The 56,192-nt window shown below is 74.4% G+C and carries 59 protein-coding genes (2 of these 59 cut by a window edge); 7 read left to right on the top strand and 52 right to left on the bottom strand.

The genetic code is table 11. From position 1 onward, the window contains the following. Positions 1-756, top strand: the end of a protein-coding gene (yczR, locus tag PH191_RS12465) for a MocR-like transcription factor YczR (protein ID WP_274194920.1). Its footprint begins 777 nt before the window's first position; the window shows 756 of its 1,533 coding nt (coding positions 778-1,533); the start codon falls outside the window, past its left edge; its stop codon occupies positions 754-756. Here yczR and PH191_RS12470 read toward each other — a convergent pair. Further along, positions 740-1,012, bottom strand: a complete 273-nt coding sequence (locus PH191_RS12470) for a hypothetical protein (RefSeq protein WP_274194921.1) — start codon at positions 1,010-1,012, stop codon at positions 740-742. The two genes, yczR and PH191_RS12470, sit on opposite strands and share 17 nt — an antisense overlap. Before the next feature lie 85 nt (positions 1,013-1,097). Here PH191_RS12470 and PH191_RS12475 point away from each other — a divergent pair, with 85 nt between their 5' ends. Together PH191_RS12475 and PH191_RS12480 are read left to right on the top strand one after the other, a co-directional pair. After that, positions 1,098-1,589: an Lrp/AsnC family transcriptional regulator gene (locus tag PH191_RS12475; protein ID WP_274186691.1), complete on the top strand. Its 492-nt coding sequence runs from the start codon at positions 1,098-1,100 to the stop codon at positions 1,587-1,589. A gap of 60 nt (positions 1,590-1,649) precedes the next feature. Then, positions 1,650-2,108, top strand: coding sequence for a universal stress protein (locus PH191_RS12480; protein ID WP_274194922.1), 459 nt, complete (start codon positions 1,650-1,652; stop codon positions 2,106-2,108). A 15-nt stretch (positions 2,109-2,123) separates the two neighbouring features. Here the strand turns inward: PH191_RS12480 and mdlC are convergent, their stop codons facing one another. After that, positions 2,124-3,692 (bottom strand): benzoylformate decarboxylase, encoded by a 1,569-nt coding sequence (mdlC, locus tag PH191_RS12485; protein WP_274194923.1) that lies wholly within the window; start codon positions 3,690-3,692, stop codon positions 2,124-2,126. Positions 3,693-3,768: 76 nt separating this feature from the next. Here mdlC and PH191_RS12490 point away from each other — a divergent pair, with 76 nt between their 5' ends. Continuing rightward, on the top strand, positions 3,769-4,317 hold the full coding sequence (locus PH191_RS12490) for a DUF488 domain-containing protein (protein ID WP_274194924.1): 549 nt from the start codon (positions 3,769-3,771) through the stop codon (positions 4,315-4,317). Here the strand turns inward: PH191_RS12490 and PH191_RS12495 are convergent. The 14 genes from PH191_RS12495 to PH191_RS12560 form a co-directional block, all read right to left on the bottom strand. Beyond that, positions 4,314-5,588: a TrpB-like pyridoxal phosphate-dependent enzyme gene (locus PH191_RS12495; protein ID WP_274194925.1), complete on the bottom strand. Its 1,275-nt coding sequence runs from the start codon at positions 5,586-5,588 to the stop codon at positions 4,314-4,316. The genes PH191_RS12490 and PH191_RS12495 overlap by 4 nt on opposite strands. A 14-nt stretch (positions 5,589-5,602) precedes the next feature. Then, positions 5,603-5,947 (bottom strand): RNA polymerase-binding protein RbpA, encoded by a 345-nt coding sequence (locus PH191_RS12500; RefSeq protein WP_274194926.1) that lies wholly within the window; start codon positions 5,945-5,947, stop codon positions 5,603-5,605. 53 nt (positions 5,948-6,000) lie between these two features. Beyond that, positions 6,001-6,237: a preprotein translocase subunit SecG gene (secG, locus tag PH191_RS12505; protein WP_274186696.1), complete on the bottom strand. Its 237-nt coding sequence runs from the start codon at positions 6,235-6,237 to the stop codon at positions 6,001-6,003. Between the two features lie 143 nt (positions 6,238-6,380). Continuing rightward, the gene (gene tpiA / locus PH191_RS12510) at positions 6,381-7,166 is read right to left on the bottom strand and encodes a triose-phosphate isomerase (RefSeq protein WP_274194927.1); all 786 of its coding nucleotides are present in this window, start codon (positions 7,164-7,166) and stop codon (positions 6,381-6,383) included. After that, positions 7,163-8,392, bottom strand: a complete 1,230-nt coding sequence (locus PH191_RS12515) for a phosphoglycerate kinase (protein WP_274194928.1) — start codon at positions 8,390-8,392, stop codon at positions 7,163-7,165. Before PH191_RS12515 ends, tpiA begins: the two co-directional genes overlap by 4 nt. Beyond that, positions 8,392-9,408 (bottom strand): type I glyceraldehyde-3-phosphate dehydrogenase, encoded by a 1,017-nt coding sequence (gene gap, locus PH191_RS12520; RefSeq protein ID WP_274194929.1) that lies wholly within the window; start codon positions 9,406-9,408, stop codon positions 8,392-8,394. Before gap ends, PH191_RS12515 begins: the two co-directional genes overlap by 1 nt. Positions 9,409-9,522: 114 nt before the next feature. Then, positions 9,523-10,512 (bottom strand): DNA-binding protein WhiA, encoded by a 990-nt coding sequence (whiA, locus tag PH191_RS12525; RefSeq protein ID WP_274194930.1) that lies wholly within the window; start codon positions 10,510-10,512, stop codon positions 9,523-9,525. Beyond that, positions 10,503-11,582: a gluconeogenesis factor YvcK family protein gene (locus tag PH191_RS12530; protein ID WP_274194931.1), complete on the bottom strand. Its 1,080-nt coding sequence runs from the start codon at positions 11,580-11,582 to the stop codon at positions 10,503-10,505. Before PH191_RS12530 ends, whiA begins: the two co-directional genes overlap by 10 nt. After that, positions 11,579-12,478, bottom strand: a complete 900-nt coding sequence (gene rapZ, locus PH191_RS12535) for an RNase adapter RapZ (protein WP_274194932.1) — start codon at positions 12,476-12,478, stop codon at positions 11,579-11,581. The genes PH191_RS12530 and rapZ overlap by 4 nt, the downstream gene beginning before the upstream one ends. Then, complete coding sequence (gene uvrC / locus PH191_RS12540; protein WP_274194933.1) at positions 12,475-14,490, bottom strand: excinuclease ABC subunit UvrC; 2,016 nt, start codon at positions 14,488-14,490, stop codon at positions 12,475-12,477. The genes rapZ and uvrC overlap by 4 nt, the downstream gene beginning before the upstream one ends. A gap of 116 nt (positions 14,491-14,606) precedes the next feature. Next, positions 14,607-15,098: a MarR family transcriptional regulator gene (locus PH191_RS12545; RefSeq protein ID WP_274194934.1), complete on the bottom strand. Its 492-nt coding sequence runs from the start codon at positions 15,096-15,098 to the stop codon at positions 14,607-14,609. Between the two features lie 218 nt (positions 15,099-15,316). Then, positions 15,317-16,450, bottom strand: coding sequence for a cobalamin-independent methionine synthase II family protein (locus tag PH191_RS12550; protein ID WP_274194935.1), 1,134 nt, complete (start codon positions 16,448-16,450; stop codon positions 15,317-15,319). A 21-nt stretch (positions 16,451-16,471) separates the two neighbouring features. Further along, positions 16,472-17,446, bottom strand: a complete 975-nt coding sequence (locus tag PH191_RS12555; protein ID WP_274194936.1) for an MBL fold metallo-hydrolase — start codon at positions 17,444-17,446, stop codon at positions 16,472-16,474. 32 nt (positions 17,447-17,478) lie between these two features. Further along, the gene (locus PH191_RS12560; protein WP_274194937.1) at positions 17,479-18,423 is read right to left on the bottom strand and encodes a fumarylacetoacetate hydrolase family protein; all 945 of its coding nucleotides are present in this window, start codon (positions 18,421-18,423) and stop codon (positions 17,479-17,481) included. A 171-nt stretch (positions 18,424-18,594) separates the two neighbouring features. Between PH191_RS12560 and PH191_RS12565 the strand changes: the two genes are divergently transcribed. Beyond that, the gene (locus tag PH191_RS12565; RefSeq protein ID WP_274194938.1) at positions 18,595-19,227 is read left to right on the top strand and encodes a TetR/AcrR family transcriptional regulator; all 633 of its coding nucleotides are present in this window, start codon (positions 18,595-18,597) and stop codon (positions 19,225-19,227) included. Here the strand turns inward: PH191_RS12565 and PH191_RS12570 are convergent. The 29 genes from PH191_RS12570 to pyrR all read right to left on the bottom strand — a co-directional run bounded on the left by PH191_RS12570 (position 19,219) and on the right by pyrR (position 49,154). Then, complete coding sequence (locus tag PH191_RS12570; RefSeq protein ID WP_274194939.1) at positions 19,219-19,515, bottom strand: hypothetical protein; 297 nt, start codon at positions 19,513-19,515, stop codon at positions 19,219-19,221. The genes PH191_RS12565 and PH191_RS12570 overlap by 9 nt on opposite strands. A 126-nt stretch (positions 19,516-19,641) precedes the next feature. Then, on the bottom strand, positions 19,642-20,376 hold the full coding sequence (locus PH191_RS12575; RefSeq protein WP_274194940.1) for a PIG-L deacetylase family protein: 735 nt from the start codon (positions 20,374-20,376) through the stop codon (positions 19,642-19,644). 10 nt (positions 20,377-20,386) lie between these two features. Beyond that, a complete protein-coding gene (locus PH191_RS12580; RefSeq protein ID WP_274194941.1) occupies positions 20,387-21,229 on the bottom strand; it encodes an SWIM zinc finger family protein in 843 nt (280 codons plus the stop codon). Continuing rightward, on the bottom strand, positions 21,219-24,272 hold the full coding sequence (locus PH191_RS12585) for a DEAD/DEAH box helicase (RefSeq protein WP_274194942.1): 3,054 nt from the start codon (positions 24,270-24,272) through the stop codon (positions 21,219-21,221). Before PH191_RS12585 ends, PH191_RS12580 begins: the two co-directional genes overlap by 11 nt. After that, on the bottom strand, positions 24,269-24,709 hold the full coding sequence (locus tag PH191_RS12590; protein ID WP_274194943.1) for a Rieske (2Fe-2S) protein: 441 nt from the start codon (positions 24,707-24,709) through the stop codon (positions 24,269-24,271). The genes PH191_RS12585 and PH191_RS12590 overlap by 4 nt, the downstream gene beginning before the upstream one ends. Before the next feature lie 119 nt (positions 24,710-24,828). Next, positions 24,829-25,521 carry an HAD family hydrolase gene (locus tag PH191_RS12595; protein WP_274194944.1) on the bottom strand — a complete coding sequence of 231 codons (693 nt, stop codon included), beginning with the start codon at positions 25,519-25,521 and terminating at the stop codon, positions 24,829-24,831. Then, a complete protein-coding gene (locus tag PH191_RS12600) occupies positions 25,518-26,513 on the bottom strand; it encodes a quinone-dependent dihydroorotate dehydrogenase (RefSeq protein ID WP_274194945.1) in 996 nt (331 codons plus the stop codon). The genes PH191_RS12595 and PH191_RS12600 overlap by 4 nt, the downstream gene beginning before the upstream one ends. Next, positions 26,510-26,998 carry a PH domain-containing protein gene (locus PH191_RS12605; protein ID WP_274194946.1) on the bottom strand — a complete coding sequence of 163 codons (489 nt, stop codon included), beginning with the start codon at positions 26,996-26,998 and terminating at the stop codon, positions 26,510-26,512. The genes PH191_RS12600 and PH191_RS12605 overlap by 4 nt, the downstream gene beginning before the upstream one ends. Further along, positions 26,995-27,468, bottom strand: a complete 474-nt coding sequence (gene ribH / locus PH191_RS12610) for a 6,7-dimethyl-8-ribityllumazine synthase (RefSeq protein WP_274194947.1) — start codon at positions 27,466-27,468, stop codon at positions 26,995-26,997. Before ribH ends, PH191_RS12605 begins: the two co-directional genes overlap by 4 nt. Next, positions 27,465-28,748, bottom strand: coding sequence for a bifunctional 3,4-dihydroxy-2-butanone-4-phosphate synthase/GTP cyclohydrolase II (locus PH191_RS12615; RefSeq protein ID WP_274194948.1), 1,284 nt, complete (start codon positions 28,746-28,748; stop codon positions 27,465-27,467). The genes ribH and PH191_RS12615 overlap by 4 nt, the downstream gene beginning before the upstream one ends. 6 nt (positions 28,749-28,754) lie before the next feature. Then, positions 28,755-29,384 carry a riboflavin synthase gene (locus PH191_RS12620; protein ID WP_274194949.1) on the bottom strand — a complete coding sequence of 210 codons (630 nt, stop codon included), beginning with the start codon at positions 29,382-29,384 and terminating at the stop codon, positions 28,755-28,757. 96 nt (positions 29,385-29,480) lie between these two features. Then, a complete protein-coding gene (rpe, locus tag PH191_RS12625) occupies positions 29,481-30,149 on the bottom strand; it encodes a ribulose-phosphate 3-epimerase (RefSeq protein WP_274195287.1) in 669 nt (222 codons plus the stop codon). A 52-nt stretch (positions 30,150-30,201) separates the two neighbouring features. Continuing rightward, entirely contained in the window at positions 30,202-30,492 is a 291-nt protein-coding gene (locus PH191_RS12630; protein ID WP_274194950.1) for a hypothetical protein, read from the bottom strand. Beyond that, positions 30,489-31,943: an RsmB/NOP family class I SAM-dependent RNA methyltransferase gene (locus PH191_RS12635; RefSeq protein WP_274194951.1), complete on the bottom strand. Its 1,455-nt coding sequence runs from the start codon at positions 31,941-31,943 to the stop codon at positions 30,489-30,491. Before PH191_RS12635 ends, PH191_RS12630 begins: the two co-directional genes overlap by 4 nt. Positions 31,944-32,076: 133 nt before the next feature. Next, entirely contained in the window at positions 32,077-33,003 is a 927-nt protein-coding gene (gene fmt / locus PH191_RS12640; protein WP_274194952.1) for a methionyl-tRNA formyltransferase, read from the bottom strand. Between the two features lie 3 nt (positions 33,004-33,006). After that, a complete protein-coding gene (def, locus tag PH191_RS12645; protein WP_274194953.1) occupies positions 33,007-33,558 on the bottom strand; it encodes a peptide deformylase in 552 nt (183 codons plus the stop codon). A gap of 48 nt (positions 33,559-33,606) precedes the next feature. Then, positions 33,607-34,170, bottom strand: coding sequence for a TIGR03086 family metal-binding protein (locus PH191_RS12650; RefSeq protein WP_274194954.1), 564 nt, complete (start codon positions 34,168-34,170; stop codon positions 33,607-33,609). A 54-nt stretch (positions 34,171-34,224) separates the two neighbouring features. Then, positions 34,225-36,378, bottom strand: a complete 2,154-nt coding sequence (locus tag PH191_RS12655) for a primosomal protein N' (RefSeq protein WP_420791801.1) — start codon at positions 36,376-36,378, stop codon at positions 34,225-34,227. A gap of 331 nt (positions 36,379-36,709) precedes the next feature. Next, positions 36,710-37,906, bottom strand: coding sequence for a methionine adenosyltransferase (gene metK, locus PH191_RS12660; protein ID WP_274195289.1), 1,197 nt, complete (start codon positions 37,904-37,906; stop codon positions 36,710-36,712). Positions 37,907-38,052: 146 nt separating this feature from the next. Then, entirely contained in the window at positions 38,053-39,300 is a 1,248-nt protein-coding gene (gene coaBC / locus PH191_RS12665) for a bifunctional phosphopantothenoylcysteine decarboxylase/phosphopantothenate--cysteine ligase CoaBC (RefSeq protein WP_274194955.1), read from the bottom strand. Next, complete coding sequence (rpoZ, locus tag PH191_RS12670) at positions 39,297-39,575, bottom strand: DNA-directed RNA polymerase subunit omega (protein WP_274186726.1); 279 nt, start codon at positions 39,573-39,575, stop codon at positions 39,297-39,299. Before rpoZ ends, coaBC begins: the two co-directional genes overlap by 4 nt. After that, a complete protein-coding gene (gmk, locus tag PH191_RS12675) occupies positions 39,572-40,234 on the bottom strand; it encodes a guanylate kinase (protein WP_274194956.1) in 663 nt (220 codons plus the stop codon). The genes rpoZ and gmk overlap by 4 nt, the downstream gene beginning before the upstream one ends. 4 nt (positions 40,235-40,238) lie before the next feature. Then, positions 40,239-40,556 carry an integration host factor, actinobacterial type gene (gene mihF / locus PH191_RS12680; RefSeq protein WP_274194957.1) on the bottom strand — a complete coding sequence of 106 codons (318 nt, stop codon included), beginning with the start codon at positions 40,554-40,556 and terminating at the stop codon, positions 40,239-40,241. 200 nt (positions 40,557-40,756) lie between these two features. Continuing rightward, the gene (gene pyrF, locus PH191_RS12685) at positions 40,757-41,665 is read right to left on the bottom strand and encodes an orotidine-5'-phosphate decarboxylase (protein WP_420791806.1); all 909 of its coding nucleotides are present in this window, start codon (positions 41,663-41,665) and stop codon (positions 40,757-40,759) included. 5 nt (positions 41,666-41,670) lie between these two features. After that, on the bottom strand, positions 41,671-45,072 hold the full coding sequence (gene carB, locus PH191_RS12690; RefSeq protein ID WP_274194959.1) for a carbamoyl-phosphate synthase large subunit: 3,402 nt from the start codon (positions 45,070-45,072) through the stop codon (positions 41,671-41,673). Beyond that, entirely contained in the window at positions 45,072-46,217 is a 1,146-nt protein-coding gene (carA, locus tag PH191_RS12695) for a glutamine-hydrolyzing carbamoyl-phosphate synthase small subunit (RefSeq protein WP_274194960.1), read from the bottom strand. Before carA ends, carB begins: the two co-directional genes overlap by 1 nt. Next, a complete protein-coding gene (locus PH191_RS12700) occupies positions 46,214-47,506 on the bottom strand; it encodes a dihydroorotase (protein ID WP_274194961.1) in 1,293 nt (430 codons plus the stop codon). Before PH191_RS12700 ends, carA begins: the two co-directional genes overlap by 4 nt. A 50-nt stretch (positions 47,507-47,556) precedes the next feature. After that, positions 47,557-48,516: an aspartate carbamoyltransferase catalytic subunit gene (locus tag PH191_RS12705; RefSeq protein WP_274195290.1), complete on the bottom strand. Its 960-nt coding sequence runs from the start codon at positions 48,514-48,516 to the stop codon at positions 47,557-47,559. 53 nt (positions 48,517-48,569) lie between these two features. Further along, positions 48,570-49,154, bottom strand: a complete 585-nt coding sequence (gene pyrR / locus PH191_RS12710; RefSeq protein WP_274194962.1) for a bifunctional pyr operon transcriptional regulator/uracil phosphoribosyltransferase PyrR — start codon at positions 49,152-49,154, stop codon at positions 48,570-48,572. Positions 49,155-49,469: 315 nt separating this feature from the next. Here pyrR and bldD point away from each other — a divergent pair, with 315 nt between their 5' ends. Next, entirely contained in the window at positions 49,470-49,964 is a 495-nt protein-coding gene (bldD, locus tag PH191_RS12715) for a transcriptional regulator BldD (protein WP_274186731.1), read from the top strand. 7 nt (positions 49,965-49,971) lie between these two features. Here bldD and nusB read toward each other — a convergent pair whose 3' ends face one another. From nusB to PH191_RS12730, 3 genes are read right to left on the bottom strand one after another with little or no spacing between them, the layout of a single operon-like run. Beyond that, positions 49,972-50,502: a transcription antitermination factor NusB gene (gene nusB, locus PH191_RS12720; RefSeq protein WP_274194963.1), complete on the bottom strand. Its 531-nt coding sequence runs from the start codon at positions 50,500-50,502 to the stop codon at positions 49,972-49,974. 1 nt (position 50,503) lies between these two features. Further along, the gene (gene efp, locus PH191_RS12725) at positions 50,504-51,067 is read right to left on the bottom strand and encodes an elongation factor P (RefSeq protein ID WP_274194964.1); all 564 of its coding nucleotides are present in this window, start codon (positions 51,065-51,067) and stop codon (positions 50,504-50,506) included. A gap of 14 nt (positions 51,068-51,081) precedes the next feature. Next, entirely contained in the window at positions 51,082-52,221 is a 1,140-nt protein-coding gene (locus tag PH191_RS12730; RefSeq protein ID WP_274194965.1) for a M24 family metallopeptidase, read from the bottom strand. Positions 52,222-52,272: 51 nt separating this feature from the next. Here PH191_RS12730 and PH191_RS12735 point away from each other — a divergent pair, with 51 nt between their 5' ends. Continuing rightward, positions 52,273-53,238, top strand: coding sequence for a hypothetical protein (locus PH191_RS12735; protein ID WP_274194966.1), 966 nt, complete (start codon positions 52,273-52,275; stop codon positions 53,236-53,238). An 88-nt stretch (positions 53,239-53,326) separates the two neighbouring features. On the opposite strand, the gene aroB is transcribed toward PH191_RS12735, so the two are convergent. The 4 genes in view from aroB to PH191_RS12755 are tightly spaced (at most 27 nt apart) and all read right to left on the bottom strand, a layout consistent with a single transcriptional unit that may run on beyond the window. Continuing rightward, positions 53,327-54,412 (bottom strand): 3-dehydroquinate synthase, encoded by a 1,086-nt coding sequence (gene aroB, locus PH191_RS12740; protein ID WP_274194967.1) that lies wholly within the window; start codon positions 54,410-54,412, stop codon positions 53,327-53,329. After that, the gene (locus PH191_RS12745; RefSeq protein WP_274194968.1) at positions 54,402-54,929 is read right to left on the bottom strand and encodes a shikimate kinase; all 528 of its coding nucleotides are present in this window, start codon (positions 54,927-54,929) and stop codon (positions 54,402-54,404) included. The genes aroB and PH191_RS12745 overlap by 11 nt, the downstream gene beginning before the upstream one ends. Continuing rightward, positions 54,926-56,152 (bottom strand): chorismate synthase, encoded by a 1,227-nt coding sequence (aroC, locus tag PH191_RS12750; RefSeq protein WP_274194969.1) that lies wholly within the window; start codon positions 56,150-56,152, stop codon positions 54,926-54,928. The genes PH191_RS12745 and aroC overlap by 4 nt, the downstream gene beginning before the upstream one ends. Positions 56,153-56,179: 27 nt before the next feature. Next, on the bottom strand, positions 56,180-56,192 hold the 3' end of the coding sequence (locus PH191_RS12755) for a prepilin peptidase (RefSeq protein ID WP_274194970.1). 620 nt of this gene lie beyond the right edge of the window; only the last 13 of its 633 coding nucleotides appear in the window; its start codon lies beyond the right edge, outside the window; it ends in the stop codon at positions 56,180-56,182.

A 56,192-nucleotide genomic window follows, 5' to 3' on the forward strand; every position in this document is an offset into this window, starting at 1 on the left:
GACGTCGAGGCGATCGCGGCGGCGCTGCGGGCCGCCACGCCGGCCGTCGGCTACCTCGTGCCCGACCACCAGAACCCCACCGGCGCCGTGATGGACGCCGAGACCCGGGCCGCCGTCGTGGCGGCCGCGGCGCGGCACGGCGTCCCCCTGGTCGTCGACGACTGCCTGCGCGAGATGTGGATCGACGCCCCCGGCCCGCCGCCCCTCGGCGCCTGGTCCACCGGCGGCGCCACCCCGGTGATCACCACCGGGTCGCTGTCGAAGACCGTGTGGGGCGGCCTGCGCATCGGCTGGCTGCGCGCCCCGCGGACCCTCCTGCAGCGGGTCGCGGCGGTGCGGGCGTCGGACGACATCTCGACCCCGGTGCTCGAGCAGCTCGTGGCCGTCGGGCTGCTCGAGAAGCTCGACGACCTCGTCGCCGACGGGCGCCGGGTGCTGGCCCACCGCCGTGACCACCTGCGGGCGGCGCTCGCGCGGGCCGTCCCGGAGTGGCGGGCCCCGAAGCCCTCCGGGGGCTTCAGCCTCTGGGTCGACCTCGGCGCGCCCCGCTCCAGCGCCCTCGTCGACGCCGCCTCCCGTCACGGCGTGCTGCTCGCCGCCGGCCCCCGCTTCGCCACCGGCGGCGCCTTCGAGCAGTACCTCCGCCTGCCCTACACCCTCTCCACCGACGCCCTCGACGACGCCGTCGCGCGGCTCGCCCGGGCGTGGGAGTCGCTGGGGGTCGGCGCCGCCCCGTCGCTCACGACCGTCGTGTGAGGTCCCGCGACTCCTGCTCCCACGGCCGCAGGCTGCGGTCGTAGGCCTCCCACAGGCGGCGGTGCGCCGCGATCCGGTGCGCCAGCTCGCCGAGCAGGACCGCGTCGCCCCGCATCGTGTGCGGCCGGCGGGTCACCGGCCAGGCCGGGTCGCGCCCGGTCGGGTCGGCCTCGCTGCGCGTGTCCGCGCCGTAGCGCGCCACCGCGAGGAACCCCAGCACCAGCAGTACTCCCCAGAACGTGACCATCTCCGCCATCTCCTTCGCCGCTCTGCCGAACAGCAACCATTCTCGAAGGCCGGAGCGCTGGACTCCATGGCGTTCTCACGGGGATAGTGGCCGTATGACCACGAGTTCGGAAGTACGGACGGGCCCGCGCCTGGAGAACGACAAGGTGCTCGACGAGACCAACCGGCGCATCCTCACGGAGCTCGCCGACGACCCCCGCCTGAGCATGTCGGCGCTCGGGCGCCGCGTCGGGATGTCGGCGCCGGCGGTCACCGAGCGGGTGCAGCGCCTCGAGCGTCTCGGGGTGATCCGGGGGTACCGGCTCGACGTCGACCCCGCGGCGCTCGGCTACCCCATCGCCGCCTGGGTCCGCGTCCGGCCCGCCCTGGGGCACGGGAAGATCGCCGAGCAGATCGCGGACCGGCAGCCCGAGGTCGTCGAGTGCCACAAGATCACCGGTGAGGACTGCCTGCTCATGCGCGTGCAGGTGCGCGACGTCGCCGACCTCGACCGCGTCCTCGAGGGCTGGCAGGAGCACGCCTCCACCGTCACCTCGGTCATCAAGAGCACCCCGGTCGAGCCGCGGAACATGCTGACCGTGGCCTGACACGGCGGGCCCGCGGGAGCATGATCAGAGTTCCTGCTGGTCGTCGTGAGGAGCACGAGAATGTCCGAGCCGGGTTCCGCCACGGGCGCCGTCGTCGTCGGCGTGGACGGGAGCGACGGGTCGCGCGCCGCCCTCGAGTACGCGATGGACGAGGCCGCGCGCCGCGGGGTCCCGGTGCGGGCGATCATGGCGTACGCGGGCCCGGACGTCTGGTCGAGCGCCGAGGGCGTCATCCCCGACGCCCGCATCCTGCACGACGCGGCGGCGCGCGACGTGCGGGCGCTCGTCGACGAGGTGTCGGCGACGCGTGCCGCCCGGGGCGCCCCCGCGCCGCCCGTCGTCGAGGCCGACATCGCCATGGGCCCGGCGTCGACCGTCCTGATCCACCACTCCCGCGGCGCCGCGGTGCTCGTGGTGGGCCACCGGGGCCGCGGCGGGCTCGCGAGCCGGGTCATCGGCTCGGTCGGCCTCAGCGCCGTCATCCACGCCGAGTGCACCGTGGTCGTGGTGCGGGACTGAAGCCGCTCGAAACGCTCAGCGCACGATCACGTCCACCACGACCGGGCCCGACGAGCACAGGGCCTCCGTGAGGGCGGGCACCAGCTCGTCGGGACGTTCGACGCGCACGCCCGGGACGCCCTGGCCGGCCGCGAGGGCGACGAAGTCGAGCCCCGGGAGCGCCGTGCCCACCGGCTTGCTGATCCCGAAGTGCTCGGCGAACTGGTCGAGGGCGCGGTAGCGGGCGTTGTGCACCACGACCACGGTCAGCGGGACGCCCTGCTGCGCCGCGGACCACAGCGCCTGGATCCCGTACATCGCCGAACCGTCGCCCACGAGCGCCACCACCCGCTCCAGCCGCCCCATCGCCATCCCCACCGCCGCGGGCAGCCCGTGCCCCAGCCCGCCGCTGGCGCAGGTGAAGAAGCTCCCGGATCGGTCGAAGGGCAGGTGGTCGTGCATCGGCCCGCGGGTCGCCGGGGCCTCCTCGACGACCACGGAGTCGGCCGGCCGCAGGTCCGCGAGCGTCTGGAGCAGCAGTTCCTCGGTGATGCCCTCGTCCTCGGCCTCCACCCGCTCGACGGCCGGTGGCGGCGCCGGGAGCGGGCGCTCCGGCGGCGGCGGCCCCGCGAGCAGGGCGTGCACGCCGTGGCGTACGCCGGTGACGATCGAGGTGCCCACCGGTGTCCAAGCGGCGTGCGCCGGGTCGTCGGTGAGCTGGACCAGCGTCGTGCCCTCGGGCACCGCGGTGTCGCCCTCCACCGCGCCCTCGGTGTGGAACGGGAAGACCGGGGCACCGAGCACCAGCACGAGGTCGTGCTCGCGCAGCGCCGCCCGGATGCCGTCGTGCGCGGCCGGCAGGAAGCCGCCGAAGAGCCGGTGGCGCTCGGGGAACCCGCAGCGCGGCGACATCGGGGCGGCGTACACCCGGGCGGCGTGCCGCTCGGCGAGGGCGACGACGTCGTCGAAGGCCCCGTCCCGGTCCACCTCGCCGCCGACCACGAACGCGGGCGCGCTCGCCGCGGCCAGGTGGTCCGCGACGTGGGCGAGCGCGTCGGGGTCGCCCGCCACCGAGCCGACGACGCGGTGGGCGGACACGTCGCCCGCGGGCCGGTCCCAGTCGTCGACCGGCACCGACACGAGCACCGGCCCGCACGGCGGCGTGGACGCCACGTGGATCGCCCGGGCCAGGGTGGCGGGGACGTCGGCGGCCCGGGCCGGCTCGCGCGAGAACTTGACGTAGGGCTCGCCGAACTCGGCCGGGCGCTCGGCGAACAGGAACGGCTCCCCCACCAGCAGCGACCGCGCCTGCTGGCCCGCGACCACCACCAGGGGCGTGCGGTTGCGGAAGGCGGTGAAGACGTTCCCCAGCCCGTGGCCCACCCCGGCCGCCGAGTGCAGGTTCACCAGACCCGGACGGCCGGTGGCCTGCGCGAACCCGTCGGCCATGGCGACCGCCACCGACTCCTGCAGCGCGAGGGCGTAGCGGAAGTCGTCCGGGAAGTCCCGGAACATCGGCAGCTCCGTGGAACCCGGGTTCCCGAAGATCGTCGTGATGCCGTGCTCGCGCAGCACGGACAGGGACGCCTCGCGCACCGTCGCCATGTGGTCACCCCACCATTCCGCGCCGACTCCCGCGACCGTGGCTCCCGCTCGCCGGAACCCGCGCGAGGATGGAGGCATGACCGGCGCGCTGTGGACCGTCGGCCACGGCACGCTCGACGGCCCGCACGTCGCGCGGCTCGTGGCCGACGCCGGGGTCGCCGAGGTCGTCGACGTCCGCCGGCATCCCGGCAGCCGTCGCGACCCGTCGGTGGCACGGGAGGCCTTGGGGCAGGCTCTCCGGGAGAACGGCGTCGGCTACCGCTGGGACGACAGGCTCGGTGGACGACGCAGCAGGCCGGCCGGCTCCCCCGACACGGCCCTGCGCAACGTCGCCTTCGCCGGCTACGCCGCGCACATGCGTACGCCGACGTTCACCGCCGCGGTCGACGACGTGCTGGCGGCCGCCGGGCCCACGGCGATCCTGTGCTCGGAGTCGGTGTGGTGGCGTTGCCACCGCCGCCTCGTCGCCGACCACGTCGTCCTCGTCCGGGGGGTCGAGGTACGGCACCTGATGCACGACGGGCGGACGCCGGAGCACCGTCCGACCGACGGAGTGCGGCGGTCCGGGCAGCAGCTCGTCTACGACGACGGGCAGGAGCCGCTCCCCGGCACCGGCCCGCTCTAGGGCTCGTCGACCAGGTCGCCCGCGAGGTACTCCTGGTAAGCGGCGAGGTCGAGCAGCCCGTGACCGCAGTAGTTGAAGAGGATCACCCGCTCCTCGTTCAGCCGCGTGGCCTCGGCCGCCTCCTGGATCACCGACGCGATGCCGTGGCCCGCCTCGGGCGCCGGGATCTTGCCCTCGACGCGCGCGAACAGGACGTTGGCCTCGAACACCGCGCGCTGCTTGTGCGCCACCGCCTCCATCCGGCCCTCGTGCACCAGCTTGGAGATGATCGGCGAATCGCCGTGGTAGCGCAGCCCGCCGGCGTGGATGCCGGGCGGCACGAAGTCGTGGCCCAGCGTGTACATGTTCATCAGCGGCGTCAGGCCCGCGGTGTCGCCGAAGTCGTACTCGTAGGTGCCCTTCGTCAGCGTCGGGCAGGACGCGGGCTCGGCGGCGAGCAGGCGCACCGAGGGGTCGGGCAGGAACGGCAGCGCGACGCCGCCGAGGTTGGAGCCGCCACCGCACGGGGCGATGACGACGTCCGGGCGGATCTCCCCCGCGTTCACCAGCTGCTGCTGGGCCTCGAGTCCGATGATCGTCTGGTGCAGCAGCACGTGGTTGAGCACGGAGCCCAGCGCGTAGTGGGTGTCGTCGCGGCCGACGGCGTCGCGCACCGCGTCGGAGATCGCAGCGCCGAGCGAGCCGGGGTGCGACGGGTCGTCGATTGGCGACGGGACGACGCTGCCGCCCCAGGTCTCCATGATCACCTTGCGGTAGGGCTTCTGCTCGAAGCTCTTGCGCACCATGTAGACCGCGCACTCGAGGTCGTACTGCGCGCACGCGAAGGCCAGCGCCGTGCCCCACTGGCCCGCGCCCGTCTCGGTGGCCAGGCGGGTGATGCCCTCGCGGGCGTTGTAGAACGCCTGCGGCACCGCCGAGTTCGGCTTGTGCGAGCCCGCGGGCGAGACGGACTCGTCCTTGAAGTAGATCCGCGCCGGCGTGCCCAGCGCGGCCTCGAGGCGACGGGCGCGCACCAGCGGCGTCGGCCTCCACAGGCGCAGGACGTCGAGGACCTCGCCGGGGATGTCGATCCACGGGTCGGCCGACATCTCCTGGCCGATCAGCTCCTGGGCGAACAGCGGAGCCAGGTCGTCGGGTCCGACCGGCTCACGCGTCGCCGGGTGGAGCGGGGGATCCAGGGGAGTCGCGAGATGCGGCGCGACGTTGAACCACGCCGTGGGGAGCTCGGACTGTGCGAGCGCGAACCGTGTGTCGAGAGCCGGGGCCACCATGGCCCCGGATGCTCTCAGCTCTCGCCGCGTCGCGCGCGGAGCTTTCCGAGCGCCTCGTCGAGCAGGGCCTCGCCGTCGGCGTCGGAGCGACGCTCCTTCACGTACGCCAGGTGCGTCTTGTAGGGCTCGGTGCGCTTCGCCGGCGGGGGGTTCTTCTCGTCGGTGTTGGCCGGCAGGCCGCAGCGCGGGCAGTCCCAGCTGGCGGGGATCTCCGCGTCGACCGCGAACGACGGACGGGTCTCGTGCCCGTTCGAGCACCAGAAGGAGATCACGGTGCGGGCCGCGCTCTCCCCGCGCTCGGACTCGCCCATGGGACCCGAACCCACCCGGGTGCCTCGGATCGCGTTGCCAGTCGCCATCGCCGGAGTACCTCCGCGTCCAGGGGCGGCCCGGCCTCGACCGGGGCCGCCCGTCAGCCTTCGATCTTGACGAGCAGCCCCGTACCGACGATGGAGATCAGCCAGATGGCACCCACGAAGAGGGTGAGGCGGTCGAGGTTCTTCTCCACGACGCTCGACCCGGCGAGGCTGGACTGCACCCCGCCGCCGAACAGCGACGACAGCCCGCCTCCGCGTCCGCGGTGCAGCAGCACCAGCAGCACCAGCAGCAGGCTGGACGCGATGAGCAGGATGTCGAGGAACAGTCGCATGTCGGTGTCCGTGACCTCCGGGTGCCGACCCCGTCCGGGGCCGGACGGGGCTCTGACCGTCCCCGACGTGCGGGATCGGTGCCTGGGGAGGACGATACCCCGCCCTCGTGACGACTCCGTCATGACCCTGCGGCGAAATCGGCTCAGGGCAGGGGGCCACCCGCGGCGAGCGCGCAGAGCTCCGCGAAGCCCTCGGGGTCGAGGCTGGCGCCGCCGACGAGGGCGCCGTCGACGTCGTCGGACTTCACGAGCTCGGCGACGTTGTTCGACTTCACCGAGCCGCCGTAGAGGATCCGGACGCCGTCGGCGACGGTCGCGCCGTGCACCTCGCGGATCCGCTCGCGCAGGGCGTGGCACACCTCCTGGGCGTCCGACACGCCGGCCGTCTTGCCGGTGCCGATGGCCCAGACCGGCTCGTAGGCCAGCACGATCTTCGCGACGTCGGCGGCCGTGAGGCCGTCGAGCGCCCCGTCGAGCTGACCGGTGCAGTGCGGCACGTGGGTGCCCGCGTCGCGGACCTCCTCGCCCTCCCCCAGGCACAGGATCGGGGTGAGGCCGTGCCGCAGGGCCGCGCGGACCTTGCGGTTGACGAGCGCGTCGTCCTCGCCGTGGATCGTGCGCCGCTCGGAGTGCCCGACGACCACCCACGTGCAGCCGAGCTTGGCCAGCATCGCGCCGGAGACGTCACCGGTGAACGCACCGGAGTCCTCGGGCGAGAGGTCCTGGCCGCCGTAGGTGATCGGCATCGAGTCGGCGTCGACGAGGGTCTGCACGCTGCGCAGGTCGGTGAACGGCGGGAGCACCGCCACGTCGACGGCGTCGTAGTACTTGCCGGGCAGGGCGAAGGCGAGCTTCTGGGTGACGCCGATGGCCTCGAGGTGGTTGAGGTTCATCTTCCAGTTGCCCGCGATGAGCGGCTTGCGGCTCACGCGGAGCCCTCCTCCAGGACGGCGATACCGGGCAGGACGTGACCCTCGAGGAACTCGAGCGACGCGCCACCCCCGGTGGAGATGTGGCCGAAGCGCTCCTCGTCGAGGCCCGCGGCGCGGATCGCGGAGGCGGAGTCGCCGCCCCCGATGACGCTGAAGGCCGGCGAGTCCGCGACGGCCTCGGCGACGCCGGTGGTGCCCGCCGCGAACGGCGCCATCTCGAACACGCCCATCGGACCGTTCCAGAACACCGTGGCGGCGTCGGCGAGCTTCTCGCCGAACAGGCGGACGGTCTCGCTCCCGACGTCGAGGCCCATCCAGCCGTCGGGGATCTCCGACACCGGCACCGTGCGGGTGTTCGCGTCGGCCGCGAAGGCGTCGGCGACGATGACGTCGACCGGCAGGACGAGCGTGTCGGGGTACTGCGCGAGCAGGTCCCGGCAGGTGTCGAGCTGGTCGGACTCCAGCTTGGAGTCGCCCACGTCCTTGCCCTCGGCGGCGAGGAACGTGAAGCACATCGCCCCGCCGACCAGCAGCGTGTCGACCTTCGGCAGCAGGTTGGTCAGCACCGCGAGCTTGTCGGAGACCTTCGAGCCGCCGAGGATCACCGCGTACGGCCGGGCCGGGTCACCGGTCAGCCGCCGCAGCACCTCGGTCTCGCGGGCGACGAGGTCGCCGCCGTAGGCCGGGAGCTTGCGCGCGATCTCGACCACCGAGGCCTGCTCGCGGTGCACGACACCGAAGCCGTCGGAGACGAAAGCGCTCGGCCGCGAAGGATCCTGGCTGGGCACGAGCTCCGCGAGCTCCGTCGCCAGCTGCTCGCGCTCGCCCTCGGTGCCCGTCTCGCGCGGGTCGCAGCGCACGTTCGCGAGCAGCGCCACGCCGCCGGAGCGCAGACCCTCGGCCACGCCCTGGGCGGACTGGCCCACCACGTCCTCGGCCAGCGAGACCCGCTGGTCGAGCAGCTGACCCAGCCGCGCGGCGACCGGCGTCAGCGTCGATCTCGGGTCGCGCCCCGGCGGCTCGCCGCCCTTCGGGCGCCCGAGGTGGGCCATGATCAGGACCTTGGCCCCGGCGCCCGCGAGGCGCGTGATCGTCGGCAGGGCCGCACGGATGCGGCCGTCGTCGGTGATGGAGTAGCCGTCGAGGGGCACGTTGAAGTCCGCGCGCAGCAGGACGAACCGGTCCTGCACCCCGTCGGCGATCAGGTCGTCGACCGTGCGCATCAGAGCTTGGAGCCGACGAGCGTGGTCAGGTCGACGACGCGGTTGGAGTAGCCCCACTCGTTGTCGTACCAACCGACGATCTTCACGCTGCGGTTGCCGAGCACCTTGGTCATGCCGGCGTCGAAGGTGCACGACGCGGCCTCGCCGACGATGTCGGTGGAGACGATCGGGTCCTCGGTGTAGACGAGGACGCCCTTCAGCTCGCCCTCGGCCGCCTCCTTGAACGCGGCGTTGACCGCCTCGACGGTGACGTCGCTGGTCAGCGTGGCCGTCAGATCGGTGACCGAGCCGTCGCTGACCGGCACGCGGTAGGCCATGCCGGTGACCTTGCCCTCGAGCGCGGGCAGCGCCAGCGCCGTGGCCTCGGCCGCGCCGCTGGTGGTCGGGATGATGTTCACGGCGGCGGCGCGGGCGCGGCGCAGGTCCTTGTGCGGCGCGTCGTGCACGCGCTGGTCGCCGGTGTAGGCGTGGATCGTCGACATGAAGCCGGTCTCGACGCCGAACTTGTCGTTGAGCACCTTGAGCATCGGCGCGACGCAGTTCGTGGTGCACGAGGCGTTGGACAGGATGTTCTGGCTGCCGTCGTAGGACGCGTCGTTGATGCCCATGACCACGGTCAGGTCCTCGCCCTTGGCGGGCGCGGAGATGACGACCTTCTTGGCGCCGGCCTTGAGGTGCTTCCCGGCCGAGTCGGCGTCGGTGAAGATCCCGGAGGACTCGATGACGACGTCGACGCCGAGGTCGCCCCACGGCAGCGCGGCCGGGTCCTTCTCGGCGTAGGCCTTCACCTCGGTGCCGTTGACGATCAACGCGTCGTCGGAGTACTCGACGGTGCCGTCGAAGCGGCCGTGCACCGAGTCGTAGCGCAGCAGGTGCGCCAGCGTCTTGTTGTCGGTGATGTCGTTGACCGCGAGCACCTCGATGTCGGCGGTGCCCGCCGCCCGCTGCTTCTCCAGGGCACGGAACACGTTCCGTCCGATGCGACCGAACCCGTTGATCCCGATGCGGATCGTCACTGCGCCTCGCCCTACCTCTCGTGAGTCGGCCGTTCCCCCGGTTCCCCGTGGGGGTGCCACCCTAACGAACGCGGACCCGCTGTCCTGGTCGCGCGAACGACGTCACGCGCCCGGTCAGTGGTCCGCCAGCTCCGCCATCTCCTCGGTGACCACCGAGGACGTGTCGGGCACGCGCATGTCCTTGGCCTTCTTGTCGGCCATGGCCAGGAGACGCCGTATGCGCCCGGCCACCGCGTCCTTGGTCATCGGCGGCTCCGCCAGCTGGCCGAGCTCCTCCAGCGAGGCCTGCTCGTGCTCGACGCGCAGGCGCCCGGCCTGCACCAGGTGGTCGGGCACCTCGTCGCCGAGCAGCTCCAGCGCCCGGTTGACGCGCGCCGTCGCCGTCACGGCCGCCTTCACCGAGCGCCGCAGGTTGGCGTCGTCGAAGTTCGCGAGCCGGTTCGCGGTCGCGCGCACCTCGCGGCGCATCCGGCGCTCCTCCCACGCCAGCACCGAGGTGTGGGCGCCGAGGCGGGTCAGCAGCGCGCCGATGGCGTCGCCGTCGCGGACCACGACGCGGTCGGCGCCGCGGACCTCGCGGGCCTTGGCGACGACGCCCAGCCTGCGGGCGGCGCCGACCAGCGCCATCGCGGCCTCCATGCCCGGGCACGTGATCTCCAGGGCGGACGAGCGACCGGGCTCGGTGAGCGACCCGTGGGCGAGGAACGCCCCGCGCCACGCGGCCTCGGCGTCGCACACGCCCCCGGAGACGACCTGGGGCGGCAGCCCGCGCACGGGGCGGCCGCGCGGGTCGAGGAGCCCGGTCTGGCGGGCCAGCGAGTCGCCGTCGGCGGCGACGCGCACGACGTAGCGGGTGCCCTTGCGCAGTCCGCCCTGGGAGAGCACGTGGACCTCGGGGCTGTGCCCGTAGAGGTCGTGGATCTCCCCGCGCAGGCGGCGGGCGCCGGAGCCGGTGTCGAGCTCGGCCTCGACGACGACGCGGCCGGCGACGATGTGCAGCCCGCCGCCGAAGCGCAGCAGGGCGGCCACCTCGGCGCGCCGGCAGCACGTCTTGGTCACCGCGAGCCTGCTGAGTTCGTCCTTGACCGCTGCGGTCATGGCCACCTTCGGTCCTCCTCCTGGTGGGGGCGGGCGGGGTCGGCACCGGGCGCGACGTCGGCAGGGCTGCCGTCCGTCCCGCCGGACCGGGCCGGGCCCGGGGGGTCGCGATGATCGACCCGGTGGTGGGCGGCGTCGGCGAGAGCCTTGGCCAGCGCCTCGGGGTGGTGCCGGGGACTGCCGTCGGGCGCGCCGACGGAGGTGAGGAGGGTGTCCGCGCCGAAGGCCTCGGCACCGCGGCGCAGCAGGTCGGGCGCGGGGACGGCGTCGGTGTCGGCCACCACGACGTCCAGGCGCAGGCGCGGCGCGTGCGCGGCGAGCACCTCGAGGTGCTGCTCGGGCGAGAACCCGGCGGTCTCGCCCGGTTGCGGGGCGAGGTTGAGGACGAGGACCTTGCGGGCCTCGCTCTCGACCAGGGCGTTGAGCAGCTCGGGGACGAGCAGGTGGGGCAGCACGCTCGAGAACCACGAGCCCGGCCCCAGGGTGATGACGTCCGCGGAGCGCAGGGCGTCGCACGCCTCCGGGCACGCCCGCGGACGGCGCGGGTCGAGCCGCACGTGCTGCACCCGCCCGGGCGTGGTGGCGACGGCGACCTGCCCGCGGATCCGGTGGGCGACGTCGCGGCCCTGGTCGCCGCCCTCGGGGCCGAAGATGCCGGTGACGTCGGCCTCGATGTCCACCGGCTGCGTGCTCATCGGCAGCACCCGCCCCGACACCCCGAGCAGGCGGCACGCCTGGTCGAGGGCGGCCACCGGGTCGTCGAGGACCTCCAGCAGGCCGGCGAGCAGCAGGTTGCCGACAGCGTGGCCGGCGAGCGCCCCGTGCCCGCCGTAGCGGTGCTCGAAGACCCGCTGCCAGAGCGTGTTCTCGGGGCCGGGGTTCTCCTGGCCGGCCAGCGCACCGAGCGCCATGCGCAGGTCGCCCAGCGGCAGGATGTCCAGCTCGCGGCGGATCCGCCCGGACGAGCCGCCGTCGTCGGCGACCACCACGACGGCCGTGATGTCGTCGGTCAGCCGGCGCAGCGCCGTGAGCGTCGCGTGCAGCCCGTGGCCCCCTCCGAGGGCGACGGCCTTCACTCGCGCCCCACGTCGCGGTGCGACACCGTGACCCGCACGCCGTCCTGGCCGGCCATGCGCCGCGCGAGCTCCTCGGCGATCGCGACGCTGCGGTGCTTGCCGCCGGTGCAGCCCACCGCGACGGTGAGGTAGCGCTTGCCCTCGCGCCGGTAGCCGGCGCCGACGAGGCGCAGAAGCTCCAGGTAGCGGTCGAGGAACTCCTCGGCGCCCTCCTGCGAGAGCACGTAGTCGCGGACCTCGGCCTCGCGCCCGTCGTGCTCGCGCAGCTCGGGGATCCAGTGCGGGTTGGGCAGGAAGCGCATGTCGACGACGAGGTCGGCGTCCGGCGGCAGCCCGTGCTTGTAGCCGAACGACACCACGGTGACGCTGTGCCCGACGTCAGCGGCGTGGTCGCCGAACGCGCTCTCGATGGCCGCGCGCAGCTGGTGCACCGAGCGGTTCGAGGTGTCGACGACGAGGTCGGCCAGGTCGTGCAGAGGCGAGAGCAGCTCGCGCTCCGCGGCGATCCCGTCGGAGATGCGGCCGCCGCCCTGCAGCGGGTGCGAGCGGCGGTTGGCCTCGAACCGGCGGATCAGCACGGCGTCCGACGCGTCGAGGAACAGCACGCGCGGCCGGTCGCCGCGCGCGTCCAGCTCCTTGATCACCGCACCGAGGTCGGCGGTGAACGCGCGGCTGCGCACGTCCATCACCACGGCGATGCGCGTGACCTGCCCCGACGAGCGGGTGCCCAGGTCCACCATCGTCTCGATCAGCTCCGGCGGGAGGTTGTCGACGACGAACCAGCCGAGGTCCTCGAGCACCTTGGCCGCGGTGCTGCGGCCCGCCCCGGACAGGCCGGAGACGATCGCGACCTCGATCCCGCCGGTGCGCACCGGTACCTCCGTGCGCCCGGTCATGTCGTTCCCCCGTCCGTCAGCGCCGACAGGATGGCCTCGGCGGTGCGGCGGCCGACGCCGGGCACCTCCATGACGTCCTCGACCGACGCGGCCCGCAGTTTCTTGACCGACCCGAAGTGCTTGAGCACCGCGGTGCGCCGGGCCTCGCCGAGCCCGGGCACCCCGTCCAGCGCGGACGCCGTCATCCGCGACGAGCGCTTCTGGCGGTGGTAGGTGATGGCGAAGCGGTGCGCCTCGTCGCGCACGCGCTGGAGCAGGTAGAGCGCCTCGCTCTGGCGGGGCAGGATCGCCGGGTCCTCCTCGCCGGGCAGCCAGACCTCCTCGAGGCGCTTGGCCAGCCCGACCACGGCGACGTCGGTGACACCGAGGTCGCCCAGGACCTCGGCGGCCGCGGCGACCTGCGGGGCGCCACCGTCGACCACCAGCAGGTTCGGCGGGTACGCGAACCTCCGCGGCCGGCCCGTCGTCGGGTCGATGCCGGGTAGCGGCCCGTCGAGCTGTTCGGGCGCGATCTCCCCGGACGCCGGCGCACCATCGCTGGTCTCGCCCGAGCACGCCGTGTCGGTGGGGTCGGGGGCCTCCTCGGCGGTCTCACGGAGGTAGCGGGAGAACCGGCGCCGGACCACCTCGGCGATCGCCGCGACGTCACCGCCCTCCGCGCCGCCGCGGATCGAGTAGCGCCGGTAGTCGGCCTTCTTCGCCAGCCCGTCCTCGAAGACCACGAGGCTCGCGACGACGTCGGAGCCCTGGACGTGCGAGACGTCGGTGCACTCGATGCGCAGCGGGGCGGTGTCGAGGCCGAGCTGCTCCTGGAGCTCCTCGAGCGCCGCGCTGCGGGCCGTGAGGTCGCCGGCGCGGCGGAGCTTGTGGCGGGTCAGCTCCTCGCGGGCGTTGCGCTCGACGGTCTCGGCGAGGGTGCGCTTGTCGCCGCGCTGGGCGACGCGCAGCGACACCCGCGAGCCGCGCAGGTCGGAGAGCCACTGGGTCAGGGCCGGCGCGTCGGCGGGCATCGCCGGGACGAGCACCTCGCGCGGCACCGGCTGGACGGCGTCGTCGGCGGAGCCCGCGAGCGCGGCCTGCTCGCCGTAGAACTGCGCGAGGAACTGCCCGACCAGGCTCTCGAGGTCGCTGTCCGCCTCGGTCTCGACCACCCAGCCGCGCTGGCCCCGGACCCGCCCACCGCGGACGTGGAAGACCTGGACCGCGGCCTCGAGCTCGTCGGTGGCGAAGGCGACGACGTCGGCGTCGGTGCCGTCGCCGAGCACCACCGCCTGCTTCTCGACGACCCGCTTCAGCGCCCCGGCGTCGTCGCGCAGCCGCGCGGCCTTCTCGAAGTCCATGTCGGCCGCGGCGACCTGCATGTCCTTCTCGATGCGGCCGATCAGCTGGTCGGTGTGGCCGGCGAGGAAGTCGCAGAAGTCGAGGACGATCTGCCGGTGCTCCTCGGCGTCGACGCGTCCGACGCACGGCGCCGAGCACTTGTCGATGTAGCCGAGCATGCACGGGCGCCCGATCTGGCCGTGACGCTTGAACACCCCGCTCGAGCACACCCGCGCCGGGAACACCCGCGTCAGGAGCTTCACCGTCTCGCGGATCGCCCACGCGTGGGCGTACGGGCCGAAGTACCGGACGCCCTTCTTGCGGGGCCCCCGATAGACCCGGAGCTGCGGGTACTCCTCGTTCAGCGTCACCGCGAGCACCGGGTAGGTCTTGTCGTCGCGGTAGCGGACGTTGAACCGCGGGTCGTATTCCTTGATCCAGTTGTACTCGAGCTGGAGGGCCTCGACCTCGGTGTGCACCACCGTCCACTGGACGGCCGCGGCGGTGGTGACCATCCGGCGCGTCCGGGGGTGCAGCCCCGCCACGTCGGCGAAGTAGGAGTTGAGCCGGCTGCGCAGGTTCTTGGCCTTGCCGACGTAGATGACTCGCCCGTTCTCGTCCGAGAACCGGTACACGCCGGGCGCTTCCGGGATGGTCCCGGTGGCGGGTCGGTACGTCTGCGGGTCGGCCATGATGGCACCAGCGTAGGCGCGTCCGTCCGGAGCTTCGGCGTGCACCCAGATGGGTGGAATCGGCGTGTCGCACGGTGTGTCGCGGCGTGTCGCGCTGGCGCCGCGCCGTGAGCGCCTCACCGCCGCCCTGCGCGCCTCCGCCGCTCGAGCGCCTCGCGCCCCGCCCGCGCGACCGTCAGGTCGCCGGCACGTCGGTGCAGCTCGTTGCTCATCGCGGCGACCCACCGCGCCACCACGAGCAGCTCCTCGTCCGAGAACCGCGCCTGCCGGGCCTGCACGTCGTCGAGCAACGCCTGCCACGACAGGTGGTCCCTCGGCGCGACCAGATGGCCCACCACGACCTTGCGACGGTTGTCGGGGTCGCGCCACCGCGCCACCCGGCCCGCCTCCTCGAGCCCGTCGACGACCGCGGTCGCCGCGCCCGGACTGAGCCCGAGCCGCTCGGCGAGCGCCGTCATCGGCATCCCCCGTGGCGTGTCGACGATCTGCAGGCACGCCAGCTCGACCTCCCGGAGACCCAGGCGCCTCGCCATCTCGTGGTGGTGGCGTCGCAGGGCGACCGCGAGGTCGTCGACCAGGGCCGTCGCCACCCACGTCCGATCGTCCACCCGGCCTCCCCCGCTCCGACGGTGACGCTACGAGGGAGGGCGGTCGGGCGGGGGTGGGTTCGGGGAAGTCGATCCTTCTGGCGACGGGACGGCGGGCCGACTCGGTCCCTCTGACGACGATTCGGAAATCGAAGCGTCCGTGGGACCTCTTGCGCGGGCCGGAGCGGCGTCCTACGGCCCGCCGCGTTCCCTCTCGGTCGGACCCACGGCCCGCCGGGTCAGGCGCGGACGAGCGCCGCGCCCTCGGCCATCGCCCGCAACTTCATCTCCGCCACCTGCGCGCCGACGCGGCCGAAGCCGACGAAGGTGCCGAAGCCGCAGTCGGTGCTCGCGATGACGCGGTCGGGGCCCACGACGCCGGCCACGCGCTCGAGGCGCTGGGCGATGAGGCGGGGGTGCTCGACGATGTTGTTGAGGGTGTCGACGACGCCGGGCAGCAGGACCTTGTCGTCGGGGATGCCGAGCGAGGAGAGCACCTCCCACTCGTGCTCGTGGCGGGGGTTGGCCGCCTCGAACGAGATCATGGTCGGGCGCCCGGCGAGCACGGGCGGGAGCAGCTCCGCGAGCGGGGCGTCGAGGTGGTGCGGGCCCTCGTAGTTGCCCCAGCACATGTGCAGTCGCACCCGCGAACCGTCGATCCCCTCGAGCGCGCGGTCGATGGCGGCCATGTGGCGCTCGGCGAACTCCACGAGCCCTCGGCGACGGACCTCGTCGCGGCACCAGAACTCGGTGTGCGCGGCCATCGGGATGTCCGGGCAGTCGAGCTGGAGGAGCAGGCCGGCGTCGACGATCGCCCGGTACTCCTGCGCCATCGCGTCGGCGAGCGCGTCGAGGTAGCTGTCGTAGTCGGGATAGTGCAGGTTCGGGCTGCCGGTCGCGATGCAGCCGGGCGAGGCGGCCGGGATGAATGCTCCCCCGTCGGCCGTGTGGCCGGTCTTGTCCAGCGCGAGGCGCAGGGTGTCGATGTCGCGCTGCACGGCGGCGGCGCCGACGTAGCTCACGGGGCCCTCGCAGTTCGCCGGCATGATGTGCGCGCCGGCCTCCCCGCCGTACTGCGCGATCGCCAGCTCGGGGGTCGCCTCGAGGTCGTCGATGCTCCACGGCGGCGCCTGGCCCCCGAAGCCGTCGAGGCGCTCGCGGACGTAGTTGACGAAGCCGGGCTTGCCCATCTCGCCGTCGGAGACGACGTGGATCCCCGCGCCGTGCTGCATCGCCACGACGTCGTGGACGGCGTCGGTGATCGCGGCCTCGAGCTCGGAGGCGTCGCCCTTGCCCTCCTGGTGCAGGTACATCAGTCGGGTCAGGGTCTCGGGCCGGGGCAGGCTGCCGACATGGGTGGTCCGCACGGTCATCGCGTGGTTCCTCTCTGGGGGTCAGGGAGTCGTGGCCTGCGTGAAGGTGTCCGGGCTGAAGCCCTCGAGCGCGGCGATCTTGGTGAGCACCGTGAGCCGGTCCGGGCGCGGGATGCTCGGGTCGAGCTGCTGGTAGACGTTGAGCACGTTCTGCGCGAGGCGGCCGTGCTCGGGGAGGTCGGCGAACTTCCCGAGCTCGATCGAGGCGATCGCGTCGTCGACGTCCATACCGTCCTCGAACCGCCGGCGCGCCTGGGCCTCCACCGACACCAGGTACTCCCGCATCACCGAGACCTCGGGCTTGCCGCTGACCGGACCGTGGCCGGGGACGATCGTGTCCACCTCGAGGTCGAGGATGAGGTCGAGCGCGGCGATCCAGCGGTCGATCGGGCCCGCCCAGGCGATCGGGGTGCCGCCGACGAACAGGATGTCGCCGGCGTAGAGCAGCCGGGCGTCCAGCACGTGGACGAGCGCGTCGCCGGGCGTGTGCGCGGGACCGACCTGGATCAGCCGCACCTCGCGGCCGCCGACGTCGACGCTCTCCTCGCCGGTGAACGTCCGGTCCGGTCCCGTCGCGGTGATGCCCTCGAGCTCGAAGGGCCCGAAGATGTGCCGGGCGAACTCGCCCAGCGCGCCGTCCAGGTGCTTGACCTTCGCGACGGTGTCGAGGGCCTCCTGCGTCATCAGCTCGGCGGCCGCGGCGGAGGCGAGGATCTCGACGTCCCGCGAGCCGACGAGCTCGTTGCCGTTGACGTGGTCGGGGTCCGAGTGGGTGTTCACCAGCGTCCCGAGGGGGTGGGCGTCGGTGACGGGCCGGATCCCGTCGAGCATCTCCCGGGTCAGCGGGAGGTCGAACAGCGTGTCGACCATCAGCGAGGTGCCCGACCCGGTGATCAGGCCGGAGTTGCTCCAGCCCCAGCTGCCGTCGGGCTGCAACCAGGCGTGGCAGCCCCGACCGAGGTCGTGGAGTCCCCTGCGGTAGTCCTGGGTGCTCATGCTGGTCGTCCTCTCGGGGGTGCTCTCGCGGGTCAGAAGCCGGTGCGCAGGCGCGTGACCGGCGGGGCGGGGCGGACGACCTGGCGGGTCTCCCCCAGCGCCTCCGACGCCAGGGAGACGACGTCGCCCGGCTGCAGCCAGCCCGTGAACGCGGCGGGGTCGGGGGTGTCGACGTGCTCGAGCAGGCACCCGCCGGGCACGGTGCCGGAACCGATCACGTCGCCGGGCCGCAGGTCGGTGCCGCGCGACAGGAACGCGAGCAGCTCGCCGAAGCTCCAGTCCATGCCGGCCAGGGAGCCCTTGGCGATCCGGCGGTCGTTGACCGTCGCCGTGACCTCGAACGTGAACCCCTGCTCCCCGCGGTGGGGCTCGAGCTCGTCCACCGTGACGAGCGCGGGCCCGAGGGTGATCGCGCTGTCCTTGGCCTTGCCCATCCCGATGCCCTGGGCCATGTCGCGCATCTGGTGGTCGCGCGCGGTCCAGTCGTTGAAGAACGTGTAGCCGACGATGTGGCCCTCGGCGGCGTCCGGGTGCAGGTCACGCCCGCCGCGACCGATCACCGCGCCGATCTCGAGCTCCAGGTCGAAGAGCCCGGAGCCGGGGGCGATCGGGACGTCGTCGTACGGACCGACCACCGCCGCGGGGTTGCCGAAGTAGAACGCGGGCGTCTCGGTCCACACCGGCGCGAGGTCGATGGGCCGGCCGAGCGCGCGGTAGCAGCCGCGCAGGTGCTCCAGGAAGCACAGGCCGTCGCGCACGGAGGGCGGCCGCGGGATCGGGGCGAGCAGCCGCACGTCGTCGAGCGCCCGGACCTCGGCCGGGTCGCTCCGCGCCGTGGCGCCGGCCTCGGCGAGCCGCTCGCCGTCGTCACCCAGGAGTCCCAGGAGCGTCGTGCCGGCCGCGAGACCGCGGACCGTGTCGCCGTCCAGGAGCCCGGCCCGCTCGCCGTCCCCCGCGTCGTAGGTCACCCATCGCACGCCCGATCGCCTCCTCGCGATGCCAGGACGAAACTGGACCCAGGTCCAGCTTCCTGGTGCAACGTAGGTCACACTCATGGGCGGAGACAAGACCCGGGTCCAGCTTCGTCGGGCGACGGATGTGCTCTACTGATCGCGATGGACGCGCGAGCCGCGGGGACGGAGCCGGCGGTGACGGAGCTGGCGGGGCCGGTGGACCAGGAGCCCGTCGTCGGGTTCCCGCCGCTGAGCACCCGGGCGCGCAAGCGCGAGGAGCGTCGCGACCGGGTCTACGAGGCCGCGATCGGCCTGTTCGTGGAGCAGGGCTTCGACGCGACGTCGATGGAGGACATCGCCGCCCGTGCGGGTCTCGCCCGCGCCACGGTGTTCAACCACTTCGCCCGCAAGGGACTCTTCCTCGAGGAGTGGGCGCTGCGGCGACGCCAGCGTGCGGCGCGGGCGACGGGCCGGTTCGACCCGTCGGTGCTGCCGCTGCGCGAGGTCCTCGAGCGGTACTTCGCGGCGCTCGCGGCGGTGAACCTCGAGACGAGGACCGAGACCAAGGCGATGATGCCGGCGTCGCTGAAGAGCACCGACGTGTTCCTCGACCACGTCCTGGCCAAGGACCTCGCCGCGCTCGTGGAGGCGAGCGGGGCGGCACTGCGCCCGCCGTCGGACCCGGCGCGGGTCGGACGGCTCCTGGCGCTCGGCTACTACTCGGCCGTCGTCCGGTGGATCGACGCCGAGCCCGCCCCGTTCCGGCTGGACGAGGAGCTGTCCGCCGTGCTGGAGGCGGTGCTCCGGGGCGCGCTGAACTCAGCCTGAGGGCGTCGCGTCCTGGGGCGCCGGGTCGGACGGCCGGCGGCCGAGGACCTCGGTGAAGTAGGTCTCGAGGTCGGTCGGCTGCCCGGCGGCGTCGAGACGCGGGTGCTCACGGCGCCCGGCGGCCGCGTCGTCGACGGCGTCCTCGACCAGCGCCCACTCCTCGGAGCCGACGACGAGGTAGCCCCTCAGCGAGCCGTGCCACGGTCGGCGCCACTGCAGGTAGGTCAGGTCGGTGCCGTCGATCTCCTGGACCTCGACCCGGTTGCCGAGCCACGACATGTCACTCATGGGGTTCTCCCTCCACGGGCTCACGGGAAGGGAGCGTCGTCGATCCCGCTTTCCGTGCTCCAGGGTTTACCCACTCGGCCCTGGGCGACAGTCGTGACGACGGTTAGGTCGCTCACGCAAACTCCGTCAGCGCGTGTCGAGCACCAGGTAGCCCTCGGCGAGGCGGTCCTCACCGAAGCCCGCGGCCTTGGCCTGCACCCGGCCCCACGCCCACATGCGTCCCCGCAGGTCCTCCATGTGCGCGGTCTGGCTCTTGTGCGCGCGCAGGGCCTCGACCTTGCGCTCGAAGGCGTCAGTGGTGTCGACGTAGTGGTCGGCGCCCTCGCCCATGTGTGAGATCCACACCTCCGACACGGTGTGGGCGTCGAGCCCTTCCTCGGCCAGGAGCTCCGGGTGGGCGAACTGGTTGCGGGCGTCGGGGTAGACCGCGCACATCGCGGCCTCGCCGACGGCGGTGTGGTCGGGGTGGCTGCCGTACATGGATCGCAGGTTGCGCGTCGGCGACTGCGTGACGACCCGGTCCGGCCGGACCTTGCGGATCACCCGCGTGAGATCGCGACGCAGCTCGTGGGTGACGTAGATGCGACCGTCGGGCCAGCCGAGGAAGTGCAGGTCGCTCACGCCGAGGATCTCGGCCGCCGCGCCCTGCTCGTCGCGCCGCAGGGTGGCCATGTCGGGGCGGCTGATGCCCTCGTCGAACCCACCGGCGTCGCCGTCGGTGACGAGGCAGTACTCGACGCGGTGTCCCTCGCCCGTCCAGGTGGCGACGGACCCGCCGCTGCCGAAGTCGATGTCGTCGGGGTGGGCGACGATCATCAGGATCGTCAGCGCCTCGGCGGGATCGGGCTGCTCGGGCTCCACCCCGATCAACCTACCCGTCCGGCTCGGCGAGTCGCCGGTAGAGCGGGCGGAGCACCTCGCGGGCGTCGACCCCGTCCACGTCGAGCGGCGGCAGCTCGTCCAGCAGGGCCTCCGGATCGGGCCGGAGACGGGCCGTGCGCTCGGGCGGTGCGGGCACCGGGACGCCCGGGCCGTGGAACCGGTCGAGGAGGTCCTCGAGGGCCGTCGGCGTGCCCGCGCCCGCGTCCCGGCGGTCGCGCAGCGCCGCGAGCAGGGTCGCCCGGTCGCGCCCGCGCCAGCGCAGCAGCGCGAACGGGTCGACGTCGAACTCCTCGGCCGCCAGGTAGGCGACGGCGGCGAGGTGCTTGCACGGCACCGACCAGTCGGGGCACGAGCAGTCCATCGGCAGCTCGCCGGAACCCTGCGGGAAGAGCGAGAGGCCCACGCCGGCGAGGACGGCCTCGAGGTCGTCGGGCACCTCGCCGGCGAGCAGGGCCGCGGCGTACCAGGAGTCGGCGGCCAGCGCGTCGAGCACGGCCTCCCAGGCCTCGTCGGCGAAGGGTCGCAGCGCGATGCGGGCGCGGTAGGGCTCGTCGCGGCTGCCCTGCACGGTCGCGGTGATCGCGCCGGGCTCGATCGCGAGGTCGACGACCTGACCGGCGCGGGCGTAGGTCTTGCCACGGTCGAGGCGCCCGCCCACGCCCAGCTGCGTCAGCACGGCGAGGAAGCGCCCCGACCACCAGGACTCCCCGATCGCGCCCCGGCGGCTGCGGGCCACCAGGCCGTCCTCGACGGGCTTGCGCTTGCCGTACTCGGCGTAGCTCTCGGGGAAGCGCTCCGAGAACCGCGGCCCGGAGCGCGTCTCACGCACCATCGTCGTCGTCCTCCTCCCCCGGCTCGGGCTCGTCGGGCTCCGCGTCCAGGCTCAGCACCTTCGCGAGGTCGTCGGTGGACAGGTCGGCCAGCCAGTCCTCGCCGTCGCGCACCGCGAGGTCGGCCAGCGCGCGCTTGCCGGCGACGAGGTCGTCGATGCGTTCCTCCAGCGTCCCCGCGGTGACGAGCTTGCGGACGCCGACGGTGCGCTTCTGCCCGATGCGGTAGGCCCGGTCGGTGGCCTGGTCCTCGACGGCGGGGTTCCACCAGCGGTCGAGGTGCACGACGTGCTGGGCGGCGGTGAGCGTGATCCCGGTGCCGCCGGCGCGCAGGGAGAGCAGGAACAACGACGGGCCCTCCTCGGACTGGAACCGCTCCACCATCGTGTCGCGAGCCTTCCGGCTCACCCCGCCGTGCAGCCACGCCACCTCGGTGTCGAAGCGGGCGGCCAGGTGCGGGGCGAGCATGTCCCCGAACGCCGCGTACTGCGTGAACAGCAGCGCCTTGTCCCCGGCGGCGAGGACCTCGGCGAGGATCTCCTCGAGGCGCGCGATCTTCCCCGACCGCCGTCCGATCGGGGAGCCGTCGTGCAGCAGCAGCGCGGGGTGGTTGCAGACCTGCTTGAGCTTGGTCATCGCCGCGAGCACCCGGCCGCGGCGCTCGATGCCCGGCTTCACGTCGTCGATCGTGTCGAGCATCTGGTCGACGACGACGCGGTAGAGCGAGGCCTGCTCGCCGGTCAGGCCGCAGCGTTCGATGGTCTCGATCTTGTCCGGCAGGTCGTCGACGACGGTCGGGTCGGTCTTGAGCCTGCGCAGCAGGAACGGTCGCGTGCGCCGGCGCAGGTCCTCGGCGACGTCGGTGCGGCCGTGGCGCTCGACGGGGACGGCGTAGCGCTCGCGGAACGCCGAGGCGGTGCCGAGCATGCCGGGGTTGACCGCGTCCATGATCGACCACAGCTCGGCGAGCCGGTTCTCGACGGGCGTGCCCGTGAGCGCGAGGCGGTGCTCGGCGTCGAGGCGGCGGACGGCCTTCGCGCCGCGCGAGCGGTTGTTCTTGACCATCTGGGCCTCGTCGAGCACGACACGGTGCCAGGCGACCCCGGCGAGGGCCTCGGAGTCGCGCACGAGCGTGCCGTAGGAGGTGACGACGAGGTCGGCGTCGGCGGCCGCCGCGGCGGGGTCGGTGCGCCCGGCGCCGTGGTGCACGGCCACGCGCAGGTCGGGGACGAAGCGCTCGGCCTCCCGGCGCCAGGTGGAGACCACCGAGGTGGGGCAGACGAGCAGGGTGGGGCCGGGTGCGTCGTCGATGCCGCGCTCGTGGCTCTCCAGGGCCAGGACCTGCAGCGTCTTGCCCAGGCCCATGTCGTCGGCGAGGACGCCGCCGAGGCCCAGGCGGGCGAGGAACGCGAGCCACGAGAGCCCGCGGCGCTGGTAGGGCCGCAGGGTGGCGTGCACGCCGGGCGGGTCGTCGAGCGGCTCGAGGGACGAGCCGCCCGCGAGGAGGTCGCCGAGCGCCCCGTCGAGGCGCAGCTCCTCCACCGGCAGCGGGGCGGGGACGTCGTCGGGGTGGGTGACGGCGAGGTGCAGGACGTCGCCGACGCTCGGGTGGTCGCGTCGCTCGGCGAGGAAGGCGAGGCCGTCGCGCAGGCGGTCGGGGTCGACGGCGACCCAGCGCCCCCGCAGGCGCACCAGCGGCGCCTTCGCCCGCACGAGGGCGTCCATCTCGTCGTCCGAGAGGGCCTCGCCGTCGACCGCGAGGCGCCAGGAGAAGTCGACGAGGTCGTCGCGGCGCAGCCGGGCGCTGGTGGTGACGACACCCTCGGGGCCCTCCGCCTGCCCGGCACCGACGAGCCCGAGACGCGCCGGCCCGCCGCGCCAGCCCGCGGGCAGCAGGACCCCGAAGCCGGCGCGGTCGAGGTCGGCGGCGACGTGGGCGAGGAAGTGGTGGGCGCCGGCGAGGTCGAGGTCCATGCCGGTGGGCCGCGGGGTGCGCAGCGCGTCGCCGATCTCGGGGTAGACGCGCGCGGCACGGCCGAGCTCGCCGAGCAGCAGGTCGGCGGGGTCGTCGAGCCAGCGGCGCAGGGCGGTGGGGTCGCGCCACACGGTGTCGGCGTCGACGGTGAGGCTGGGGTCCTGGGCCGACTGCAGGGCGAAGGTCAGCCGGAACACCGGCTCGGGATCCTCGACGGCGTGCCCGAGGTGGTCGACCACCACCTCGTCGAGCCGGAACGACGCCCGCGCCGGGCCGGCGTGCGGCGCGCCGACGACGGCCCAGCGACGCAGGCCGGCGAGCAGCGAGGCGGGCGGGGACGTCGCGCCCAGCACGGGCTCGGCGCCCAGCGCGTGCGCCCAGTCCGGGGCCGACGCCAGCTCCTCGGTGCCCGTGATCCGGGCGCGCGCATGGGCGTCGACGGCCGCGGCGAGGGCGGCCTCGACGACGGCGGCCGCGGTCGGCGGGTCCTCGCCGGGCACGCGCTCGCACCGGCACACCGGGGGCAGCGCGGCGGCGAGGGTGTCCGCGGCGACGAGGTCGGGGCCCTGGAGCACGGGGTGCCAGACGAGGCCGTGCCCGTCGCCCGCCTCGTCCGGGGCGGGCAGCACGCGACCCCGGGCGATCAGGTCGGTGGCGAGCGCGTCGACGGCCCGCAGTGCCGCCACCGAGGGGCTCGCCCGGGTGCCGGCGGGGGCGACCGGCGGCGCCGCGCCGGGCGGGAGCTCGAGGACCGGGACCGACCAGTCGGCCAGGACCGGGCCGCCGGGGCCGCCGGCGTGGTCCCGCGGTTCCTCGCGCTCGAGGTCGTCGGAGTCGCGCGGGGCGTCGGGGTCCGAGGGCAGGGCGAGCACCGCGACGCCGGCCGTCGCCGCGCCGCCGGTGCCCCACACCGCCGCCAGGCGCTCGGCCGGCACCGCGAAGGGGTGCGGGCGCGCACCGCGGCGCGCCCGGCTCGTGGTGCGCACCGGCCGCTCGGGGTCCTCGGCCCACAGACAGACGCCGCGCCCGGGCGACCACAGGGCGTGCAGCGCGAGCACGCCGTCGGTCACACCTGCACGGAGCCGTCGACGACGCGGACGGGGACCTCGGTGAGCCCGGTGGCGGCGGGTCCCTTGCGCAGCGCGCCGGTGGCGCCGTCGAACTGGCTGAAGTGGTTCGGGCAGGTGATGACGCCGTTCTGGGGCGGGTCGACCGTGGTGCCCTGGTGCGGGCAGGAGGCGTCGAAGCCCTTGACCGTCCCGGCCGTGGGCTGGACGAGCAGGATCGTCTGCTCGCCCTTCGTGACGATCGTGCCGCCGCCCACCGGGACCTGGGCCAGCGGCGTGCCGCCGCCGGCCGTCGTCGGCCGGGGTGCCGCCTGTGTCGGGGTGCCGGGCTGGAACTCCCCGGCGTCCGAGGAGCACGCGGCCAGCGCGCCCGGCGCCGCGAGGGCGGCGGCGAGCCCGCAGAGGACCGTGCGGCGGTTGGGACCGGTGGTGGTGGACACCGAGACCTCCATGATCGTGGTGGTCCGTCCAGTCTGCCCGCCGCCCCCGTCACCGCCGGGTGAGGCCCTCCGTGAGTGATGTTCACGGCTATAGCCGGGAATTCCACTCACGGAGGGAGTCAGGGGGTCGGCTCGTCGGGGAGGGCGAGGAGGCCCTCGACGACGTCCTCGAGCGTCGGGCCGGCGACGTGCGGGCGGGCGACGGCGTCGGGGATCCGGCCCTCCAGGCGCTCGCAGAACCCGCCGAGCAGGCCGGCGGCGATCGCGCCGTGCACGTCCCAGGAGTGGACGGCGACGAGGGCGGTGCGGGCGGGCGCGGTCGCGATCCGGTCGCACGCCCAGTGGTAGACCGCCGGCGGCGGCTTGAACTGCTTGAGCTCCGCGCAGGACATGACGTCGGTGAACAGGTCGCGGACGCCGCCGGCCTCCAGCGCGGCGCCGGCGACCTCGGCCGAGCCGTGCGTGAACCCGTAGGCGGGCACCCCGGCCTCGCCCAGGCGACGCAGGGCGGGCGCGACGTCGGGGTGCACGGGCAGCTCGCGGAACCCGTCGAGCACCGAGGCGACCTGGTCGTCGGTGAGGTCGCGCCCGCTCGTGCGCCGCAGCATGTCGGCGGCGACGGTGGCGAACGGCGGCGCCTCGCCGGCGAGCGTCATCGCCATCCCCTGGTGCAGGAGGCGGGCGAAGAACAGCCACACCTCGTCCTCGGGACGGCCGAGCGCGGCGAAGCGCGGGCGCAGGCCCTCGAGCTGCAGGCATGTCTCGAAAAGGTCGAAGAGCACGACCTGGGGACGGCGGGCGGGTGCGGTCATGTGAGCTCCTCCAGCACGCGGCGGGGCCAGGCGGGGCCGCCGTAGACGAAGCCGGTGTAGGCCTGGACCAGCGTGGCGCCGGCGTCGAGACGGGCGCGGGCCTCGGCGCCCGAGTCGATCCCGCCGACCGAGACGAGGGTCAGTCGGTCCCCCACGCGCTCCCGCAGGCGCGCGAGCACCGCCCGCGCGGGCTCCACCAGCGGCGCGCCCGACAGCCCGCCGGAGCCCGCGGCGCTGACGACGTCGGGCGGCGAGGCCAGGCCGGCGCGCGCGACCGTCGTGTTGGTCGCGACGATCCCGTCGAGGCCCTGGGCCACCGCGAGGTCGGCGACGGCGTCGACCCCGTCGTCGTCCAGGTCGGCGGTGATCTTCACGAGCAGCGGCGTCGCGCCGACCTCCGAGCGCACGGCCGCGAGCAGCGGCTCGAGGGCGTCGACGCCCTGCAGGTCGCGCAGGCCCGGGGTGTTCGGGGAGCTGACGTTGACCACCACGTAGTCGGCGTGCGGACCGAGGACCCGCGCGGAGTACCGGTAGTCGGCGACGGCGTCGGTCGCGGTCTTGGAGCGCCCGATGTTGACCCCGACCACGGCCCCGGCGCCCCGCGCGCGCACGGCGGCCAGGCGGGCGGCGACGACGTCGGCGCCGGCGTTGTTGAAGCCCATCCGGTTGACCAGCGCCCGGTCGGCGGGCAGCCGGAAGAGCCGCGGCCGCGGGTTCCCGGGCTGCGGGCGGGCGGTCACCGTGCCGACCTCCACCGCCCCGAACCCCAGCCGTGCGAGCCCGCGCACGCCCTCGGCGTCCTTGTCGTAGCCCGCCGCGACCCCGAGCGGGTTGGCGAACTCGAGCCCCATGGCTTCGACCGGCGCGCCCGGACGACCCGCCTCGCCGAGCAGCGGCGTCGCCGCCCGCAGCGCCGTGACCCCGACCCGGTGGGTCAGCTCGGCGGGCACCCGGGTCGCGACGTGGCGGAAGAGCAGGTCGTACGGGTTCATGCGCCCGCGGCGTCCGCTCCGGCCCGGCGGTACTGCGCGTGCAGCCGGCGCAGGGCCGTCACGCCGCGCGCCGCGTGGCCCCGGTCGACGGCCTGGAGCGCCGAGATCGTCAGGTACTCGTCGTCGGGCAGGTCGAGACGGGCGAACTGGGCGCCGTCGGGGAAGCTCACCGCGACGACGTCCGACCACGGCACCCGGCGGGTGAGGATCGTCGCGCGCACCTCGACCCCGCCCGGCCCGGCCCGCAGCCGCGGGCGGGTGAACAGCAGGGCGCAGCCGGCGAGGATCGTGCCGAGCACGACCATCGCGATCTGGTCGGCGGGGCGGAAGTTGAAGCCCGACGACTCGACGAACACCAGCAGCGCGCCCACGCCGAAGAACGCGAACAGGAACACGGCCATCGCCCAGGCCACCCAGCGGATGCGCACGGGCCGGACCTCGAGCTCGACCTCGCCGATGTCGGCCGGCTCGACGGGCGCGGTCACGACGCCAGCCCGCGCAGCGTCAGCGCCGCGTCCAGCGCCGCGACGGTGGCCTCGAACCCCTTGTCCTCGGTCGAGGTCGGCGTGCCCGCGCGCTCCCAGGCCTGCTCCTCGGTGTTGACGGTGAGGACGCCGTTGCCCACCGGGGTGCGGGCGTCGAGCCCCACCCGGAGCAGGCCCGCGGTGACGGTGTCGCAGACGTAGTCGAAGTGCGGCGTCGCGCCGCGGATGACGACGCCCAGCCCGACGACGGCGTCGTGGCCGTCGGCGAGGCCCTGGCAGACGACCGGGAGCTCCATCGCGCCGGCGACGTGCACGACGGTCGGCTCGGCCACCCCGGACTTCGCCGCGGCGTCGCGGGCCCGCTCGAGCAGGACGTCGGTGATCGCCGAGTTCCAGCGCGTCACGGCGATGCCCAGGCGCAGGCCGGAGGCGTCGGGGACGGAGGCGTCGGGACGACCGGTGCCGCTCACGAGCGCCCACCCACCGCCGGCCGGTCGGTGTCGGCCGGCTGCGCCACGACACCGTCCTCCTCGCTGTCGAGGCCCTCGAGGTCGTGGCCCATGCGGTCGCGCTTGGTGCGCAGGTAGCGCAGGTTCTCGGGCGTCGTGCGGGAGGGCAGCGAGACGCGGCCGAGGATCTGCAGGCCGTAGCCCTCGAGCCCGGCGCGCTTCTCGGGGTTGTTGGTCAGCAGCCGCATGCTCTTGATGCCCAGGTCGGCGAGGATCTGGGCGCCGGTGCCGTAGTCGCGGGCGTCGGCGGGCATGCCGAGCGCGAGGTTGGCGTCGACGGTGTCCGCCCCGGCGTCCTGGAGCTGGTAGGCCTGCAGCTTGTGGATCAGGCCGATCCCCCGGCCCTCGTGGCCGCGCACGTAGAGCACGACCCCGCGGCCCTCGGCCACCACCGCGGCCATGGCGGCGTCGAGCTGGGGACCGCAGTCGCAGCGCCGCGAGCGCAGGACGTCGCCGGTGAGGCACTCGGAGTGCACGCGGACCAGGACGTCCTCGCCGTCGCCGAGGTCGCCGTGCACGAGGGCGACGTGCTCGATGCCGTCGAGCAGCGAGTCGTAGCCGTAGGCGACGAACTCGCCGTGGTCGGTGGGGATGTTGGCGTGCGCGACCTGCACGACCTGCTTCTCCGACCGGCGCCGGTAGGCGATCAGGTCCTTGATCGTGATGAGCGAGAGCTCGTGCTCGTCGGCGAAGACCTGGAGCTCGTCGAACCGCGCCATGTCGCCGTCGTCCTTCTGCGAGACGATCTCGCAGATCGCGCCGGCGGGCTCCAGCCCCGCCAGGCGCGCCAGGTCGACCGCGGCCTCGGTGTGCCCGGGCCGGCGCAGGACGCCGCCGTCACGGGCGCGCAGCGGCACGAGGTGCCCGGGGCGCGCGAGGTCGGTGGGCCCGGACTCCGGGTTCGCCAGCACGCGGATGGTGTGCGCGCGGTCGATGCCCGAGATGCCGGTGCCGATGCCCTCGCGGGCGTCCACGGACACGGTGTAGGCGGTGCCGTGGCGGTCCTGGTTGATCGAGTGGGCCGGAGGGAGGTCCAGCCGGTCGCACGCCTCGCCCGTCAGCGGGACGCAGATGTAGCCCGAGGTGTAGCGCACCATGAACGACACGAGCTCCGGCGTGGCGTGCTGCGCCGCGAAGACGAGGTCGCCCTCGTTCTCGCGGTCCTCGTCGTCGACGACGACGACGGCCTTGCCCGCGGCGATGTCGGCGATCGCCCGCTCGATGTGCTCGAAGCCGTCCACGAACTCCTACTTCCCCTGCGATGTACCGGCCTGGAATCCCACGAGCCGCTCCACGTACTTGGCGACCACGTCGACCTCGAGGTTGACCGTGGAGCCCACGGTGCGCTCCCCCAGGGTCGTCTCCCGCAGCGTGGTCGGGATGAGCCCGACGGCGAACGAGTCGTCGTCGACCTCGGTCACGGTGAGGCTCACGCCGTCCACGGCGATCGAGCCCTTCTCGACGATGTAGCGGGTGAGGCCCGGTCCGCCACCCTCCTGGGCCGCGACCCGGAACCGCAGCGTCGTCCACTGCGCGTGCTCGGTGCGCTCGACGACGGTGGCCGTGCCGTCGACGTGGCCCTGCATGATGTGCCCGCCCAGGCGGTCGCCCGCGGCCACGGCGCGCTCGAGGTTGACGCGCGTCCCGGCCGTCGCGCCCGCCAGGCTGGAGCGGCGCAGCGTCTCGCCCATGACGTCGACGCCGAACTCGTCCGAGGTCGGCTCGGTGACCGTGAGACACACGCCGTTGACGGCGATGGAGTCGCCGGGGCGGGCGTCGGAGATCACCAGGGGGCCGCGCACGCGCAGGCGCGCCGCGTCGTCCTGTCCGACGACGCCGACGATCTCGCCGATCTCCTCGACGATCCCCGTGAACACTGCGGTCTCCTCGCTGACTGGTCCGGACGACGCTGCCCGCCCGCCATCATCCTCACGACGTCGTCACCCGGCAGCACCACCGTGGTGACTCCTCTCTCACCCCTCGTCGAGGTGATCGGACGCCGCGACGGCCTGCGCCCGCAGGGCGGCGACCGCGCGGCCCGGGTCCTCGGCGCCGTAGACCGCCGACCCTGCGACGAAGCAGTCGACGCCCGCCTCCGCGGCCTGCTCGATCGTGCTCGCGCTGATCCCGCCGTCGATCTCCACGAGGACGGTCAGGTGCCCGGTGTCGACCAGGCGCCGCGCCGTACGCACCTTGTCGAGCACCTCGGGCATGAAGCTCTGCCCGCCGAAGCCGGGCTCCACGCTCATGACGAGCAGGGTGTCGAAGTCGCGCAGGACCTCGACCCAGTCCTCGAGCGGGGTGCCGGGCTTGATCGACAGCCCGGCCAGGGCGCCCGCCGCCCGGATGTCGCGCGCGCACCCCCGGGGGTCGTGCGCGGCCTCCGCGTGCACGGTGACGTTGCGCGACCCGGCCTCGGCGTACCCGGGGGCCCACCGATCCGGGTTGTTGATCATCAGGTGGCAGTCGAGCGGGATGGCGGTCGACCGTTCCAGCGCCTCGACCACGGGCAGCCCGAGGGTCAGGTTGGGCACGAAGTGCCCGTCCATCACGTCGACGTGCAGCCAGTCCGCACCCGGGACCGCGGCCGCCTCCTCCGCGAGCCGCGCGAAGTCGGCGGAGAGGATGCTCGGGGCGATCATCGGGATGCGGGACACGTGACGGATGGTAGTGGCCCCGACGACGGTCACGGCGTCAGGCGGTCAGGAGCCCGGCGACCTGCCATCCGCCCACCCCGAGCCCGAGCACCCGGCGGAACGGGTTCACTCCGCGGACCAGCTCGTCGAGCCCCCAGACGAGCAACGCGCCCCGTCCGACGAGGACCAGCGCCTCCGCGGTGGCGGGGTCGGGGACCACGAGGCGGGCCACCAGGGCGAGCAGGAAGACCACCAGCGCGGGGTTCGGCCACTGCCCGACCACCCACGGCGCCGAGCCCGGCCCGCCCCGCGTGCGGTCGGCGAGCCACCAGTCGAGGACCGGTCTCACCGCTTGCGCAGGACCGCGGCGTACATCGCGTCGGTGCCGTGGCGGTGCGGCCACAGCTGGAGGCCCGGCGCGCCGTCCGGCAGCGCCGTGTCCGGCACCTCCGGCAGCAGCCCCGGGGTGTCGAGCACCTCGGCCCCGGTCTCCGCCGCGACCGCGGCGACGACGGCGGCGGTCTCGTCGGGGTGCGGCGAACACGTCGCGTAGGTGACGACGCCGCCGGGACGCGTGCGCTCGAGGCCGGCGCGCAGGAGCTCGCGCTGCAGCGCCGTGAGCTCGGCGACGTCGTCGGGCTGCCGGCGCCACCGGGCCTCGGGACGCCGGCGCAGCGCGCCGAGACCCGTGCACGGGGCGTCGACGAGCACGCGGTCGTAGGCGGTCTCGGGCAGCGCGAGCTCCCGGGCGTCGCCGGTGTGGACCCGCACCGGCAGGCCCTCGGTCGCCTGCTCGACGAGCCGCGCACGGTGCGGGGCACGGTCGACGGCGTCGAGGGTGCCGCCCTCGATCGCGACGAGCGCCCCGAGCATCACGGCCTTGCCGCCCGGCCCCGCGCACAGGTCGAGCCAGCGGGTGTCCTCCCCGTCCACCGGCGCACGGGTCGCCAGGAGCGCGACGAGCTGGCTGCCCTCGTCCTGGACCACGGCCAGGCCCTCGCGGACCGGGGCCAGGTCCCCGGGGTCGCCGCCCTCGGTGAGCAGGACGCCGTAGGGCGAGTAGGGCGACTCCTCGCCGCCGGTGATCGCGGCGAGCTCCTCGGCGGAGATCTCCCCGGGACGGGCGGCGAGGTGCACGGCGGGGCGGGTGTCGTCGGCGGCGAGGGCGGCGGCCAGCTCCTCCTCACCTCCCAGGGCGCGCGCGAAGACCTCGGCGATCCACCGCGGGTGCGCGTGGGTGAAGGCGAGCCGCCCCAGGTCGTCCGACGGCGCGAGCCGCTCGACCCACGCGGCCTCGTCGTGCTCGGCGACCTTGCGCAGCACGGCGTTGACGAAGCCCGTGGGCCGCGACCCGGCCCGGGCGCGCACCAGCTCCACGGCCGCGCCCACCGCGGCGTGCGGGGGGATGCGGGTGCGCAGCAGCTGCTGGGTGCCCAGCCGCAGGGTGTCGAGGACGACGCCGTCGAGCCCGTCGAGGGGGCGGTCGACGCAGGCACCGATCACGGCGTCGAGCAGGCCCTGGGCCCGGCAGGCGCCGTAGGCGAGCTCGGTGGCCAGCGCCGCGTCCCGCCCGGAGATCCGGCGCTCGCGCAGCAGGGAGGGCAGGACGAGGTTCGCGTAGGCGGCGTCCTCGCGCACGGCGCGCAGCGTGTCGAGGGCGGCCTCGCGGGCGGGGTCGCCGGTGGGCGGGCGGTTGGGGCCCTGGCGGCCACGGGGCGGCCCGCTGCGGCGCTTGTCGTCCCGCTTGCGGGGCCCGCGGCCCGAGCGGTGCCCACCGGGCGGGACGGAGCTGTCGGTCATCGTGAGCCCGTCGCTTCGCTCGCCCCTGTGATGTACCCCGTCGCTTCGCTCGCCTCTGTGATGTACCCCGTCGCTTCGCTCGCCTCTGTGATGTACCCCGTCGCTTCGCTCGCCTCTGTGACGACGTACCCGGTCACTCGAACCGCTCCCCGGTCTCGGGACGCACGCCGCGCGCCCAGTCCACGGCGGCCATGGGGCGCTTGCCGCCGGGCTGGACGTCGCCGAGCGCGACGGCGGCGCCGGCCGTCCCGACGAGGACGCGGCCGCGCTCCACGCGGATCGCGCCGGGGTCGAGCCCGCCCTCGCCGGTGGTCAGCACGGGGCCCAGTTTGAGCCGGGCCTCGCGGAACGTCGTCCACGCCCCCGGTGCGGGCGTCACCGCGCGCACCAGACGGTCGACGGCGGGCGCGGGGTGGGTCCAGACGACGCGGGCGTCGTCGACGGTCACCTTGGGGGCGTAGGAGACGCCGTCGGCAGGCTGGGGCACCGGCGACAGCGTGCCGTCGGCGATGCCGTCGAGGGTGTGCTCGAGCAGGACCGCGCCCGACTCGGCGAGGCGGGCGAGCAGCGCGCCCGCGGTGTCGTGGCGCCCGATCTCCTCGGTGACCGTCCCGTAGACCGGCCCGGTGTCCATGCCCTCCTCGAGCGCGAACGTGCTCGCGCCGGTGACCTCGTCGCCGGCGCGGATCGCGGCCTGCACCGGCGCGGCACCCCGCCAGGCCGGGAGCAGGGAGAAGTGCAGGTTCACCCAGCCGTGCACGGGGATGTCGAGGGCCTCGCGGCGCAGCAGGTTGCCGTAGGCCACCACGGGGCAGCAGTCGGGCGCGAGCGCGCGCAGCTGCTCGAGGAACGCGGGCTCGGAGGCCTTCGCCGGGGTCAGGACCGGGATTCCGGCCTCGTCGCCCAGGGCGCCGACGGGGCTGCGCTGCGGCTGCTTCGACCGCCCGACCGGGGCGTCCGGGCGCGTCACGACGGCGACGACCTCGTGCCGGGCGCTCGCGAGCAGACCGCGCAGGGCGGGCAGGGCGGGCTCGGGGGTGCCCGCGAAGACGATGCGCACGTCTCAGGTGGCCCGGCCGAAGAGCGGGTGCGGGCTCGTCTTCACCGTCGGCGGCGCCGCCAGGTCGAACCACGGCGCCCGGCGGATCTCGGCCATCGCCTCGCGTCGCGTCTCGGGGTCGAGCTTGTCGAGGAAGAGCACCCCGTCGAGGTGGTCGGTCTCGTGCTGGATCGCCCGGGCGACCAGCGCGGTGCCCTCGACGGTCTGCGGCTCGCCGTGGAGGTCCCAGCCGGAGGCGACGACGTGCTCGAAGCGGCGGCAGTCGAAGCGCAGCCCGGGGATGGACAGGCAGCCCTCGGGGCCGAACTGCTCGGTGTCGTCGGCGGCGTTCCACGTCGGGTTGACCATGTGGCCCTCGACCCCGTCGGCACGGAAGACGAACACGCGCAGCCCGACGCCGATCTGCGGGGCGGCCAGCCCGGCGCCGCCCTCCTCGCGCATCGTCTCGTGCAGATCCGCGACGAGGGTGCGCAGCTCGCGGTCGAAGTCGACGACGGGCTCGGCCTTCGTGCGCAGGATGGGGTCGCCGAACAGGCGCAGGGGCTGGGCGGTCATCGGTCCTCTCTCGGGGCGTCGACCGTCCAGTCTAGGGAGTCTCGGCGGTCAGGGCTTCCAGTCGGGGTCGCGACCGATGAACCCCAGCAGGCGGGTCTGCGCGTCGGCGTCGTCGGGCACCGGCACCCGCACGCCGAACTGCCCGGAACCACGCAGGACCTCCTCCATCTGTTCCATGCCCTCGACGACCGGGCCGGTGACGGCGGGGTCGAGGCGGTCGTCCTGGCCGGTCGCGCGGGCCAGGTCCCAGGTGTGCATGAAGATGTCGGTGGTGTAGATCCGGTCCACCATCACCCCGAGCTCCATCGTGCCCATGTGCGGGTTCTCGATCGTCCGCCCGGCACTCTCCGGGTCGTCGAGGAGGGCCTGGATCGCCGCCGCGTGGGCGTCCCAGGCGCCGACCGGGTCGTCGGCCGGGTCGGGACCCGGCGGCAGCGTCACGCCGGCCCCGTGCAGGAAGCCGGCGGACCACGTCGTCAGGTGGCCGACGACGTCGCGCGCGGTCCACTCCGGCACCGGCGTCGGCACGTCCCAGTCGGCGACGCCGTGGACCCGGTCGGTGAAGACCGCGGCGATGGCGCGGTGGCGGTCGGCGGGCGTCTCGGTGGTCATGGTGCCTCCTCGTGTTCAACCTATCGGTTGAACAATGGCAGGCGCGGCTCGGGTCTACAAGGGGTCGAGCGGGTCGAGCAGCACGCGGACGGGCTCGCGCTCCTTGCGCGCCGAGCGCACGGCCTGGGCGGCGTGCAGCTCGCGGGCCAGCGTGCGGCCCTCGGTGCGGGGCACGCGGACGAGGCAGCGCTCGGCGCCCTCGGTGCGCTCCTCGGCGCCCGGGAGCTTCGTGCCCGGCGGCAGCTCGACCGGGCCCAGCACCTCGACGTCGTCGGGCAGGGCCGCGAGCAGGTCGGCCACCGCGGGGGGCGGGCCGTCGACCGCGGCCAGGCGCATCGCCGGCGGCAGGGACAGCTCGGTGCGCGAGGCGAGCTCGGTGGCGGCGTGCCCGACCGGGTCCCAGCGCACGAGCGCCTGGACCGCGGCGGTCGAGGACTCGGCGATCACGACCACCCGCCCGCCCTCGGACGCCGGGCGCACGAGGGCCGCCGCGCCGAACCAGCGTCGCAGCGTCTCCTCCCCCGCCCGCAGCTCGGGCCGGGCGAGCAGCACGGCGCCGTCGAGCAGCAGCGCCGCCCCGTAGCCGCCGTCGGCGATCGGCTCGGCACCCGGCGTCGCGACGACCAGGGCCGGGCCGCCGGGCACGGTGTCGAGCACCGTCGCCCCGCCGCCGGAGCTGCGCACCACGGTCTGTGGGAAGGCGCGGCCCAGCTCCTCGGCGGTGCGGGCCGAGCCGACGGCCAGCGCGCGCAGCTGGGGCGAGCCGCAGGCGCCGCAGCGGTAGGCGGCGTCGGGCGTGCCGCACCAGCGGCACGTCGGCACCCCGTCGGCACCCGCCGGCAGCGCCATCGGACCCGCGCACCGACGGCAGCGCGCGGGCTCGCGGCAGCGGGCGCAGGCCACGGCGGGCAGGTAACCGCGGCGCGGGACCTGGACGAGGACGGGTGCGCCCGCGCCCAGGGCCGCCCGGGCCGCCTCGAACGCCACGCCCGGCATGCGGGCCGCCCGCGACGCGGGGTCGCGCAGCAGCTGGCGGTCGTCCTCGCCGATCGAGGTGACCCGGGGCCCGCGCGCGCGGACGGTGGCACGGTCGGCGACGACGTCGTGGGCCCAGCCGCTCGCGACGAGCAGGGCGGCCTCGGCGGTGCGCGCGAACCCGGCGACGAGCAGCGCCGCGCCGTCGAGGTGTGCGCGGGTCATGGCGACGTCGCGGGCGTGGGGGTAGGGCGCGCGGGGCTCGGCGAGCGTGTCGTCGCCGTCGTCCCACACCGCGATCAGGCCCGGGTCGACGACCGGGGCGAACGCGGCGGCGCGGGTGCCGACGACGATGCGCACCTGCCCGCGCGCCACGGCCAGCCAGCGCCGGTAGCGCTCGGCGGGCCCGAGGTCGGCGGCGAGGGCGACGACGGCGTCCGCGCCCGCCACGGCCTCGCAGGCGGCCTGGACGCGGTCGAGGTCGCGCCGGTCGGGCACCACGAGCACGGCGCCCCGCCCGGCGGTGGCCGTGGTGGCGGCGGCCTCGGCGAGACGGGCCGGCCAGTCCTCGCCCGGCAGGGCCTGCCAGACGGCGTGCGCGGGCCGGTGCGCCGCGAGGGCCTCGAGGAGCGCCGGCCCGCGGGGGTAGGCGCCCCAGCCGTGCTGCTCCGGGGCCTCCGGGGCCGGGCGCTCCGCCGGCGTCTCCGCCTCGACCCGCGCGTGACGTGGCGGCACCGCGAGGCGCAGGACGTCGGCGAGCGTCCCGGCGTAGCGGTCGGCGACGGCCCGGCAGAGGCCGGCGAGCTCGGGGCCCAGGACCGGCTCCGGGGAGACGACCTTCTCCAGCCAGCCCAGGCGGCCGGTGTGCTCGCTGGTGTCCTCCCGCGCGAGCACGAAGCCGTCGACCAGCCGCCCGGCGAATCGCACCCGCACCCGCGCGCCGGGGACCGCCTGGTCGGCGAGCTGCTCGGGCACCTGGTAGTCGAACGGTCGGTCGAGGTGCGCGAGGTTGACGTCCACGGCCACCTGGGCCACCGGGCGCTCGGCGGCGGGCAGGCGCTCGTTGCGCAGGGGCTTGCGGGGCTTCTTCTCCGGCTTCTCCGGCTTCTCCGGCTTCTCCGGCTTCTCCGGCTTCTCCGGCTTCTCCGGCTTCTCCGGCTTCTCCGGGGGTGCGGGCTCGGGCGGGCGCTCGGGCGCGGCGAACAGCGCGTCGCCCGCCTCACCCACCGTCACGACCTCACGTCTACCAGACGCTCCCGACCGGGCTCGCGGGGTCCGTCTGCCTGGGGGCCACGCTGGCGTTCAACGTCAGGAAGTCCACCATGTCGACGAGGAGTCGAGTCGTCGCCCGGCTCAAAGGTGATCACCCGAGCGGGATCGAGATGGTGGCTCTTCTGACGTTCAACGTCAGCGTGGCCCCCAGGCTGGCAACCCCGACACGCACGCCGGCCCGGCACCTCGAGGTGCGAGGTGCCGGGCCGGCGTGGGTCTGGCGCGCGAGGATGCGGAAATACTCGCGTTCAGTGCAAGCGAGGACGCAGGGCTTGCACCGGGAGGTGCCGTCCTACGTCGCGATCGACTTCAGGGCGTCGGCGCGGTCGGTGCGCTCCCACGGGAGGTCGAGGTCGTCGCGGCCGAAGTGGCCGTACGCCGCGGTCGGCTGGTAGATCGGGCGCAGCAGCTGCAGGTCGCGCACGATCGCGCCGGGGCGCAGGTCGAAGACCTCGTGGATGGCCTTCTCGATCTTGGCCGGGTCCACCTGGGCGGTCCCGAAGGTCTCGACGAACACGCCCACGGGCTCGGCCTTGCCGATCGCGTACGCGATCTGCACCTCGACGCGCTTGGCCAGGCCGGCGGCCACGATGTTCTTGGCCACCCAGCGCATGGCGTACGCCGCGGAGCGGTCGACCTTCGACGGGTCCTTGCCCGAGAAGGCGCCGCCGCCGTGGCGGGCGTAGCCGCCGTAGGTGTCGACGATGATCTTGCGCCCGGTCAGGCCGGCGTCGCCCATCGGGCCGCCGGTGACGAAGCGGCCGGTCGGGTTGACCAGCACGCGGGTGTTCGAGGAGTCGAGGTCGATCCCCTCGAGCACCGGGTTGATGACCTTGGACTTGATGTCCGGGGTCAGCAGGTTGTCCAGGTCGATGTCGGCCGCGTGCTGCGTCGACAGGACCACGGTCTCCACGCCGACGGGCTTGTCGTCGTCGTAGGCGATGGTGACCTGGGTCTTACCGTCCGGGCGCAGGTAGGGCAGCGTGCCGTCGCGACGGACCGCGGTGAGCTTGCGCGCGAGCCGGTGCGCCAGCCCGATGGGCAGCGGCATGAGCTCGGGGGTGTCGGCGTCGGCGTAGCCGAACATCAGGCCCTGGTCGCCCGCGCCCTGTCGCGCGATCTCGTCCTCGGAGCCCTCGACGCGGGTCTCGTAGCCCTCGTCGACACCCTGCGCGATGTCCTTCGACTGGGCGCCGATGGAGATCGACACACCGCAGCTCTCGCCGTCGAAGCCCTTGGCCGACGAGTCGTAGCCGATGTCGAGGATGGTCTTGCGGACGATGTCCACGTAGTTGACCTGGGCGTTGGTGGTCACCTCGCCGGCAACGTGCACCTGGCCCGTGGTGACCATCGTCTCGACCGCGACGCGGCTCTTCGGGTCCTGCGCCAGCAGAGCGTCCAGGATGCCGTCGCTGACGGCGTCACAGATCTTGTCCGGGTGGCCTTCGGTGACGGATTCGCTGGTGAACAAACGCCTAGCGGGCACAATCTCTCCCTGCCTCGACAATGGGACCCGTCCACACTAACGGCAACCCCGGGAATCACGAGGCCCCTGACCAGGCTGAATGCCAACCGTGTCACAGAGCGGTTGTGTTCAACGACGAATCGTGAGAATGCGCCGATCAGTCGAACGCGTCAGGGCAACCGCTCGGCGACGGCGTCCCACACGCGCGCGGCCAGTGCTGCCTTCGAGCCCATCGGCAGGCTCAGCGACGATCCGTCGGCACCCAGCAGCCAGCCCTCGTTGTCCTCGACCTCGAAGGCACGCCCGGCCCCCACGGCGTTGACGACGAGAAGGTCACACCCCTTGCGCTCGAGCTTCGCGCGCCCGTAGTCGAGGACGCTGCCGCCGTCGTCGCCGGTCTCGGCCGCGAACCCGACGACGAGCCGGCGCGGGACGTCCTCGGTGACCAGTTCGCGCAGGATGTCGGGGTTGAACTCGAGCGGGATCGAGGGGGCGTCCTGCCCCTTCTTGATCTTGCCGACGGACGTCGACGCGGGCCGGAAGTCGGAGACCGCGGCGGCCATCACGACCACGTCCGCGGCCTTGGCGGCGTCCAGCACGGCGTCGCGCATCTCGCGGGTGGTCTGCACGCGACGGAGCTCGACGCCGGCGGGCGGGTCGAGGTCGGCGACCGTGCCGGCCACCAGGGTCACGTCGGCGCCGCGCTGGGCCGCGACGCGGGCCAGCGCGTAGCCCTGGCGCCCCGACGACCGGTTGCCGAGCGTGCGCACGGGGTCGAGCGGCTCCGCGGTGCCGCCGGCGGAGACGACCACGCGGCGGCCCTCGAGATCACGCGGCAGGGGGAACGGCATGCCGCCGTCATCGATCCCCCACTCGAGCAGCAGCCGGGCGAACTCGGCGATCTCGGGCGGCTCGGGCAGTCGGCCGCGCCCGGTGTCGGCGCCGGTCAGGCGCCCGGACGCGGGCTCGAGGACGACGGTGCCCCGCCGGCGCAGGGTGGCGACGTTGTCGACGGTCGCCGGGTGCTCCCACATCTCGGTGTGCATCGCGGGGACCGCGAGCACCGGGCACCGCGCGGTGAGCAGCGTGGTGGTGAGCATGTCGTCGGCGCGCCCCTGGGCCATGCGGGCGAGCAGGTCGGCCGTCGCGGGGACGAGCACGACGAGGTCGGCACGCCGCCCCAGGGCGACGTGCTCGACCTCGGGCACGTTCTCGAACACGCCGGTCAGCACGGGCCGGCCCGAGAGCGCCTCGAACGTGGCCGCGCCGATGAACTCGAGCGCGGACCGCGTCGCGACGACCTGGACGTGGTTCCCGGCCTCGCGCAGGCGCCGGAGCACCTCGCAGGACTTGTAGGCGGCGATGCCGCCCGAGACCCCGAGAACGATCTCCCGGGGCCGGGTGGACTCCTCGGTCACTCGCCCTCGGTGTGCTCGAGCAGGCCGGCGTGGATCTCGCGCATGGCCACCGACAGCGGCTTCTCGCGCGGGCCGGGCTCGACGAGCGGGCCCACGTACTCGAGGAGACCCTCGCCCAGCTGGGCGTAGTAGTCGTTGATCTGGCGGGCGCGCTTGGCCGCGTAGATGACCAGCGCGTACTTCGAGCTCACCGTCTCCAGCAGCTCATCGATCGGAGGGTTGGTGATGCCCTCCGGCCCCTCGATGATGCCGGATCGTCCGATGGGAATGCTCACTCGCTCGCTCCTGCGGGGGTGGCGCCGGACTCAAGACCGGTCCGGCGGGTCGGTGCGGTCCCCCGACCTGCACGGCTGACAGGAGGACCGGCGCTCAACTCTACCAACCGGTGCGCGGTCTCCCCGACGTCGTGGTTCACCACGGTCACGTCGAACTCGCTGCTCGCGGCCAGTTCCTCGCGTGCGGTCGCCAGACGGCGGTCGACGACCTCCGTCGCCTCGGTGCCGCGACCGATCAGCCGGCCGACCAGCACCTCCCACGATGGGGGTTCGAGGAAGACGAACAGCGCATCGGGGCGCTGCTCGCGCACGGCACGGGCCCCGGCGAGATCCAGCTCGAGCAGGACCGGTTCGCCCCGCGCGAGGTGCTCGTCCACCGGAGCCCGTGGCGTGCCCGAACGGTGCATGCCGCGGTGGATCTCCGCCCACTCGAGCAGCTCGCCCTCGGCGATCATGCGGTCGAATTCCTCGGCCGTGACGAAGTGGTAGTCACGACCGTCGACCTCACCGGGGCGCGGGGCTCGGGTGGTCGCCGAGACGCTGAACCACAGCGGCGCGCCGATCCGTCGCAGTTCCGCGACGACCGTGCTCTTGCCGACCCCCGACGGCCCGGCCAGCACCAGCAGCCGGCCGGGCCCGTGCGTCGGGGGTGGGGTCACCGGCTCACTCGCCGGAGAACTCGTCGAGCAGGGCCTTGCGCTGCCGATCGCCCAGACCGCGCAGGCGACGGCTGGGTGCGATCTCCAGGCGCTCCATGATCTGCTGGGCGCGCACCTTGCCCACGCCCGGCATGGCCTCGAGCAACGCCGAGACCTTCATCTTGCCGAGCACCTCGTCCGAGTCGGCCTGCTCGAGCACCTCGGAGAGGCTGGTGCCTCCACGCTTGAGGCGCTCTTTGAGCTCGGCCCGGGCACGGCGAGCGGCGGCGGCCTTCTCGAGCGCCGCGGCCCGCTGCTCCTCGGTCAGCTCGGGTAATGCCACGTTCTCCTCCGAAGGTCGTGACGACGGGCTCCGGTCGGTGCGACCGGCCTCCCGTGGTGGCGTATTGGCTTGCCCAGTGATGGCGAACGTACCCCCCGCGGCCCGCTCCGACAGTCCGTGGGGCGGGAGTGTCCGCAGGTCGGACGGCCGTGGCGCCCACCGGCTCGTGATCGTCCGGTCAGCGGCACCACACGGCCGGGCTACCCCGTCAGTGACCCGTTCAGCGCTCCGACCGCGGCTCTCAGCGCTCCGAGGTCGGGGCCCGCGGTGAGCACCTCCCGGGCGCTGACGGGCACGACCGGTCCGGTGCCGCCGCCGAGCGCGTCGGGCGCGCCGAAGGCGGTCGCCACGTCCGCGGGCGTGCCACCCTGCGCGCCCAGGCCCGGGACGAGGACGGGGCCGTCGAGGGCGGACAGGTCGAGGCCGTGGTCGCGGCCGGTGGTGCCCCGCGTCAGCCCGACGACCGCGCCGGCGGACCCGTCCCCGGGGCCGTCGCGGTGCGCCGCGTTGTGGTCGGCGAGGGCGTCGATCACCGACTGGGCGACCTCGCGCATACGGCGCCCACCACCCGGGGCGCCCGATCCCCCCGAGCCCGCGACCCACGCCTGCGCCGCCTGCACGCCCGCGGCCTCGGGGTTGGACGTCCGGGCGAGCACGAACACGCCGCGACCGGTGGCGACCGCGAGGTCCAGGGCCGGGGCGAGGGAGCCGACGCCGAGGTACGGCGACAGCGTGAGGGCGTCGGCGGCGAGCGGGGCGTCGTCGGCCAGCCAGGCCCGGGCGTAGCCGGCCATCGTCGAGCCGATGTCGCCGCGCTTGGCGTCGGCCACGGTGAGCACGCCGGCCTCCCGGGCGTCGGCCAGCGTGCGCTCGAGGGCCGCGAGGCCGGCCGCGCCGTACACCTCGTAGAGCGCCACCTGGGGCTTGAGCAGCGCGACGTGCCCGGCGAGCGCCTCGACCACGCCCCGGGAGAAGCGCTCCACCCCGGCGGCGTCGGCGCCCAGGCCCCAGGCCGAGAGCAGGCCGGGGTGCGGGTCGATGCCGACGCAGAGCGGGCCGTGGGCCGCGACCGCCTCGCGCAGCCGGTGGCGGAACGGGGCCCGGCTCACGGGGCTCACGAGCCGGCCACCGCCGCGGGCTGAGGCACCTCGACCGTGGGGGTCGCCGCGTCCCGGGCGCGCGCCTCGGCGAGGCGGGCGTGCAGGACCTGCAGCGACGTCACCCCGACCTCGCCCGCGATGGCCGCCTCGACGGCCTGCACGGCGGCCGCGGCCCCCTGGACGGTGGTGACGCACGGGACGCCGACGTCGAGGCAGGCGGCGCGGATCTCGTAGCCGTCGATGCGGGGCCCGGAGTGGCCGACCGGGGTGTTGACCACCAGGTCGACCTCGCCGGCGAGGATCCGGTCGACGATCGTCGGCAGGCCCTCGCCGCCCTCGAAGTGCTTGCGGACGACCTCGCACGGGATGCCGTTGCGCTCCAGGACGCTCGCCGTCCCGGCCGTCGCGAGGATCGCGAAGCCGAGGTCGGCGAGGCGCTTCACCGGGAAGATCAGCGAGCGCTTGTCGCGGTTCGCGACCGAGACGAACACGTGGCCGGACACCGGCAGCGGCCCCGCGGCCGCGGCCTGCGCCTTGGCGAACGCGGTGGAGAACGCGCGGTCGATGCCCATGACCTCGCCGGTGGACTTCATCTCCGGTCCGAGTAGGGAGTCGACGCCGCGGCCGTCGGGGCGGCGGAACCGGTGGAACGGCAGCACCGCCTCCTTCACCGCCACGGGGTGCTCGCGCGGCAGGTCGGTGCCGTCGCCGACCGCGGGCAGGAGGCCTTCCTCGCGCAGGCCGGCGATCGTCGCGCCGAGCATGATCCGCGAGGCGGCCCCGGCGAGGGGCACGCCCGTGGCCTTGGAGACGAACGGGACGGTGCGCGACGCCCGCGGGTTCGCCTCGAGCACGAAGAGCACGTCGTCCTTGAGCGCGTACTGGACGTTCATCAGCCCGCGCACCCCCAGCCGGCGGGCCAGGGCGACGGTCGACTCCCGCACGGTCGCGAGCTCGGCGCCCCCGAGCGTGATCGGCGGCAGCGCGCACGACGAGTCGCCGGAGTGCACCCCGGCCTCCTCGATGTGCTCCATGACCCCGCCGAGGTAGACCTCGCCGTCGGCGTCGCAAATGGCGTCGACGTCGATCTCGATGGCGTCGTCGAGGAAGCGGTCCACCAGCACCGGGTGGTCCGGGGTGACCTCGGTGGCGCGCGCGATGTAGTCGGCCAGCGTGGCGTCGTCGTAGACGATCTCCATGCCCCGGCCGCCGAGCACGTACGACGGGCGCACGAGCACGGGGTAGCCGATCGACGCGGCGATCTCGCGGGCGCCGTCGAAGCTGGTGGCCATCCCGTACGGCGGGGCGGGGAGCCCCGCGTCGTCGAGCACGCGCCCGAACGCCCCGCGGGACTCGGCGAGGTCGATGGCCGCGGGCGGCGTGCCGACGACCGGCACCCCGGCGGCCTCGAGGCCCGCCGCGAGCTTCAGCGGCGTCTGCCCGCCCAGCTGGACGACGACCCCGACGAGACCCGGTCCCCCCAGCCCCGACACCTGCTCCGCGTGCACCACCTCGAGCACGTCCTCCTCGGTGAGGGGCTCGAAGTACAGGCGGTCGGAGGTGTCGTAGTCGGTGGAGACGGTCTCGGGGTTGCAGTTGAGCATCACCGTCTCGAACCCGGCGGCGCGCAGCGCGAACGCCGCGTGCACGCAGGAATAGTCGAACTCGATGCCCTGGCCGATCCGGTTCGGCCCCGAGCCCAGGATGATGACCTTGGGTCGGTCGGTCTGCGCCACGACCTCGGTCTCGGCCGCGGGGTCGGACTCGTACGCGGAGTAGTGGTACGGGGTGCGCGCCTCGAACTCCGCGGCGCAGGTGTCGACGGTCTTGTAGACCGGGCGCACGCCGAGACGGTGGCGCAGCGAGCGCACGCCCGTCTCCCCCGCGAGCTCCGGGCGGACGGCCGCGACCTGGGCGTCGGAGAGCCCGGCGCGCTTGGCCCGGCGCAGCAGCGCCTCGTCGAGCACCGGCGCGTCGGCGATCTCGCCGCGCAGCCCGACGAGGCCCTCGATCTGCTCGACGAACCATCCGTCGATGCCCGAGGCCTCGGTGACCTCCTCGACGCTCGCCCCGAGCCGCAGCGCGCGCTCGACGGCGTAGAGCCGCCCGTCGCGCGGCAGCGACGCCTGGTACAGGGCTTCCTTCACGGCCTCGTCGGGCTCCCCGGCGAGGACGGGATCGGGATGGGTCCAGAACCCGCCGGCCTTCGTCTCCGCCGACCGCAGCGCCTTGTTGAGCGCCTCCGGGAAGCTGCGGCCCAGCGCCATCGCCTCGCCGACCGACTTCATCGTGGTGGTCAGCGTCGGGTCGGCACCCGGGAACTTCTCGAACGCGAAGCGCGGCACCTTGACCACCACGTAGTCCAGCGTCGGCTCGAAGCTCGCCGGCGTCTCGCCCGTGATGTCGTTGGTGATCTCGTCGAGGGTGTAGCCGACGGCCAGGCGCGCGGCGATCTTGGCGATCGGGAAGCCGGTGGCCTTCGAGGCCAGCGCGCTCGAGCGCGAGACGCGCGGGTTCATCTCGATGACGACGAGACGGCCCGTGGTCGGGTGCACCGCGAACTGGATGTTGCAGCCGCCGGTCTCGACGCCGACCTCGCGCAGCACCTTGATGCCCATGTCGCGCATCAGCTGGTACTCGCGGTCGGTCAGCGTCATCGCGGGCGCGACGGTCACCGAGTCGCCGGTGTGCACGCCCATCGGGTCGACGTTCTCGATGGAGCACACGACGACGACGTTGTCCTTGCCGTCGCGCATGAGCTCGAGCTCGTACTCCTTCCACCCGAGCACCGACTCCTCGATGAGGACCTCGTGCACCGGGCTCGCCGCGAGGCCCGCGCCGGCGAGGCGCTCGAGCTCGTCGGGGGTGTACGCGAGGCCCGAACCGAGCCCGCCCATCGTGAAGCTCGGCCGGATGACCACCGGGAGGCCGACCTCGGCGACGGTGGCCCGCACGTCGGCCATCGAGTGGCAGACCTCGCTGCGGGGGACGTCGCCGCCGATCCGCCGGACGATGTCCTTGAACTTCAGCCGGTCCTCGCCGCGCTGGATCGCGTCGATGTCCGCGCCGATCAGCTCGACGCCGAAGCGCTCGAGCACCCCCGCGTCGTGCAGGGCGATCGCGGCGTTCAGCGCAGTCTGGCCGCCCAGGGTGGCCAGCAGCGCGTCGGGCCGCTCCACCTCGATGACCTTGGTGAGGTACTCGACGGTGATCGGCTCGACGTAGGTGGCGTCGGCGATCTCCGGGTCCGTCATGATCGTCGCCGGGTTCGAGTTCACGAGGCTGACCCGCAGGCCCTCCTCGCGCAGCACCCGGCAGGCCTGCGTGCCGGAGTAGTCGAACTCCGCGGCCTGGCCGATGACGATCGGCCCGGAGCCGATGACCAGGACGTGGTGGATGTCCTCGCGGCGCGGCATCAGCGATTTCCCATCATGTCCGCGAAACGGTCGAAGAGGTCGGCCGCGTCGTGCGGACCCGCCGCGGCCTCCGGGTGGTACTGGACGCTGAAGGCGGGGACGCCCTCGCAGGTCAGGCCCTCGACGGTGCCGTCGTTGGGGCACGAGTGGCTGAGGTGCACCCGCCCGAACGGCGAGTCGACGCGCTCGCCCGGCGTGCCGACGACGGCGAAGCCGTGGTTCTGGCTCGTGATCGCCACCGTGCCGTCGGTGTGGTCGACGACCGGGATGTTGATCCCACGGTGGCCGTAGCGCATCTTGTACGTCCCGAGGCCCAGGGCGCGGGCGAGGATCTGGTTGCCGAAGCAGATGCCGAAGAGCGGCACCTCGCGGCGCAGCACCTCCTCGGTGAGGGCGACGGCGTGCGCGGCGGCGGCCGGGTCCCCCGGACCGTTCGAGAGGAAGACGCCGTCGGGTGGACGGCCGTACTCATCCGGGCTGAGCAGCTCCTCGACCGACGCCGACGACGGGACCACCCGCGTCTCGATCCCGCGCTCGGCGAGCATCCGGGGCGTGTTGGCCTTGATCCCGAGGTCGAGCGCCGCGACCCGCGCGCGCGTCGCGCCGGTGGCCGCGACCGTGTACGGCGCGCCGGTGCTCACCGCGCCGGCGAGGTCGGCGCCGGCCATCCCGGGGCTGTCCAGCACCGCGGCGCGCATCGAGGTGGGGTCGGCCAGCGCGTGGCCGGAGAACAGGCCGGCGCGCATCGAGCCCGCCTCGCGCAGCCGGCGCGTGATCGCGCGGGTGTCGACGCCGGAGAGGCCGACGACGCCCTGGCGGGCGAGCTCCTCGCCGAGGTCGGCCGTCGAGCGCCAGTTGGAGGGGCGGCGCGCCGGGTCGCGGACGACGTAGCCCGCGACCTGGATGCGGGCCGACTCGTCGTCCTCGTCGTTCCACCCGGTGTTGCCGATGTGCGGGGTCGTGGCCACGACGATCTGACGGTGGTAGCTCGGGTCGGTCAGCGTCTCCTGGTAGCCGGTCATCCCGGTGGCGAACACCGCCTCGCCCAGCGTGCGGCCGCGGGCGCCGAAGGCCTCTCCGCGGTGCATGCTGCCGTCCTCGAGGACGAGCACCGCGTCCTCCCGGCTCGTGCCGGCCTGACTCATTCCTGCACCTTTCCGTCCTGCACCGTCCACCGGCCCCGCAGCATGGTGTGCACCACCGAGACCGGCATCTCCATCCCCTCGTACGGGGTGTTGTCCGCCCGGCTGGCCAGCGCCGCGCCCCGCACCGTCCAGGTGGCGTCGGGGTCGACGAGCGTCAGGTTCGCGGGCTCCCCCACCGCCAGCGGCCGTCCCTGGTCGGGTAGGCCGGCGATCCGCGCGGGGGCCTCGCTGCACACCCGCGCCACGCCGCGCCAGTCGAGCAGGCCGGTGGTGACCATCGTCGCCACCACCACCGGCAGCGCGGTCTGCAGTCCCAGCATGCCTGGACGGGCGGCGGGCCACTCGCAGTCCTTGGCTTCCACGGCGTGCGGGGCGTGGTCGGTGGCCACGCAGTCGACGGTGCCGTCGGCCAGCGCGCGGCGCAGGGCCTCGGTGTCGGCGGCCGGGCGCAGCGGCGGGTTGACCTTGTGCACCGGGTCGTAGTCCTCGGCCGCCGCGTCGGTGAGCAGCAGGTGGTGGGGGGTGACCTCGGCCGAGACGCGGAATCCGTTGCCGGCGTCCATCGTCTCCCGCGCCCACCGCAGGATGGCCGCCGAGCGGGCCGTCGAGAGGTGGCAGACGTGCAGGCGCGCTCCGGCCGCCGAGGCGAGCATCACGTCGCGCGCGACGATCGACTCCTCGGCGGTGGGGTCCCACCCCGCGAGCCCGAGGCGCGCCGCCACCGGTCCGTCGTGGGCCTGCGCCCCGACGGTGAGCCGGTGGTCCTCGGCGTGCTGGGCGACCACGGAGCCCAGGGCCCGGGCGTACTCGAGAGCCCGGCGCATGATCAGCGGGTCGTTCACGCAGCGGCCGTCGTCGGAGAACATCCGCACCCGCGCCGGGGACGCGGCCATCATCCCCATCTCGGCGAGCTTGCTGCCCTCGAGGCCGACGGTGACCGCGCCGACGGGGTGCACGTCGACGAGCCCGACCTCGCGACCGCGGCGCCAGACGTGCTCGACGACCACCGGCGAGTCGGCCACCGGGTCGGTGTTCGGCATCGCGAAGACCGCGGTGTAGCCCCCGAGCGCCGCGGCGGCCGAGCCGGTGTCGACGGTCTCGGCCTCCTCGCCGCCGGGTTCGCGCAGGTGGGTGTGCAGGTCGATCAGCCCGGGCAGGGCGATGAGGCCGTCGGCGTCGACGGTCTCGTCGGGGTCGTCGACGCCGTCGACGAGCATCCCGTCGCGGACGTACAGGTCGGTGGGGTCCTCGCCGTAGGGCCTCGCCCCACGAATCCTGACTGTCCCCATGGGTCGAGCTCCCCCATGGGCGTGCTCCCCTGACTGCTCCGTCTCCCGGCTCACGCCACGTCCTCCCCGGCCAGCAGGTGATAGAGCACGGCCATCCGCACGTGCACCCCGGCGGTGACCTGGTCGGAGATCGCGGCGCGGCTCGAGTCGGCCACGGCGCTCGCGATCTCCATGCCGCGCACCGCGGGCCCGGGGTGCAGGACGACGGCGTGGTCGGGCAGCCGGTCGGCGCGGGCCTCGGAGAGCCCGAACCGGATCGCGTACTCGCGGGCCGACGGGAAGAACCCGCCGTGCATCCGCTCGGCCTGCACCCGCAGCATCATCACGGCGTCCGGACCACCACCGAGGACGGCGTCCAGGTCGTGGCTGATCTCCACCGGCCACCCGGCGACGCCCACGGGGAGCAGTGTCGGCGGCGCCACCAGCGTGACGCGCGCACCGAGCGTGGCCAGCAGATGCGCATTCGAGCGCGCCACCCGGCTGTGGAGGATGTCGCCGACGATGGCGACGTGCGCCCCCTCCACCCGGCCGAGGCGGGCACGCAGGGTCGCCGCGTCGAGCAGGGCCTGGGTCGGGTGCTCGTGGGTCCCGTCCCCGGCGTTGACCACCGCGACGTGACCCTCCGCACCCAGGTGCGAGTGCGCGACGTGGTCCAGCCAGGCCGCGATGCGGTGCGGGGCGCCGGAGGCGGGGTGCCGCACGACGAGGCAGTCGGTGCCCGCGGCGGCCAGCGTGGAGGCCGTGTCGCGCAGGGACTCGCCCTTGCTCACCGACGAGGCGCTCGCCGAGACGTTGATGGTGTCGGCGCTCATCCACTTGCCCGCGACCTCGAAGGACACGCGGGTGCGGGTGGAGTTCTCGTAGAACAGCGTGACGACGGTGCGCCCGCGCAGCGTGGGCAGCTTGCGCACCGTGCGGCCGGTGAGCGCCTGCTCCATGTTCGCCGCGGTGTCCAGCAGGGCCAGGGCCTGCTCGCGGCGCAGGCCGTCGGTGGAGAGCAGGTGGCGCAGGCCGATGCCGGTGGGCTCGGGCCCGGTGCCCGAGGGGCCGGTGGTGGGGGCGGTCATCGCAGGCTCACCCCGTCCTCGCCGTCGACCTCGACCAGGCGCACCGCGACGTCCTCGGTGCGGTTGGTCGGGACGTTCTTGCCGACGTAGTCCGCGCGGATGGGGAGCTCGCGGTGGCCGCGGTCGACGAGCACGGCGAGCTGGACCGCGCGCGGGCGGCCGTGGTCGCGCAGGGCGTCGAGGGCGGCGCGCACGGTGCGCCCGGAGAACAGGACGTCATCGACCAGCACCACCACGGCGTCGTCGATGCCGACGGCCGGGATCTCCGTCTCGGCGAGCGCGCGCGTCGGACGCAGGCGCAGGTCGTCGCGGTAGAGCGTGGGATCGAGGGTGCCGGTCGGCACGGTGGCCCCGGTGATCTCGCCGATGCGCTCGGCGAGCCGGCGGGCGAGGAAGGTGCCCCGGGTCGGGAGACCGAGCAGGACGACCCGGGCGGTTGCGCCATCGGGGGCATTGCGTTCGATGATCTCGTGGGCGACGCGGGCGACGGTGCGCGCGAGGTCTGCCGCCGAGAGGAGCTCGCGCTCACCCTCGGCACCCGCTGCACCCGACCCGGGCTCGCCCCGGCGCCGTGACGGCACGCGGGTGACCCTCCTTCTCCGCCTCGCAGGACGGCTCTTAAAGGATGTCGATCAGGACGTTTCCCAACACTATCAGCGACGACGGGGCCCCTCGGTGCCGCCCAGGGGACGCTCCGGACCGGGACGGCCCGGCCCCGGCACTACGCCCCGTGGTCCGTGTCCGGACGGAGTGCCACGAGCCACACCGGCCACGATCCGTCAGATCCCGGCTTGACCATGTGACGACCTGAGGCGCATCATCACTCTCCGTATCGACTTCGCTGGGTGCACGGGCGGGGCGAGCCGGGCGACGCGAGAGGACGGGGTGTCCGCCAGATGGGTGACTACGCGAAGGCGCTGGGGTCAAAGCTCCGGGGCATCCGCCAGCAGCAGGGTCTGTCCCTGCACGGCGTCGAGCAGAAGTCCGGCGGACGGTGGAAGGCCGTCGTCGTCGGTTCCTACGAGCGCGGTGACCGCGCGGTGACCGTCCAGAAGCTCGCCGAGCTCGCCGACTTCTACGGCGTGCCCGTGGCGGAGCTCCTGCCCGAGGGTCGCGTGCCCTCCGGGTCCGAGCCCGCGGCCAAGATCGTCATCAACCTCGAGCGCCTGCAGCAGCTGCCCGCCGAGAAGGCCGGCCCGCTCGCGCGCTACGCCGCGGCGATCCAGAGCCAGCGCGGCGACTACAACGGCAAGGTCCTCTCGATCCGCAACGAGGACCTGCGCTCGCTCGCGATCATCTACGACATGAGCCCGGGCGAGCTGTCCGACCAGCTCGTCGACTGGGGTGTCCTCCCGCCCGAGGCCCGCATCGCGCGCGCCCTGGACGAGTAGCGAGGAACTATCCGTCGGTGGGCTCGTCGTCGGCGGGCGGGGCGTCCTGACCCGCCGGCGCGAGCTCGACCCCGGCCGGCACCTCGACGCGGTCGGGGCTCGGCGGCGGGACCGTCCCGGGGCGTCCCGAGGACACCCCGGCGAGAACGCCGTTGACGAAGCGCGGCGAGTCGTCGGTCGAGAGCTCGCGGGCGAGGTCGATGGCCTCGTCGATCGCGACCGGGTCGGGCACGTCCTCGGAGTGCAGGATCTCGTAGACCCCGATCCGCAGGATCATGCGGTCGACCGCGGGCATGCGGGCCATCGTCCAGCCGCGCGCGTAGGACCCGATGACCTCGTCGATGCCGTCGCGGTGCGCGATCACGCCCTCGACCAGCGACTGCGCGAACTCCGACACCGGCGGGGCGTCCGCGCCGGCGATGCGCCGGGCGAGCACATCCTGCGGGTCCTCGCCGCGCGCCTCGGACTCGAACAGGATGTCCAGCGCCCGTTTGCGGGCCTTGGACCGGGAGCCCTTCCGCGCCTGAGGTGCGGTCACCTCAGCTGCTCACGCGGCCCAGGTAGCGCCCGTCGCGGGTGTCCACCTTGACCTTCGTGCCGGTCTCCAGGAACAGCGGGACCTGGATCTCCGCGCCGGTGGAGACGGTGGCGGGCTTGGTGCCGCCCGTGGAGCGGTCGCCCTGCAGGCCGGGGTCGGTCTGGGTGATCTCGAGCTCGACCGAGGCCGGGAGCTCGATGTAGAGCGGGGCGCCGTCGTTGAACGACACCTGGACCTCCTGGTTCTCCAGGAGGAAGCGGGCCTGGTCGCCGACCGTCTGCTCGGGGATCGGGATCTGCTCGTAGTCCGCGGCGTCCATGAAGATGAAGTCGGCGCCGTCGCGGTAGAGGTAGGTCATGTCGCGGCGGTCGACGTTGGCGGTCTCGACCTTGGTGCCGGCGTTGAACGTCTTGTCGACCACCTTGCCGGTCATGACGTTCTTCAGCGTGGTGCGGACGAAGGCACCGCCCTTGCCGGGCTTGACGTGCTGGAACTCGGTGACGGTCCAGAGGTTGCCGTCGATCCGCAGCACGAGGCCGTTCTTCAGGTCGTTCGTGGTCGCCACGGTGACGCTCTCTCCTACGATTCGTCTCGGGACCGGGAAACCAGGTCCCGGGGGCTCTGCGTGAGGGCGGCGGCACCGTCGTCGGTGACGACGAGCGTGTCCTCGATCCGGACCCCGCCCCGCCCGGCCAGGTAGACCCCCGGCTCGACGGTGACCGTCATCCCTGCCTCCAGGGTAGCGGTCGCGGTCGACGACACCGCCGGAGCCTCGTGGATGACGAGGCCGACGCCGTGCCCGAGGCCGTGGACGAAGTGCTCGCCGAACCCCGCGGCCGTGATGACGTCGCGCGCGGCGGCGTCGACGTCGCGGGTCGCGACCCCGGGCGCGAGGGCGGCGCGGCCGGCCGCGGCCGCCTCCGCGACGAGGTCGTGCAGGTCGCGCTGCCAGTCCTCGGGCTTCCCGACGATCACGGTGCGGGTCATGTCCGAGTGGTAGCCGTCGACGAGCGCGCCGAAGTCCATCGTCAGCAGGTCGCCGTCGGCCAGCGGCGCGTCGGTGGGCCGGTGGTGCGGGATCGCGGCGTGGGCGCCCGCGGCGACGATGGTGTCGAACGACGGGCCCTCGGCACCCGCCTCGCGCATGCGTTCCTCGAGGTCGCGGGCCACCTCCCGCTCCGTGCGCCCGGCCTGCAGGCCGCCGGCGGCGATCATCCCGGCGAGGGCGACGTCCGCGGCGGCGCAGGCCTGGCGCAGCGCGTCCACCTCGCCCGCGTCCTTCACCGCCCGCAGCGTCTCGACCAGGCCCGGGGCCCGCCGCAGCTCGCCCGCCGTCAGCGCCGCCGTCAGTTCGGCGTGACCGTCGACGGTGACGTGGGCGCTGTCGAAGCCGACCGCGCCGTGCTCACCGTCGGCACCGAGGAGTCCGGCGGCGCAGGCGCGGGTGACCAGGACGCGCAGGTCGGGCGTCTCGTGCGCGGCCTGCTGGGTGTAGCGGCCGTCGGTGGCGAGGACGGTGCGGTCCTCGCCCCGGTCGGCGTCGTCGCCGGCGTGCACCAGCACCGCGGCGTTGGAGCCCGTGAAGCCGGTCAGGTAGCGGACGTTGACCAGATCGGTGACGAGCAGGGCGTCGAGATCCGCCCCGCGCAGCAGGTCACGCAGCGCGTCGCGGCGCCGGGCGTGCCCGCCCGGCGCCCGTTCGGGACGGGTGGGCTCCACACCCGTCAGCCTAGGTGAGGACGGGTGACAGGGGTCTCGTACGGTGTCGGTGTGCGTCCCTGGGTGCTCCGAACGCTCGTGCTGACCGTCGTCTACGGCATCGCCGAGGCGCTGTTCGTCGCGCTGCGGTCCTCGGCCCCCGATCTGTCGAGCCTGTGGAGCATCGTGCTGCTCCTGGTCGTCGTCGCCGTGGTGATCGGCTGGGTGGGTGCCGAGATCGTCCTCGACCGGCGCCCGCCGGAGTGGACCTGGTTCATCACGGCGCTCGCCACCGCGCCCGCCGCGGGGCTGCTGAGCTGGATCCTGCTCGCGGCGTTCGTGGACGACACCGGCGTCGCCGACCTCCAGGCCGCGCTCGTCGGGCGCGCCTCGTTCACCGCGCTGCTGATCCTCGCCGCGGTGTTCCTCGGATCGCGCCTCGGCTGGCTGTCGATGCGCCGCCACGGCGAGGGCGCCGACGACCCGATGCTCGACGCCGACGACGACGAGGTCGCGCGGCAGGCCGGTCTCGAGCGCCACGGCCCCTCCGGCTCCTCGGCCGCCTCCGCCGGCGACGACCGCGCGGCGGCCGCGGCCCGCGCGGCGGCCCGCGTCGGTGTCACGCCCTCCCCCCGCGCGGCGCCCGGACCGTCCGTGCCCGGCGTGCGCACCCCCGGCCGTCGCTCCCCCGAGCGCGTGCCCGCCGCGGCCGGCCCGGAGCTCGCCGAGCGCGACCGCATGCCCGAGGCGCCCCGCCTGGCGGGCGAGCGGCGGGTGTCGACGGTGCGCACCACCGCCCGCCCCGCCGAGCCGGTCTCCTCGCCGTTCGGGGCCGAGGCGAGCACGCCCGCCCGTGAGCAGCCCACGTCCGATGCGCCCGAGTCGCTCGAGCCGCCGGTCGTCGCGGTCCTGCCCGCCTTCCCGATGCCGGGCGGCCCGCTCGACGACACCGGCAGCCAGGCGGCCGTGCCGGACCAGGAGCCCGCGCCGGAGCAGCCCTCGCGCCGGAAGTTCGGCCTGCGGCGCCCGAAGTCCTGAGCGGCCCGGCTCTCGTGGCAGCGAGGGACGCCCCGGCTGCGCAGGAGGCAGCGGAGGTGACCCTCGCTCTCCGGGCGGGCGCGGAAGCTCAGCTCGCCAGGGCCGCGTAGGCCGCCGCGAGATCGGCCGGGTCGGGGCCCTCGAGGCGCCCGGGCTGCGCGAGCCCGTCGAGCACGACGAAGCGCAGCAGGGCGCCGCGGGACTTCTTGTCGAGGCGCATCGTGTCGGCGAGCTCGTCGAAGGCGGCGGCCGGGTAGGTCACCGGCAGCCCGACGGACGCGAGCGTGGCGGCGTGCCGATCGGCCGTGGCGTCGTCGAGACGCCCGACGCGGCGGGCCAGCTCGGCGGCGAAGACCAGCCCGATCGACACCGCCTCGCCGTGGCGCCACCGGTACCGCTCGCGGCGCTCGACGGCGTGGCCGAGGGTGTGGCCGTAGTTGAGGATCTCGCGCAGGTGGGACTCGCGCAGGTCCGCGGCCACCACGTCGCCCTTCACCCGGATCGAGCGGACGACGAGCTCGCCGAGCACGTCGCCGGCGGGGTCCAGCGCCGCCTCGGGGTCGGCCTCGACGAGCTCGAGGATCCGCGGGTCGGCGATGAAGCCCGTCTTGATGACCTCGGCGAGGCCCGCCGCGAGCTCGGGACGGCTCACGGTGGCGAGGGTGTCGAGGTCGGCGACCACGGCGGTGGGCTCGTGGAAGGCGCCGACGAGGTTCTTGCCCGCGCCGGTGTTGATGCCGGTCTTGCCGCCGACCGCGGCGTCGACCATCGCGAGCAGGGTCGTCGGGACGTGGACGATCCGCACGCCGCGCATCCAGGCGGCGGCGACGAAGCCGGCGAGGTCGGTCGCCGCGCCGCCGCCGACCGCCACGAGGGCGTCGGAGCGCGTGACCCCGAGGCGGCCGAGCTCCTCCCAGCAGGCGCCGGCCGTCGCGAGGTCCTTGCCGTCCTCGCTGTCGGGCAGGGCGAGCAGGTGGGTGCGCGTGCCCGCGGCCTCCAGGGCGTCGCGCACGGCGCCGGCGACGCCCGCGACGGCGGGCTGGTGGCAGACGACGACGGTCGCGGTGCCGGCGAGGGCCTCGGCGACCGCGCCGGTGATCCCGCGGCCGACGACCACGTCGTAGGGCGCGGCGCTCGCGACGTGGAGGCGCTCGAGGACCTGCTCAGCGGGCACCGTCGCCCACCTCCGCGCCCAGGGCCGCCAGGACGGCGTCGACGACGTCATCGGGGCTCACGTTGTCGGTGGCGATCTCGTGGCGGGCCACCGAGCGGTAGACCGGCAGGCGCTCCTGCAGCAGCGCGGAGAACGTCGCGCGGGGGTTGACCCCGGCGAGCAGGGGCCGCGCCGTCGACAGGCCGACGCGCCGGACACCGACGGCCAGCCCGACGCCGAGGAACACCACGGGGTGGCCCTCGAGCACCTCGCGGACCCCCTCGGTCATCACCGCTCCCCCGCCGAGCGCGAGCACGCCGTCGTGGTCGGCCAGCGCCGCGGCCACCGCGTCGCGCTCGAGCGCGCGGAACACCGGCTCGCCGTCGGTGAGGAAGATGTCGCTGATCGCCCGGCCCGCCGTCGCCTCGACCAGCGCGTCGCTGTCGGCGAAGGGCACGCCCAGGCGCTCGGCGAGCAGCGTCCCGACGGTCGTCTTGCCCGCCCCGGGGGGCCCGACGAGGACCGCGACCGGGCTCACGGCACGCCCGCGCCGTCGACGTCCCCCGTGTCGACGTGGCGACGCGGGTCGATCGCCGCGACGTAGGCCGAGGCGTTGCGGGCGGTCTCGCGCAGCGAGTCGCCGCCGAACTTCTCCAGCGCCGCCTCGGCGAGCACGAGCGCGACCAGGGCCTCGGCCACCACGCCGGCCGCGGGCACGGCGCAGACGTCGGAGCGCTGGTGGTGGGCGGTGGTCCCCTCGCCCGTCACCACGTCGACGGTGCGCAGCGCCTTCGGCACGGTGGAGATCGGCTTCATGGCCACGCGTGCCCGCAGGGGCTCGCCGTTGGTCATGCCGCCCTCGATGCCGCCGGCGCGGTTGGTGAACCGGGCGACGCCGCTGTCGTGGGAACCGTGGAGGATCTCGTCGTGCGCCGCGGACCCGCGGCGGCGCGCGGTGGTGAACCCGTCGCCGATCTCCACGCCCTTCATCGCCTGGATGCCCATGAGGGCCGCGGCGAGGCGGGCGTCGAGCCGGCGGTCGGCCTGGACGTAGGACCCGAGGCCCACGGGCAGCCCGTGGGCGACGACCTCGACCACCCCGCCGAGTGTGTCCCCGTCCTCCTTGGCGGCGTCGACCTCGGCCACCATCCGCGCAGTGGAGGCCTCGTCCACCGCGCGCACCGGGCTCGCGTCGATCCGCTCGCCGTCGCCGGGCATCGGGATCACGTCGGGCGTCGCGTCGGCCGTCCCGAGGCTGACGACGTGCGAGAGCACCTCGACGCCGAGGGCCTGCGCGAGGAACGCCTTCGCCACCGCGCCGAGGGCCACCTTGGCGGCGGTCTCGCGGGCGCTCGCGCGCTCGAGCACCGGGCGGGCCTCGTCGAAGTCGTACTTCGTCATGCCGGCCAGGTCGGCGTGGCCGGGACGCGGACGCGTCAGCGGTGCGTTGCGCGCGCGGCCCTCCAGCAGCACCGGGTCGACGGGGTCGGCGGACATCACCGTCTCCCACTTCGGCCACTCGCTGTTGGCGATGCGGATGGCGACCGGGCCACCCATCGTGAGGCCGTGTCGCAGGCCCCCGGAGAGCTCGATCTCGTCGGCCTCGAAGCTCATCCGCGCGCCACGGCCGTAGCCGAGACGCCGCCGGGCGAGCTCGGCCGACACCTCCTTCGAGCTCACCGAGACGCCCGCGACCATGCCCTCGAGCACGGCCGTGAGCGCCGCTCCGTGCGACTCTCCCGCCGTCAGCCACCGCAACACGGGCCCATCGTTTCACGTCGCCCACGGTCATCGGGCGATC

Source organism: Actinomycetospora callitridis (assembly GCF_028737265.1).
GTDB lineage: Bacteria > Actinomycetota > Actinomycetes > Mycobacteriales > Pseudonocardiaceae > Actinomycetospora > Actinomycetospora callitridis.

Excerpts from the sequence above, each read along its gene's own strand:
- PH191_RS12470 (WP_274194921.1), bottom strand. The coding sequence starts at position 1,012 with ATGGCGGAGATGGTCACGTTCTGGGGAGTACTGCTGGTGCTGGGGTTC.
- PH191_RS12475 (WP_274186691.1), top strand. The coding sequence starts at position 1,098 with ATGACCACGAGTTCGGAAGTACGGACGGGCCCGCGCCTGGAGAACGAC.
- PH191_RS12480 (WP_274194922.1), top strand. The coding sequence starts at position 1,650 with ATGTCCGAGCCGGGTTCCGCCACGGGCGCCGTCGTCGTCGGCGTGGAC.
- mdlC (WP_274194923.1), bottom strand. The coding sequence starts at position 3,692 with ATGGCGACGGTGCGCGAGGCGTCCCTGTCCGTGCTGCGCGAGCACGGC.
- PH191_RS12490 (WP_274194924.1), top strand. The coding sequence starts at position 3,769 with ATGACCGGCGCGCTGTGGACCGTCGGCCACGGCACGCTCGACGGCCCG.
- PH191_RS12495 (WP_274194925.1), bottom strand. The coding sequence starts at position 5,588 with ATGGTGGCCCCGGCTCTCGACACACGGTTCGCGCTCGCACAGTCCGAG.
- PH191_RS12500 (WP_274194926.1), bottom strand. The coding sequence starts at position 5,947 with ATGGCGACTGGCAACGCGATCCGAGGCACCCGGGTGGGTTCGGGTCCC.
- secG (WP_274186696.1), bottom strand. The coding sequence starts at position 6,237 with ATGCGACTGTTCCTCGACATCCTGCTCATCGCGTCCAGCCTGCTGCTG.
- PH191_RS12515 (WP_274194928.1), bottom strand. The coding sequence starts at position 8,392 with ATGCGCACGGTCGACGACCTGATCGCCGACGGGGTGCAGGACCGGTTC.
- rapZ (WP_274194932.1), bottom strand. The coding sequence starts at position 12,478 with ATGACCGGGCGCACGGAGGTACCGGTGCGCACCGGCGGGATCGAGGTC.
- uvrC (WP_274194933.1), bottom strand. The coding sequence starts at position 14,490 with ATGGCCGACCCGCAGACGTACCGACCCGCCACCGGGACCATCCCGGAA.
- PH191_RS12550 (WP_274194935.1), bottom strand. The coding sequence starts at position 16,450 with ATGACCGTGCGGACCACCCATGTCGGCAGCCTGCCCCGGCCCGAGACC.
- PH191_RS12555 (WP_274194936.1), bottom strand. The coding sequence starts at position 17,446 with ATGAGCACCCAGGACTACCGCAGGGGACTCCACGACCTCGGTCGGGGC.
- PH191_RS12570 (WP_274194939.1), bottom strand. The coding sequence starts at position 19,515 with ATGAGTGACATGTCGTGGCTCGGCAACCGGGTCGAGGTCCAGGAGATC.
- PH191_RS12580 (WP_274194941.1), bottom strand. The coding sequence starts at position 21,229 with ATGGTGCGTGAGACGCGCTCCGGGCCGCGGTTCTCGGAGCGCTTCCCC.
- PH191_RS12595 (WP_274194944.1), bottom strand. The coding sequence starts at position 25,521 with ATGACCGCACCCGCCCGCCGTCCCCAGGTCGTGCTCTTCGACCTTTTC.
- PH191_RS12600 (WP_274194945.1), bottom strand. The coding sequence starts at position 26,513 with ATGAACCCGTACGACCTGCTCTTCCGCCACGTCGCGACCCGGGTGCCC.
- rpe (WP_274195287.1), bottom strand. The coding sequence starts at position 30,149 with ATGATCGCCCCGAGCATCCTCTCCGCCGACTTCGCGCGGCTCGCGGAG.
- PH191_RS12635 (WP_274194951.1), bottom strand. The coding sequence starts at position 31,943 with ATGACCGACAGCTCCGTCCCGCCCGGTGGGCACCGCTCGGGCCGCGGG.
- def (WP_274194953.1), bottom strand. The coding sequence starts at position 33,558 with ATGACCGCCCAGCCCCTGCGCCTGTTCGGCGACCCCATCCTGCGCACG.
- PH191_RS12650 (WP_274194954.1), bottom strand. The coding sequence starts at position 34,170 with ATGACCACCGAGACGCCCGCCGACCGCCACCGCGCCATCGCCGCGGTC.
- carB (WP_274194959.1), bottom strand. The coding sequence starts at position 45,072 with ATGCCGCGCCGCGAGGACATCCACCACGTCCTGGTCATCGGCTCCGGG.
- carA (WP_274194960.1), bottom strand. The coding sequence starts at position 46,217 with ATGAGTCAGGCCGGCACGAGCCGGGAGGACGCGGTGCTCGTCCTCGAG.
- PH191_RS12700 (WP_274194961.1), bottom strand. The coding sequence starts at position 47,506 with ATGGGGACAGTCAGGATTCGTGGGGCGAGGCCCTACGGCGAGGACCCC.
- bldD (WP_274186731.1), top strand. The coding sequence starts at position 49,470 with ATGGGTGACTACGCGAAGGCGCTGGGGTCAAAGCTCCGGGGCATCCGC.